Source organism: Cupriavidus sp. CPT47-8839-RL05A (assembly GCF_058792255.1).
In genome coordinates, this window is sequence record NZ_JBYTEG010000017.1 from 1 (window position 1) to 57,296 (window position 57,296).

The following is a 57,296-nucleotide window of genomic DNA, read 5'->3' on the forward strand; positions in this document are numbered from 1 at the left end:
AGGGCTGAGCCCCGTGCAATACAGGACTCAGCCCTTGGCGGCCTAACTTACCCGTCCAACTTTACGGGGTCAGTTCAGGTGGGCGGCGCCATTGTCAATATCGCCAGCGTCTCGGCGCTGAGCGGCGAGGGGCCTCTCAGCTATTGCGCGTCAAAGGCGGCCGTGCTCGGCCTCACCCGCTGCCTGGCGCGCGACCTGGGCCCGCGTGGCATCCGCGTCAACGCGATCTGCCCGGGGCCCACGCGCACGCCGATGATGCAGTCCATCAGCGAGGAATGGGCGCGCAGCCTGGAGCGCGCGATCCCGCTGGGGCGCATGGCCGAGCCGGAAGAGATCGCGGCGGCGGCACTGTTCCTGGTTAGCGGAGACGGCATGCTGATGACGGGCCAGACGCTGTCCGTCAGCGGCGGCATGGCAATGATTTAACGGCGCAGGCGCGACGGCGACGCGTTCGGGTCGTTGTCCTGCCTCGATGGAAGGATAAAAGGGAGAGCAGCATGCGAGTAACGGGACGTTTGCAGGACAAGGTGGCGCTGATCAGTGGCGCTGGCACGGGGATCGGCGCTGCCACGGCTGCGCGCTTCGCGGCCGAAGGGGCGAGGGTGATGCTGTGCGGGCGGCGCGAGGCGCCGCTGCGCGCCGTGGCCGAGGAGATCCGGTCGCGCGGCGGCGAGGCTGCGTGGATTCAGGCCGATGTCACCAACGAGGCGGACGTGGAGCGGGCGGTGGCGCATACCGTCGCGCAGTTCGGCGGCCTGCATGTCATGGTCAATAACGCGGTCAACTATACCTGGGGCGTGCTCGACGAGGTCAGCGCGCAAGCCTGGCGGCAATGCCTGACCGGTAGCCTGGACGTCGCCTTCTTCGGCACGCGCGCGGCGCTGCGCGTGATGAAGGCGGCCGGCGGCGGCGCCATCGTCAACCTGGGTTCGGTGGCGGGCCTGCTTGGCAGTCCGGGATTGTCGGCCTATGGCGCGGCCAAGGCGGGCGTGCTCAACTTCAGCCGCGCCGTGGCGCTCGAGGGCGCAGCCCACAACGTGCGCGTCAACGTGGTGATTCCCGGTGTGGTCTGGAGCGAGGGCACGCGCGAAGCGCTTGCCAGCGAGGAGGTCGCCCGAGATACCGCACGCGCGGTGCCGCTGGGGCGCGTGGGCGAACCGCACGAGGTGGCTGGCGCCATCCTGTTCCTGGCGTCGGACGAGGCTTCGTATATCACCGGGCAGAGCCTGGTAGTCGATGGCGGCAAGACCTGCCGGCTCGACGTGGGCGCAACCGACTACGTGTCGGAGCCGTCAGCCGAGCGGCGCGCCGCGCCGCAGGCAAGCTGAGCGCACCCCACTGAATGAGCAAGGAGAGGCAAGTGGCATCAGACATGGAATCGATGCAGGCCCGACTCGATCGACTCGAGTCGGTCAACGAAATCCGCATGCTGCCGGCCAAGTATGCGCTGGCGCTCGATATGCGCGACCTCGATGCCTGGACCAGCCTGTTTCCCGAGGACGTGGCGGTGGGCAAGGACCAGGTGGGCCGCGAGCACCTGCGGCGCTGGATAGACGAGACCCTGCGCAACCAGTTCACGGTGACCTCGCATCATATCGGCGGACACATCATCGAGTTCCAGGATGCGGACCATGCGAGCGGCGTGGTGTATTCGAAGAACGAGCATGAGACCGGCCCGGAATGGGTCATCATGCAAATGCTCTACTGGGACGACTACTAGCGCATTGGCGGCTGCTGGTATTTCCGGCGACGGCTGCCATGCTATCTCTACGCGAGCGACCTCAACAAGCCGCCCATCGGCGACAAGAAGATGCGCTGGCCGGGCCGTGAGCCCTATGAGGGTTCCTGGCATGCACTGTGGCCCTCGTGGAAAGCGTTCTGGAACGCCAAGCCGAATGAAGCGCTGCCCGGCGTCGCCGAGCCGGTGCCGCTGGATCGCTTTCTCGAGTCGATGCGTCGCGGTTCGGCACTTCCCAAGGTCCGCACGCGCTGACGCAATGCCGAAACCGATCAAGGGATCATCAAGATGAGCGCCAGCCTGTTCGAGCCACTGCAGCTCGGCGACATTGCACTCGCCAATCGCATCGTGATGGCGCCGATGACGCGCAGCCGCGCCGGCGCGGGCGACCTGCCCACCGGCCTGCACCAGGCGTACTACACGCAGCGCGCGGGCGCCGGGCTGATTATTGCGGAGGGCACTTACCCTAGCCGGCATGGCAAAGGGTACTGCCGCACGCCGGGCATCGAGACCACCGCGCAGATCGACGCCTGGCGCGACGTGTCAGGCTCCGTGCGCAGCCAGGGCGCGGCGATGGTGCTGCAGCTGATGCACGTCGGGCGCGTGGCGACGCGCCATAACAAGGCGCCAGACGCACAGACGGTGGCGCCGTCGGCGATCCGCGCGCGCGGCACCATCTATGCCGACGGCCACGGGCTGGTCGAGATGGAGGTGCCCCGCGCGCTGGCGGCACATGAAGTCACGGCCGTGATCGACGAGTACCGCCAGGCCGCCGTCAATGCGCTGGCCGCCGGGTTTGACGGCGTCGAGCTGCATTGCAGTAGCGGCTACCTGCCGATGCAATTCCTGCTTTCTTGCACCAATCAGCGCGCGGACGGCTACGGCGGTTCGCTGATGGCGCGGCTGCGCTTCGTCGTGGAGACGCTCGAGGCCATCGCCGGGGCGATCGGGGCGGGGCGCGTGGGTCTGCGTATCTGTCCCGGCAACCCGTATAACGACATGCACGATGACGATCCCACCGCCACGTACAGCGCGCTGCTCGATGCCGTGGCGCCGATCGGGCTGGCCTACCTGCACGTGAGCCGCTCGCCGGATCCTGCGCTCGATGCATTTGCGCTGGCCCGCTGGCGTTTTGGCGGTGCGGTCATCGTCAATGTCGGTTTCGACGGCGCGAGCGCCGCGCGTGCAGTGGCCGGCGGCGTCGGCGAGGCGGTTTCGTTCGCCCGCCATTTCATCGCCAATCCCGACCTGCCTGCGCGCCTGCGGCACGGTGCGCCGCTGGCCGCGTTCGACCGCACGCTGCTGTATACGCCGGGAGCGCATGGCTACACCGACTACCCGGCCGCCGCGGAGCTTGCCGCGAGTGGCCAGATCCTTCCCCAGGGAGGCTTGCAACCGTGAGCGACTGCCTCGCACCGATTTCAACCATACCCAATGCCGTGGCACACACGGCGCGGCTGCGCGCGGATGCGGTAGCCATCGAGGAAGACGGCCTGTCCTTGCGCTATGGCGCGCTGCATGAGACGGCGCGAGTCGCAGGGCGTGCGCTGATGGCGCTGGGCGTAGCGCCCGGCGAGCGCGTTGCCATCTGGGCGCCTAACCTGCACGAGTGGATGGTCGCAGCGCTCGGTATCCAGATGGCCGGCGGCGTGCTGGTACCGCTTAACACCCGGCTCAAGGGCGGGGAGGCCGCCGATATTCTCGGGCGTAGCGGTACGCGGGCGCTGATCTGCATCGGCGAATTGCTTGGCGTCGATTATCCCGAGATGCTGTGTGGGCATGCGCTGCCGGCCTTGCGCCACCGCGTCATTCTGCGCGGCGAACGCGAAGGCGCTTTGTCTTGGGAGGCTTTCCTCGCCCGTGCCGAAGACACACCCGAGGTCATGCTTGACGCGCGCATCGCCGCGCTGACACCGGACAGTCCGTCCGACCTGCTTTACACATCCGGCACCACGGGGCGGCCCAAGGGCGTGATCACCACACACGGGCAGAATCTGCGCGCCTTCTCCGACTGGTCGGGCATCGTCGGCCTGCGCCCCGGCGACCGTTACCTGATCATCAATCCCTTCTTCCATGCCTTCGGCTACAAGGCCGGCTGGCTCGCGGCCCTGCTTCGCGGCGCCACCATCCTGCCGCTGGCGCAGTTCGACGCCGAAACCGTGCTCGCTCGCATCGAGCGGTACCGCGTCAGCTTCCTGCCCGGCTCGCCCACGCTCTACCTGAGCTTGCTTGCCCATCCGCGGCTGGATGCATACGACTTGTCATCGCTGCGCGTGGCGGTCACGGGGGCGGCATCGATCGCGCCAGAGCTGATCCGGCGCATGCGCAAGGTGCTTGGTTTTGACGTGGTGCTCACTGCTTACGGACAGACCGAGTGCTGCGGCCTGGCGACGGTCTGCCGGCTCGGCGACGCGCTGCAGACTATCGCCAACACGAGCGGGCGTGCGCTCGCCGGTGTGGAGATTCGCTGCGTAGACGCTGAAGGAAACGACGTCGCCGCCGGTGAACCGGGCGAAGTGTGGATCCGCGGCTACAACGTCATGCGTGGGTACTTCGACGACGAGGCCGCCACACGCGAGGCCATCGACGACGCGGGGTGGCTGCATACAGGCGACATCGGCAGCGTCGACGCCGACGGAAACCTGTGTATCACCGGCCGGCTCAAGGACATGTTCATCGTGGGCGGCTTCAACTGCTATCCCGCGGAGATCGAGCACCTGATTGGCACGCATCCGGCGGTGGCCCAGGTCGCGGTGGTCGGCGTACCCGATGCGCGCCTGGGCGAGGTTGGCCGCGCCTTCGTGGTGTTGCGCGAAGGCGAGAGCATGAGTGGGGAGGCATTGCTGGAATGGTGCAGAGCCCGCCTGGCAAACTATAAGGTGCCGCGTTCCGTGGCCTTCATGGCGGCCCTGCCGATCAATGCCGCGGGCAAGGTCGTCAAGCACGAGCTGACGGCGCTCCAGGCGCGCATGTGCGCCTGAGCGTGCAGGCGGACTTGGCAGCCGAGGGTACAAGATTGAGTCATCCGGGTATTGCGCAGATGATGAACACAAGCTATAGTTCGGCCTCTTGCAGCAGGGCACGGTCGGCAAGCGAAGGTTGGTAGGCGTTGTAGGCTTATGATTTGTAAGGAAATTTGTTCCCTTGCAAGGCATCCTCAGCACCCACAACTCTCCATCGCAAGGACATGTGCATTGCCGGCAGCAAGCACCGACACAGGAGTGGTAGTTCAGTCGGTTAGAATACCGGCCTGTCACGCCGGGGGTCGCGGGTTCGAGTCCCGTCCACTCCGCCAGTTTTAAGGAAACGCCCGCATCAGCGGGCGTTTTCATTCATGTTTCCCACCCTGCACAAAGGGTGCGCGCCCAGCGGCTCCTGATAGAATCGTGGAGTTTGTCTTTCGTGCCAATCCACTACCCGAATCCGCATGCTTGATTTCGTACGCAACAACCGGCGCCTGATGCTCTTGCTGCTGCTGGTGCTTGTTTTCCCGTCGTTCGTGTTCTTCGGCGTGGAAAGCTATTCGCGCTTCATGGACAGCTCGCACGATGCCGCCAAGGTCGACGGCCGCGCCATCAGCGTGCAGGAGATCGACAACGTCGTGCGCGACCAGAGCGAACGCGCGCGCCAGGTCCTGGGCGCCAGCTATGACCCGCGCCAGTTCGAAGGCCCGGACGCCCGCAAGGCCGTGCTGGACCAGCTGATCCTGCAACGCGTGATGGCCAGTGCCGTGGCGCGTGAGCACCTGACCGTGTCCGACGCCAAGCTGCTCGAGGAAATCAGCAACCTGCCGGCGATCGCGCAGTTGCCGCGCACCAAGGACGGCAAGGTCGACGACAAGGCCTACCTGCAGCTGCTGCAGTCGCAGGGCATGACGCCCGAGCAGTTCGATGCCCGCATGCGCTTCGAGCTGGCCACGCAGCAGCTGGGCGCATCGGTCGCCGCGACGGCCTTCGTGCCCAAGTCGCTGCTCGATCGCCTGATCGCCGTGCGTGACCAGCAGCGCGATGTGCAGGCGCTGCTGTTCAAGCCGGCCGGCTACACCGCCAAGGTGCAGCCCGATGCAGCCGCGCTGAAGGCCTACTACGACAGCCACCAGCAGGCCTTCTCGGTGCCGGAACAAGCCAAGGTCGAGTACCTGCTGCTGTCGGGCGAGGCCCTGGCCGCGACGCAGGCGGTCACGCCCGAAGAGCTGAAGTCCTACTATGACAGCAATATCGCGCGCTTCCGTATCGACGAGCAGCGCCGCGCCAGCCATATCCTGATCAGCGCGCCGAAGGATGCGCCGGCCGCCCAGCGCCAGGCCGCGAAGGACAAGGCCACCAAGCTGCTGGAGGACCTGCGCAAGCACCCTGACACCTTCGCCGACGTGGCGCGCAAGAACTCGCAGGACCCGGGCTCGGCCGAGAAGGGCGGCGACCTGGGCTTCATGGGCCGCGGCGCGCTGGTCAAGCCGTTCGAGGACGCCATGTATGCGCTCAAGGATGGCCAGGTCAGCGACGTGGTGGAAACCGACTACGGCTACCACATCATCAAGCTGACTGGCGTCAAGCCCGCCGAGACCAAGCCGCTGGAAGCCGTGCGCACGGAACTCGAAGCTGAGCTGCGCAAACAGTTCGCCGACAAGAAGTTTGCCGAGCAGGCCGATGCCTTCGGCAACACCGTCTATGAGCAGGCTGACAGCCTCAAGCCCGCAGCCGACAAGTTCAAGCTGACCATCCAGACCGCCGACAACGTCACGCGCCAGCCGAACCCGGCGCTGGGCGCGCAGAGCCCGCTCAACAACGACAAGCTGCTCAAGGCGCTGTTCAGCGACGACGCGATCAAGAACAAGCGCAACACCGAGGCCGTCCAGGTGGCCCCGAACACGCTGGTGGCCGCGCGCATCGTCGAGTACCGCCCGGCGGCCGTGCGCAAGTTCGAGGAAGTCGAAGCCAAGGTGCGCGAGGGCTATATCGCCCAGCAGGCGGCCGAACTGGCGCGCAAGGACGGCGAGGCCCGGCTTGCCGCGCTGAAGAAGGCAGACAGCGCCGACGGCTTTGGCGCGGTGCAGACCGTGTCGCGCGCCAAGGCCGAGGGCATGGCGCCGAAGGCGGTCGAAGCGGTGCTGCGCGCCGACGCGAACAAGCTGCCTGCGGTGGTGGGTGTCGACCTGGGGGCCGAAGGCTACGCGGTCTACCGTATCACCAAGGTCAGCCAGCCGATGCAGGCCAACCCGGCGCAACGCCAGGCCGAAGCGCAGCAGCTCTCGCAACTGGCCGGCCAGACCGACCTGCAGGCCTTCTATGAAAGCCTGAAGGCCCGCTCCAAGGTCAAGATGCTGACGCCGGTGGGCGCCACGCAGGCGCAAGGCGCCGAGTAAGCGCCAGATCAGCGCCGCTGCAAGCAAGAACCCCTGCCAGACGGCAGGGGTTTTTTATTTATGCTTACTTCGTGCCACGCTTGAGCATCGGCTTGAGCTGCGGCCACACCGTATCGAGCAGCGCCGGCTGTGCCGCGGCGGTCGGGTGGATGCGGTCGGGCTGGAACCAGTCCTGCCGCGCGATGACCTTGTCGAGGAAGAACGGCACCAGCCGCACCTTGTACTCGCCGGCCAGCTTCGGATACAGCGAGACGAACTTCTCGGTGTAGTCCTGCCCGTAGTTGGGTGGGATGCGCATGCCGATCAGCAGCACGCCCGCGCCGGCCTTCTGTGCCGTGCTGACGATGTTGCGCAGGTTGGCCTCGGTGGTCTGCAGCGGCAATCCGCGCAGCGCGTCGTTGGCGCCAAGCTCCACCACCACGATGGCCGGGCGGTGCCGCGACAGCAGCTCCGGCAGCCGCGTCTTGCCGCCGATGGTGGTCTCGCCGCTGATGCTGGCATTGACAACGCTATAATCGAAGCGCTCCTGCCGCAGGCGGTCCTGCAGCAGCGTAACCCAGCCCGCGCCGCGCGCGATGCCGTACTCGGCGGAGAGGCTGTCGCCAAGCACCAGCAGTGCCGGGGCCGCAGCCTGGGCTGAGGCCCCGGCCGATATCGTCAGTGCCATGCCGGTTGCCAGCAGCAGCCGGCGCCATTTGCCTCGGATCCCAATATCCATGTCTTCTTCCATTCTCGCTGTCGAGTCCCTCGGAAAGACCGTTGCCGACACGACCGGTTCGCTGACGATTTTGCACGACGTGACCTTTTCCGTCACGCCGGGCGAAACGCTCGCCATCGTGGGGGCGTCCGGATCGGGCAAGTCGACGCTGCTCGGGCTGCTGGCGGGGCTGGACCTGCCCAGCACGGGCACGGTACGGCTGCAGGGCCAGGACCTGTTCGCGCTGGACGAGGACCAGCGCGCCGCCGTGCGGGGCCGCCATGTCGGCTTTGTGTTCCAGTCGTTCCAGCTGGTCGGCCACCTGACCGCGCTGGAAAACGTGATGCTGCCGCTGGAGCTGCGCGGCGAAACGTCGCAGGTGCGCGAGCGCGCCCTGGACATGCTGCAGCGCGTGGGCCTGGGCGCGCGGCTGGGGCACTATCCGCGCACGCTGTCGGGCGGCGAGCAGCAGCGCGTGGCGCTGGCGCGCGCGTTCGTGGCGCGCCCGGACATCCTGTTTGCCGACGAGCCCACCGGCAGCCTCGATACCGCCACTGGCGAAGCCGTGATCGCGCTGATGTTCGAGCTTAACCGCGATGCCGGCTCAACGCTGGTGCTGGTCACGCATGACCGCTCGGTGGCGGCGCGCTGTGGCCGCATCCTGACCATCGACGCCGGCCGCGTGGCCAGCGATGAATGGATGGGCGCGGAGGTCTAGCTGGCGGCGCCCGCCTTCAGCACCGCGCGGGCGCGCTCGATCAGCGACGTGGTGGAGGCATCGTGCTGGCCGACGGCATTCCCGGTCAGCTCGGCCTCGATCGGTCGGGCCAGGATCTTGCCCAGCTCGACGCCCCACTGGTCGAAGGAATTGATCTTCCAGACCACGCCCTGCACGAAGGTGCGGTGCTCATACAGCGCAATCAGCGCACCCAGCACATGCGGCGTCAGGTTTTCCATCAGCAAGGTGTTGCTGGGGCGATTGCCCTCGAACACCATATGGGCGATGCGGACTTCGTCCTTCAGGCCGGCGGCACGCAGCTCATCGGCGCTGCGCCCGCGCATCAGCGCCTCGGCCTGCGCAAAGCAGTTGGCCAGCAGCTTGGCGTGATGGCCTGCCAGCCGGCGCGGCGGCACCAGCGGCGCGACAAAATCCACCGGCACCACCTGCGAGCCCTGGTGGATCTGCTGGAAGTAGGCATGCTGCCCGTTGGTGCCGGCCGTGCCCCACACCACCGGCGAGGTATGCGTGCGCACGGGCTGCCCGTCAAGCTGCACTGACTTGCCGTTGCTCTCCATCTCCAGCTGCTGCAGGAAGGCGGGAAACAGCTCCAGCGAGGTGGAGTAGGGCGCCATGCAGCTGGTCGGCAAATGCCAGAAATTGCGGTACCAGATGCCCAGCATGCCCAGGATCACCGGCATGTTGCGCTCCAGCGGCGCGGTGCGGAAGTGCTCGTCCATGGCGCGCGCGCCGGCCAGCAGGTCGGCGAAGGCATTGAAGCCTACTGCCAGCGTGATCGACAGGCCGACCGACGACCACAGCGAGAAGCGTCCGCCGATCCAGTCCCAGAACTCGAACATATTGGCCGGGTCGATGCCGAACTCGCGCACCGCTTCGGTATTGGTCGAGACTGCGACGAAATGCTTGGCAAGGTCATGCTCGGCCACGCCGTTGGCGACAAACCAGGCGCGCGCGCTGCGCGCGTTGGCCATGGTTTCCAGCGTGGTGAAGGTCTTGGAGCAGACGATCACCAGTGTCCGTTGCGGGTCTAGCCGCACCAGCGTCTCGGCCAGGTCGGTGCCGTCGACGTTGGAAACAAAGTGCATGCGCGGCGCGGCATTGCCATCGGCATCGGCCAGGTGCGACAGCGCGCGGCACACCATGCGCGGCCCCAGGTCGGAGCCGCCGATGCCGATATTGATGACATCGGTGATGCGCTCGCCGGTGGCACCCTTCCAGGCGCCGCTGCGCACGCGTTCCGAAAAATCGCGCATGCGTACCAGCACCTTCTGGATTGCCGGCATGACCTGCTCGCCGTCGACCTTGTAGCCGGCGCCGGCGGTCGCGCGCAGCGCTACGTGCAGGGCCGCGCGGTCTTCAGTGGTGTTGATATGCTCGCCCGCGAACATCGCGTCGCGGCGTCTGGTCACGCCGGCCTCGGCTGCCAGCTGCACCAGCAGGCGCATGGTTTCGGGCGTGATCCGGTTCTTCGAGTAGTCGAGATAGAGCCCGGCGGCTTCCAGCGAGAATTGCGCGACGCGCTGCGCGCCTTCGCGATCGAACCCGTCGCGCATCTGGGCGTCGCGAAGGGTGTCGTGGTGCCGCAGCAGGGCGTTCCAGGCGTGAAGGTCAGTGGGCATGCAGGACAATCGATGTTGCGCGAGCCGCGTGGCGTTGCCGGCTCACAAGGCAGAGTTGCAAGTATATCGTCAGCGCTGCCGGGATCCGGCCTGGCGGCGGCGTCATATCGTTACCACTTGCAACATACCAGCCTGGGCGCAGGCTAAGTATCGGACATTGTCTGACGGCGCGCGCCGCCGAGCCGGGCCGCGATGGCGCGTAGCACGGGTTCTCCCCCAGCCACGCACAAGCCTCCCAGGCAGATGATGCCGATGCCGATTGCGGTGGTCCAGTCGGGCAACTGGCCGAAGGCCAGGTAGCCGATCACCGTCGCGGACAGGATCTGCAGGTAGAGGAAGGGGCTCAGGAAAGACGCATCCGCGTACTGGAAGGCCCAGATGACGAAATAATGGCCAAGTGATCCGGTGATCCCCGCGGACAACAGCAGTGCACATTGCATCGGCGTAGGCCAGGCGCTGAACCAGAAGAAGGGCACGATCAGCGTGGTCAGGCAGGCGCCGGTTACGCCGCTCTGGATCAGCGTGGTCATCGGTGTGTCGTGCGCGGCAATGCGGCGTGTCAGCATCTGCATCAGCGCGAACACCAGCGCCGACACCAGGCCCAGGCCGACACCGAGCGGACTGAGCTGGCCGCCCGGGCGCACCACCACCAGCATGCCGGCAAAGCCGACCACCACACCGGTCCAGCGCATCCAGCGGGCATGGCGCCCGGGGCGCTCGCCCAGCAACCACGGCGACAATGCCACCACGAACAGCGGCGCGCAGAAATTCAGTGCCGTGGCCTGCGCCAGCGGCATCAGCATCAGCACGCTGAAGAACACCAGCGTCGAGACCAGCATCAGCGCGCCCCGCAGCCACTGCAGCCCAGGCTTCGCCGGCCGCCACTGGCGCCGCCAGCCGGCGGGGCCGAGCAGCAGGAAGATCGCGACCACATGCCCGACATAACGCACCCATGCCACGGCCACCAGCGGCAGTCCTTGCTGCGTCAGGGTCTTGCTGGTGGCATCGAGCAGGCTGAGGATCCATTGCCCGATGACCAGCAGGGCGATGCCGGTGAGCAGGTGGCGACGGTCGGCGGGATCGCGCAGCAGCGCGCCGCGCATCATGCGCGGGTCCCGGCCAGCAACTGGTTGAAGAGGGTGCGCGCGGGCGCGTACAGTTCGCTTGCGGTGACGCCGGCCGGCCCGGTGCCCTGGGCGACAAGGGCATCGGCGGCACGCCCGTGGATCCACACCGCCGCCTGGGCCGCGGCCAGCGGCGCCATGCCTTGCGCCAGCAGCGCCCCCAGCATGCCGGCCAGCACGTCACCGGTGCCGGCGCTGGCAAGTGCGGCATTGCCGGTCGGGTTGAGCGTGCATGGACTGCCGTCAGGCGCCGCGATCACGGTGCCCGATCCCTTCAGCACGACCACGGCCTGCCATTGCGCAGCCAGTGCCGCGGCAGCAGCGGGCCGGTCGCGCTGCACCTCGGCGACGGGAACGCCCATCAGCCGGGCGGCTTCGAGCGGGTGCGGTGTCATCACGCAAGCCGCGCCGCTGGCGGCCAGGGCCCCGGCCAGCGCCGGATCGGCGGCCAGCAGGTTCAGGGCATCGGCATCCAGCACACGCGGCAACGGCGCGGCTTGCAGCAGCCGCGCAAAATGCTTGTGTGCGTTGGCGTCCGTGCCCATGCCAGGACCGATCACCAGCGCCGACATCGCAGCGAGGGCCAGTGCGTCCACGGCATGCAGCATCAGCTCCGGATGCAGCGGATCGAACAGCGGTGCGGGCTGCGCCAGGAAGCCGATATGCACCTTGCCCGCGCCGAGGAACTGCGCGGCCCTGGCGCCCAGCAGCGGCGCGCCGGTCATGCCCAGGTTGCCGCCGATGACCGCCAGCGAGCCATGCGTGCCCTTGTTGCTGGCATGGTGGCGGCGCGGCAGCGCCGTGCTGAACAGCGCGGGGCCGTTTACCAGGCAATGGGGCGCTTCGTCCGGCGGATAGTCAAGGCCGATCGGCGCGATATCGACCTCGCCGGCGCAGTCGCGCCCGTCCAGCGTCAGCAGCCCGGGCTTGGCGGCGATAAAGGTCAGCGTGCGCTGCGCGCGCACTGCCGGCGCGCCCGCGCCGGTGTCGGCGAACAGGCCGCTGGGGATGTCCAGCGCAAACACCGGCAGCGCGCTGCGGTTGATTTGTCCGATCCACCACGCCATGGTGCCGTCGGCGGGGCGGTTCAGGCCGATGCCGAGCAGGCCGTCGACGAGCGCAGCGGTGCCCGCGGGCCAGTCCGCGTCATGCGAGGCAGCCATGCCTGCGACCACGCTGACCGGGACGCCGGCTGCGTGCGCTTGCTGCCATGCCGTCGCGGCGTCGGCGGGCAGGTGCTGCGGGTCCGCCGTCAGCCATACCTGCACTGCACGGCCGGCGCCGTGCAATTGCGTGGCGGCCACCAGCGCATCGCCGCCGTTATTGCCGGGGCCCGCCAGGAACAGCAGCGGGCCGGCGGGTGCATGGCAGGCCAGCCAGCGCGCGGCCGCGGCGCCGGCGCGCGACATCAGCGTAAAGGCGGGAAGTTGCGTGAAGGCGGCGTTCTCGATGCGGCGGATGGCGGCGACGTCGTACAGCGGAACCGGTGCGGAGGCGGCGGCATCGAGTGCAAACCAGCCGTCGCCGCTTGCGGGCGAGGTGGCGGTAGAGGCAGAGGGTGTCATGTCTGGTTATCTTGCCGGCCCCAGGCCGTAGCGGTCGGGCAGCAGGCCCTCCATGTCGATGTCCGGGCCACCATGGGTGCCGGCGCTGGCGGCGATCTGGTCAGCCGCAATCTTGCCCGATCCGCAGCTCATCGCCCAGCCCGTCGAGCCATGGCCGAGGTTGAGGAACAGGCCGGGCACGGCTGTTGGGCCGATCAGCGGCGGCCCGTCCGGCAGCATCGGCCGCGCGCCCGCCCATTGCGTGGCTTCCTGGTAGTTGCCGGCCACCGGGAACCAGTCGCGCGCGACCTTGACCAGGGTGTTCAGGGCGGCCGGCCGCAGATCAAGCGCGCGTGAGCCCAGCTCGGCCGTGCCGGCCACGCGCAGGCGGTTGCCCATGCGCGTGATCGCGACCTTGTAGGACTCATCCATCAGCGCGCCCAGCGGCGCCTGCAGTTCGTCGCGGACCATCACCGTCACCGAGTAGCCCTTGACCGGATACAGCGGCACGCGCAGGCCCAGCGGGCGCAGCAGCGCGGTGCTGTCGGCGCCGGCCGCGACCAGCACGCGGTCGGCGCTCAGCACCTGGCCAAGGCGCTTCTTGTCGGAGTGCTGCAGCTCGACCTGCAGCTTGCCCGCGTTGTCGGGCCTGACGCGCGCCACCTGGGTGTCGAAGCGAAACGACACGCCCGCGGCCTCGGCATGCCGGTGCAGCGCGCGCACGAACATCGGGCAGTTGCCGGATTCGTCTTCAGGCAGGTGCAGCCCGCCGGCCAGCGGCGTGTCGGCAGCCAGGCCCGGTTCGATGCGGCGGCATTCCTGCGCGCTGACCAGCCGGTGCGACACGTTGTTCTCGCGCAGCAGGGCCACGGCGGGCGCGGCCAGGTCGAGGTCGCGCGCGGCGCGGAACAGCTGCAGGTAGCCTTGCGACTGCTCGTAGTCGATCTCCAGCTCGCTGCGCAGCCGGTGCAGGCACCCGCGGCTGTAGAACGCCAGCCGCTGCATGCGCAGCTTGTTGGCGCGGTAGCGCTCCAGCCGGCATTCGCGCAGCCAGCGCGCGATCCAGCGCCACATGGCCGGGTCGGCGGAAGGGCGGAACAGGACCGGCGCCTCGCGCGCAAAGAGCGTGCGCAGGATCTTGCCGGGCATGCCCGGCGCCGCCCATGGCGTGACGTAGCCGGGCGCGATCACGCCGGCATTGCCGAAGCTGGCTTCCTGCGCCGGCGCGGCGCGGCGTTCGAGCACGGTCACGTCGAAACCGGCCTGCCGCAGGTACCAGGCGGAACTGACGCCGATCGCGCCGGCGCCGATGACGATCACATGCATCGGACTGGGACCCTCCATATTGCCGCGCCGGCAGCAAATGGCCGGGCTGGGCCGGCCAATGCTATTTGACTTCCTGCTGCATGACAATGTCCGGCAGCCAGGTGACCACGCCCGGCCAGATCGTGACGATGGCGATCGCCACCACCATCATCATGAAAAAGGGCAGCGAGACCCGTGCGATGTAGTTGCTGTCCTTGCCTGTCATGCTCTGCAGCACGAACAGGTTGAAGCCCACGGGTGGCGTCACCTCGGCGATCTCCACCAGCAGCACGATGAAGATGCCGAACCAGACCAGGTCGAAGCCGGCCGCCTGCACCATCGGCAGCACCGTCGCGGTGGTCAGCGCGATCATCGAGATGCCGTCCAGCGCCGTGCCCAGCACGATGTAGATCACTGTCAGCACGGCAATCAGCGCCCACGGCGACAGGTGCATCGCCGCCACCCATTCCGCCAGCGCGCGCGGGATGCCGGTAAAGCTCATGGTCACCGACAGGAACGAGGTCGCGCCCAGCACAAACATGATCATCGCGGTCAGCCGCGTGGCCGACATCAGGCTGTCCCAGAACGCCGCGCGCGTGAGCGAGCCGCCCGCCCACGCCAGCGCCAGCGAAGCCACCACGCCATAGGCTGCGGCCTCGGTCGCGGTGGAGTAGCCGGTCACCATGATCACGGTGATAAAGGCGATCAGCACGATGCACGGCAGCAGCTGGCGGATCGATGCCAGCCGCGCACGCCAGTTGAAGTGCTCCGACGGCGGGGTCTTGTCCGGGTTGGCCAGCGCCCAGACCACGATGTAGCCGGAGAACAGCAGCATCAGCAGCAGGCCGGGTATGAAGCCCGCCAGGAACACGCGGATGATCGACACGTCCGCCGACACCGCGTACACCACCATCGTGATCGACGGCGGGATCAGGATGCCGAGCGTGCCGGCGCAGGACAGTGAGCCGAGCGTGGTGCGCTCGTCGTAGCCGCGCCGCGTGAGTTCCGGCAGCGCCGACTTGGCGATGGTGGCGCAGGTGGCCGCTGACGACCCCGACACCGAGCCGAAGATGCCGCAGCCCAGGATATTGACGTGCATCAGCCGCCCGGGCAGCCAGCTCAGCCACGGCGACAGCCCGCTGAACATCTGCTCGGACAGCTTGGTGCGGAACAGGATCTCGCCCATCCAGACAAAGAGGGGCAGCGACGCCAGCGTGTAAGAGGCGCTCGACGACCACCATGCGTTGGCCAGGCTGACCAGCGCCTCGCGGTCCGAGAACACCACCAGCCCGACCCATGAGGTGACCGCGATGGCCACGGGGATCCACGCGCCGATCGCCAGGAAGACGATCATCACCAGCAGCAGGATCAGTGCAACCACGACTGTGCTCATCAGACCGTCTCCCCGAAATCGCCGGCGGCGAGCTTTTCTTCATGGGCCACCTGGTAGCGCGGCTTGTGCCCGCGCACCACGCGCAGCCATTCATCGGCGACCGCCAGCAGGAAGCCGACGCAGCCAAGCACCGCGAAGCTCTGCGGAATCCACAGCGGGATCACGATCTGGCCCTGCGAGACATCGCCGATTTCCCAGCTCTGCCACGCAAAGGTGCCCAGTGCCCAGGCCGCGTAGGCGGCAAACGCCAGGCAGATGGTCAGCGAGACCAGCTCCAGCACCCGGCGCCGGCGCGGGCCCACGGCCCCCAGCAGCATCTCGACGCGCACGATGCCGCCATGCTGGAAGGTCTGGCCAAGGATCAGGAAGGCGGACGCCGCGCACAGCCAGGCGACGATGTCATCGCCACCCTTGAAGATCACCGAGGTCTCCCGCGACAGCGACATCAGGATCATGATCACGCAGACGGCGAGGATGCACAGCGCGCCGAGCACGGCAACGAGGTCAAGCAGGCGGTCGAGCCAGCGCTTGGAGGAGGGGGCAGTTGGCATGATGGACGGCGTCAGGGAGGGAGGGGCTCCCCGCCATGCCAGCCTGCGCGGCAAGGGCGGGGAGTTCATGGAGGCGGGCAGGCCGCCTACTTGCGGTAGGCGTCCAGGATGGCCTTGCCGTCCTCGCCCGCGCCCTTGGCCCAGTCATCCACCATGGTCTGGCCCACCTTCTGCATGTCGGCCTTGAGCTGCGGCGACGGCGGCTGCACCGTCATGCCGTTGCGCGACAGGGTCGCCAGGTACTCCTTGGTCTTTTGCTCCGACACCTGCCAGCCGCGCTTCTCGGCGTCGGCGACGGCCTTGAGCAGCGCCTCCTGGGTCGGCTTGTCCAGCGCCGCGAACGCCTTCTTGCTGACTACCAGCATGTTCTTGGGCAGCCAGGCGTCCACGGTGTAGAAGTACTTCACGCTCTCCCACACCTTGGTGTCGACGCCGGTGGCGCCCGACGACATGAAGGAGTTGACCGTGCCAGTGGCCAGCGCCTGCGCCAGGTCGGCAGCCTGGATGGTCACCGGCTGGGCGCTGACCAGCTCGGCGATGCGCGAGGTGGCCGGGTTGTACGCGCGCCATTTCAGGCCTTTCATGTCCGCGGCCGAATTGATTGGCTTGTTGGCATAGATGCCCTGCGGCGGCCAGGCCACCGCGTACAGCAGCTTCATGCCCTGCTTGTCGAGCACCTTCTCGGTGACCGGGCGCGAGGCCTGCCACAGCTTGTAGGCATCGGCATAGCTGGTGGCCAGGAACGGCACCGCATCGACGCCGAACACCGGATTCTCGTTGGCCAGCAAGGACATCAGGATCTCGCCCATCTGCACCTGGCCGGTCTGCACGCCGCGCTTGATCTCGTTGGCCTTGAGCAGCGAGCCATTGGGGTGCAGCACGATCTTGAGCTTGCCGCCGGTGGCCTTGTCCACGTCGTTGGCCATCTGCTGCAGGTTCTCGGTGTGCAGGTTGCTGGCCGGATAGCCGGTCGGCAGGTCCCACTTGGTATCCGCCTGTGCCGCCACGGCGGCCAGCATCAGGCCGGCCGCAACGATTGCCTTGACTCGCATCTCGATCTCTCCTGGTGTGCGCGCGGGGGCGCGGTGGTACTGCTGGTTGCGTACTACCTGGTGCCGGTCGCGCCCGCATTGGCGGGCACGCCGGCGCAAGATCAACGGCGCGGCGGCAGGGCTCAGTCGTCGCGCTGTGAAGGTTGCACGATGCGTTCCAACGCAAGGGCCGTGCCCAGCAGGTCGGCATCGCGCATCGGGCCGTGCGACAGCATCAGGCCCACGGGCAGCTCGTCCGGCGCGTGGCAGGGCATCGAGATCGAGCAGCCGTCAAGGAAATTGAAGGCCGAGGTATTGCGCAGCAGCAGGGCATTGACGCGGAAGAACTGCGCATCATCGGTGCGCAGCGGCGCAATCTCGGGCGCGACCATCGGCACGGTCGGGCAGACCACGGCGTCGAAGCGGGCCAGGCGCGCTTCCATGCGGGTGATCCAGTCCAGCCGGGCGCGGCCCAGGTCGATATAGTCGGCGGCGCTGACATTGGCGCCGCGGTCGATGCGCGAGGCCACGCGTGGGTCGTACAGGTCGCGCCGGGCGGCCAGCAGGTGGCGGTGGATGGCAAAGGCTTCAGCCGAGCTGAAGCCGCCCTGGGCGTTCAGGCCCGCCAGTTCGCCGAGCTCGGGCAGGTCGACATGCTCCAGCTGCACGCCGGCGGCCGACAGCCGGCCCAGCGCGCGGTCAAAGGCGCGCGCCACCACCGGGTCGAGGTCGTCCAGCAGGACCTGGCGCGGGATCGCCAGCCGCGTCGCGGCGGGGTTGGTGACGCGCGGGATCACTGCGCTGTCCGCGATCACGCTGTCCACGGCAATGCAGTCGCTGACCGTGCGCGCCATCGCGCAGGCGGTGTCGAGCGTGTAGGACAGCGGAAAGGCCCCCGTCAGCGGCACGCGCCGCGCGGTGGGCTTGAAGCCGGTGATGCCGCACAGCGCGGCGGGGATGCGGATGGAGCCGCCGGTGTCGCTGCCAAGCGCCGCGACCGCCAGCCCCAGCGCCACCGAAACGGCCGCACCCGACGACGAGCCGCCCGGGATGCGCGCCACGCCATCGGTGCCGGCCGGGTTGGCCGGCGTGCCGTAGTGGGGATTGATGCCCACGCCCGAGAACGCGAACTCCGTCATGTTGGTGCGCCCGACCAGGGCTGCGCCTGCAGCGCGCAGGCGGGCGACCACGGTGGCGTCCGCCGTGGCCGGCGCGGCATCCTTGCGCACCAGCGAGGCTGCGCTGGTGACTTCGCCGGCCACGTCGTAAAGGTCCTTGACCGAAACCGGCAGCCCCGCCAGCGGATGCAGCGCCTTGCCGGCGCGGCCGGCGGCATCGGCTGCGCGCGCGACCTGGGCCGCGGCCTCGAAGGTGCGGTGCAGGAACACGGCCTCGGCAGCCGGCGCGGCCGCAAGCGCGGCCGCCTGCTCGATGATCTGCGCACGGCTGGTGGCGCCGTCGCGCAGGCGGGTGTTCAGGGTGTCGAGGTCGGGAAGCATGGATGGCATGGGTCTGCAAACGGGGTGCGAGGGCGGGGCGGGCACCGCCATGGTGGCGGCCGCCTGCCGGCACGGGGAAGGGCGCGGTGCACATGCGCAGGGCCAGTCGTGGCCGGCGTCCTCCCTCATGCTTTACCTGTATTTATTAGGTGTTCATGCTCATAATTCGCCAATAAACTGTCAAGCTAAAATTGCCGGGGCGCGCTCCGGGCTTATACCTAGCACGCCAGCGCCGTCCCATCGAAAGGAGTCTCCCGCATGCCACGCAAGCCAGCCGAGAGCGGGCATACCGCCGCCGCCGTGGCCGATGCCCCTGCCGTTGCCGATAAGGCAAGGCCGGCCACCGCGCTGTCGCGCGCGGCCGGGGCCAATATCGTGTCGTCCTCGCACCTGGTGTCGGTGCGCAGCCCCGAGTTGTCCGAGTTCGAGTTCGGGCTGAATACCGCTTACAACGCCTACAGCCGCTGGGTGGTGCGCTGCATGGGGGCGGCGGGGGTGCGCGACCTGACCTTCCTGGACGTGCTGGTGCTGCATCACGTGAACCATCGCGGCCGGCCCAAGCGGCTGGCCGATATCTGCTTCGTGCTGAACGTGGAAGACACCCACCTGGTGACCTACGCATTGAAGAAGCTGCAGGGGCTGGGGCTGGTGAGCGGGGAGCGGGTCGGCAAGGAGGCCACTTATTCGACCACCCCGGCCGGTGCCGAGGCCTGCGCACGCTATCGCGAGATCCGCGAACAATGCCTGACCAGCAACTTCACCGAAGGCAGCGAAGAGAATGCCGAGATCGGGGAGCTCGCCCGGCTGATGCGGGTGCTGACCGGCCTGTACGAGCAGGCCGCGCGCTCGGCGACGTCACTCTGAGCCGTCCATTCGGTAAAAGTGACGCATAAGCATTATCATGATGGGGAGTAACACGGCGCCGTCGTGATGTCGCAGTGCAAAATCCGGGTGCCGGCAAGGTACAATAGCGGTTTCCCGCCAGTCGGCACCCCATGCAGCGGTGCCGGCTAAGCAGCAGCCCCTACCTCACCGCCTCCCGACCGCTACGATCATGGCGCATTTCTCGTGCTTCCCCGGCGCTTTGGCGCTTTCCGCCTTCCGTCAGCAACGCCTGCTCACCGCCCTGCGGCAGATCGACGCCGATATTGAATCGGTGCATGGCCAGTTCCTGCACTTTGTCGACGCACAGACGCCGCTGTCGGCCGAAGAGCAGTCCCGCGTGGCGGCGCTGCTGACCTACGGCGCACCGTTCGCCGATCAGCCCGACGGCGACCGCTTCGTGGTGATCCCGCGCTTCGGCACGATCTCGCCGTGGGCCAGCAAGGCCACCGACATCGCCCATAACTGCGGCCTCACGCATATCCACCGCATCGAGCGTGGCATCGAGATCACCGTGATCTGCAAGAAGGGCCTGCTGCGCGGGCGCAAGTCGCTGGACGCGGACACCCGCGCCGCCGTGGCCGCGCACCTGTTCGACCGCATGACCGAGACCGTGGTCGCCACGCGTGACGAGGCGGCCGGCCTGTTCCAGGAACTGCCGGCCAAGCCGCTGCGCTTTATCGACATCGCCGCCGGCCGCAGCGCGCTGGCCGCGGCCAACGTCGAGATGGGCCTGGCGCTGTCCGAGGACGAGATCGACTACCTGGTCGATGCCTACGGCAAGCTGGGGCGCAACCCGACCGACGTCGAGCTGATGATGTTCGCGCAGGCCAATAGCGAGCACTGCCGCCACAAGATCTTCAACGCCACCTGGACCATCGACGGCGTGCAGCAGGACAAGTCGCTGTTCGCGATGATCCGCAATACGCACCAGCTCAATCCGCAAGGCTCGATCGTGGCCTACTCGGACAACTCGGCGGTGATGGAAGGCGATGTGGCCGAGCGCTGGTTCCCGCGCGGCAACGACCACAAGTACGACCGCCACGAGGCGCTGACGCACACGCTGATGAAGGTGGAGACGCACAACCACCCGACCGCGATCTCGCCGTTCCCGGGCGCTTCCACCGGCGCCGGCGGTGAAATCCGCGACGAAGGCGCGACCGGGCGCGGCGCCAAGCCCAAGGCCGGCCTGACCGGCTTCACGGTGTCCAACCTGATGCTGCCCGACGCCGTCGAATCGTGGGAAAACGACCGCGACGCCGCCCAGCCGGTGGCGCACCGCAACCCCGACGACAAGCCCGGCGTGACCGGCAAGCCCGACCGCATCGCCTCGCCGCTGCAGATCATGATCGACGGCCCGCTGGGTGGCGCCGCGTTCAACAACGAATTCGGCCGCGCCAACCTGGGCGGCTACTTCCGCGTCTACGAGCAGAACGTGGGCGGCACCGTGCGCGGCTACCACAAGCCGATCATGATCGCGGGCGGCATCGGCAATATCGACGCCTCGCACACGCACAAGAACCCGCTGCCGGCCGGCACGCTGCTGATCCAGCTGGGCGGCCCGGGCATGCGCATCGGCATGGGTGGCGGCGCCGCCAGCTCGATGGCGACCGGCACCAATACCGCCGACCTGGACTTCGATTCGGTCCAGCGCGGCAACCCCGAAATGGAGCGCCGCGCGCAGGAAGTGATCAACGCCTGCTGGCAGCTCGGCGATGCCAACCCGATCCTGTCGATCCACGACGTCGGCGCGGGCGGCATCTCCAACGCCTTCCCTGAGCTGGTGGACGGCGCCGACCGCGGCGCGCGCTTCGACCTGCGCCAGGTGCACCTGGAAGAGTCCGGCCTGTCGCCGGCGGAAATCTGGTGCAACGAGTCGCAGGAGCGCTATGTGCTGGCGATCGCGCCGGACAGCTTCCCGCAGTTCCAGGCCATGTGCGAGCGCGAGCGTTCGCCGTTCGCCGTGGTCGGCATCGCCACGGAAGAAAAACAACTGCAGTTGGTCGACGCCGAAGTCGACGCCGCGCTCAAGGAACACTTCGCGGTCAATATGCCGATGGACGTGCTGCTTGGCAAGCCGCCGCGCATGCACCGCGACGTCAAGCGCGTCGAGCAGGCGCTGCCGGCCGTCGACGTGACCGGCATCAGCCTGGAGCAGGCCGTGCGCGACGTGCTGCGCCATCCGACCGTGGCCAACAAGTCGTTCCTGATCAGCATCGGCGACCGTACCGTGGGCGGCATGAACGCGCGCGACCAGATGGTCGGGCCGTGGCAGGTGCCGGTGGCCGACGTGGCCGTGACCACGCTCGACTACAAGGGCAATGCCGGTGAAGCGATGACCATGGGCGAGCGCACCCCGCTGGCCGTGATCGACGCGCCGGCTTCGGGCCGCATGGCGATCGGCGAGGCGCTGACCAACCTGGCCGCCGCGCCGGTCAAGGACCTGGGCAAGGTCAAGCTGTCGGCCAACTGGATGGCGGCCTGCGGCGTGGAAGGCGAGGACGCAAAGCTCTATGACACCGTGCATGCGGTCGGCATGGAACTGTGCCCGGCACTGGGCATCAGCATCCCCGTCGGCAAGGATTCGCTGTCGATGCGCACCAAGTGGCAGGATGAAGGCGTCAACAAGGAAGTGGTGGCGCCCGTGTCCCTGATCATCTCGGCCTTCGCCGCGGTGGACGACGTCAACCGCACGCTGACGCCGCAACTGCGCACCGACGCCGGCGACACCGTGCTGATCGCCGTCGACCTGAGCCGCGGCAAGAATCGCATGGCCGGCAGCATCCTGGCGCAGGTCATGCAGCAGGTCGGTGACAGTGCCCCGGACGTGGACAATGCCGAGGACCTGAAGAACTTCTTCAACGTGATCCAGCGCCTGAACCGCGAAGGCAAGCTGCTGGCCTACCACGATCGTTCCGACGGCGGCTTTATGGCCACGCTGGCCGAAATGGCCTTTGCCGGCCATTGCGGTGTTTCGCTCAACGTCGACATGCTGGCGCTGGATCCGCAGCAGGAACAGGACTACGGCGACGCCAAGAACTGGGCCCAGCAGATCGCCGAGCGCCGCAACGACCAGACCCTGCGCGCGCTGTTCTCGGAAGAGCTGGGTGCCGTGGTGCAAGTGCGCATGCAGGACCGCGACGCGGTGTTCGCGGTGCTGCGCGAGGCGGGCCTGTCGGCGTGCAGCCACGTGGTCGGCAAGCCCAACACCACCGACCAGGTCGAGATCTACCGGGATGCCAAGAAAGTGTTCGGCGCCTCGCGTACGGACCTGCAGCGCAACTGGAGCGAAGTCAGCTGGCGCATCGCGCGACTGCGCGACAACCCGGCCTGCGCGGACAGCGAGTACGATCGCCTGCTGGATGCTGCCGACCCTGGCATCAGCCCGGTGCTGACGTTCGATCCGGCGGAGGACATCGCCGCGCCGTTTGTCGCCACTGGCGCGCGTCCGCGCGTGGCGATCCTGCGCGAGCAGGGCGTCAATTCGCAGATCGAAATGGCGTACAGCATGGACCGCGCCGGCTTCGATGCGCACGACGTGCACATGAGCGACCTGATCGCCGGCCGCGCCAATCTGGCCGACTTCTCCGGCTTTGTCGCATGCGGCGGCTTCAGCTACGGCGACGTGCTGGGCGCGGGCGAGGGCTGGGCCAAGACCATCCTGTTCAACGGGCAGATGGCCGAGCAGTTCGCGGCCTTCTTCAACCGCCAGGACACTTTCGCGCTGGGCGTGTGCAATGGCTGCCAGATGATGAGCAACCTGGCCCCGATCATCCCGGGCGCAGGTGCATGGCCCCAGTTCACGCGCAACCAGTCGGAGCAGTATGAAGCGCGCTACGTGACCGTGGAAGTGCAGTCCTCGCCGTCGATCTTCTTCGCCGGCATGGAAGGCAGCCGCATCCCGATCGTTGTCGCCCACGGCGAAGGGTTTGCCGACTTCTCGCAGCAGGGCAATATCGACCAGGCCCACGTGGCGCTGCGCTTTGTCGACAACTACGGCGCGGTCACGCAGGCCTATCCGCTCAACCCGAATGGCTCGCCCGATGGCATCACCTCGGTGACCACCGTCGATGGCCGTTTCACCGTGCTGATGCCGCACCCGGAGCGTGTATTCCGCGCCGCGACGATGAGCTGGGCGCCGGACGCGTGGAAACAGGTTGCCGATGGTGGCAGCCCGTGGATGCGGATGTTCCGGAATGCGCGGAAGTGGGTGGGGTAAGCATCAGCTGCAGGTTTGCGTCGCCCGCTGTTTTCTCCCTCTCCCGCGTGCGGGAGAGGGAGTACCCAGTTGGTCATCCTTTGTCAGGAACGCACCCAGAGCCACCGGCAGCGCCGGTGGCTTTTTAGTTTTTCGGCGATGCAAGCGGCCAAAGCCCAAATGGCGACGGCCATACCCGACCTGGGCCAGCGCGGAAACGGGCAGCAAGATGCTGGACGCGCTGGTCGGACTGGTGACAGTATCAGGCAGCTCGACGAAACCGGGTGGCGCTACGACCTGCGCCAGTGAAGGCTGGTTCAGCCGGCAAGCGGAGGGAGCAGGCGTGAACTCCACGACGCATACGCATAAGTCAGCATCCGCCCGGCTTCAAAACCAGGGGGCGGCCTGATCTCGCCGCGAGCCTCCTTGTACGCCACCACGGCGTGCAGGATCTTCTCGGGCGCGTAACGGTCACGCAACGGGAGATAGGGGTGGAGCTGGCGCCAGCCGGGGGCGGCGCCATCCAGGGTCGCCCAGGCCAGTGCGCAATAGCACATGCCCCGGGATGAGAGATGCCAGAGTTGCCAGTAGCGGCCAGTCGACTCCACGCGCTGCATCCTTGAATCTTGCAGGACCGGCGGGGGGCGACCGGACCGTGCCTTACTGGATCTTGGCCTTGTCCTTGAGTGACTTCATCATGGCCTGGAACTGCTCGCGCTGCCAGTTCTGGTCCCCCATCAGCATCTGCGTGAGCTGCGGCTTGACCTCTTCGAACGACGGGATCTTGGCGTCGCGCACGTCGACCAGTTCGATGATATGCCAGCCGAACTGGGTCTTGACCGGGGTATCGGTCAGCTGGCCCTTTTTCAGGCCGGTCATGGCAGCCGAGAACTCAGGCACGTAGCTGCTGCTGTTGGCCCAGTCCAGGTCGCCGCCGTTGGCTGCCGAGCCCGGGTCCTTGGACGAGGCCTTGGCCATGTCCTCGAACTTGGCGCCGCCCTTGATCTTGGCGATGATCGCCTTGGCGTCGGCTTCCTTTTCCACCAGGATGTGGCGGGCGTGGTATTCCTTGCCGTTGCCGAACTGCGACTTGATCTTGTCGTACTGCTTGCGCAACTCGGCGTCGCTGGCGCCGTGGGTCTTCACGTAGTCTTCGAACACGGCGCCGGCCAGCACGTTCAGGCGGGCCTGTTCCAGTTGTTCCTGCACGTCGTCGCGCTGGGTCAGGCCGCGCTTGTTGGCTTCCTGCACGAGCAGTTCGCGGTCGATCAGCATGTTGCGCGCGCGCGAGCGCAGCTCCGGGTTGTCGGGCTGGCCGGTGCCGGCGATCAACTTGTCCAGCTTTGCCGACGAAATGGCCTTGCCATTCACGACGGCGGCATTCTGGGCGATGGCCGGCAGGCTGCCGGCAGCAAGCACAGCCGCCAGGCTGAACGAGAGGACGGTGGTCTTCATGGAATCAGGTCTGAGAGTTGCTGGAAGAATCGCGTGATGATGCGCGGGATTGGTACTCTTGGTCGGTGAACGCAGTCACGGCAAGTGCGTGGATCTGCGCGGGGAACAGACCGCGCAGCGCATCATACACCATGCGGTGTCGCGCAACCCGGCTGTGACCCGTAAAGCGCTCGCTGACGATTGTCACGTCGTAATGTCCGCCGCCCGATGCGGCGCCGGCATGTCCGGCGTGCAGCGCGCTGTCGTCGCGCACGGCCAGGTGGCTGGGGGCGAGCGCTTCGCGCAGCATCGCCTCGATAGTGGCGGGATCGGCTGCCATCAATGGTTTCCTTCAGTTCGTGGGGTGCGGGGGCGGGGGGCGTCAGTCCTGGCTGTTCTCGGGCATGTGGCGCGACAACCAGACGCTCTGGGCGACGATGAACACCAGCATCAGCCCCATGCTGCCGAACAGCTTGAAGTTGACCCAGGCCTCGGTCGAGAACTGGTAGGCCACGTACAGGTTCAGCACGCCCATGGCGGCAAAGAAGCCGGCCCAGGCGGCGTTCAGGCGCGCCCACACCGGGTCGGGCAGGGTCACCTGTTTCTCCATCATGGCGCGGATCAGGTTCTTGCGCCAGCCGATCACCGAGCCCAGCAGCGCCACCGCGAACATCCAGTAGAGCACGGTCGGCTTCCACTTGATGAAGGTCTCGTTGTGCAGCACCAGCGTGGCACCGCCGAACACCGCGATGATCAGCAGGCTGACCCACTGCATCGGCTCGACCTTGCGGTGGCGGAACCAGACCCAGCCGATCTGCAGCACGGTGGCGCCAATGGCCACGGCGGTGGCGGTGTAGATGTCGGCCAGCTTGAAGGCGGCAAAAAACAGGATGACCGGGAACAGGTCGAACAGGAATTTCATGCGGTACCAGGTTGTGTCCGGCGTGCTTGCCGGAGCATTCAGCGCTGCGGGTCGCGCCGGGGTTTGTCGTCGCTGCCGGCAGCGTGGGCCTCATCCGCCGCACGCTGTGCCGGGTCGCGATCATCGAATTTTAGCGCAGCCGAGTTGATGCAATAGCGCAGGCCGGTCGGGGCGGGGCCATCCTCGAAGACATGGCCGAGATGGCTGCCGCATTCCTTGCAGCGAACCTCCACCCGCGTCATGCCGTGGCTGTGGTCGACGTGCTCGGCAATCACCTCGCCGTTGATGGCGCGGAAATAGCTGGGCCAGCCGCAGCCGGCATCGAACTTGGTGGCGGATTCGAACAGCGGCGTGCCGCAGCCCACGCAGTGGTAGATGCCGTTGTCCCAGTGGTCCCAGTAGCGGCCGGTGAACGGGCGCTCGGTGGCGGCCTCGCGGGTCACGCGGTATTCGATGTCGGAGAGTTGTTCACGCCACTCGGCGTCGGTCTTGGTGGTGGTCATGGTCTTGTCCTCGCAGGGCTTCCTCGGCTGGGTTCCTCAGTTAAGGCATTGGTCGTGCAAACTGCGCGAACCTTACACCGGCTGGGGCCGGCGTGCAGGGCGCGGATGACATGGCGTCACGACGAGCAACTGACCTCCAGGCCGGAGGCCCAGTCCGGCGGCAGCGCCGCGTAGTGCTCTGCTTCCGGCTGCTCGTCGAAGGGGCGCGACAGCACTGCCAGCAGGCGGTCCACTTCGGTGAAGTCCTTCTCGCGTGCGCGCTGGATCGCGGTTTCGGCCAGGTGGTTGCGCAGCACGTACTTGGGGTTGACTGCCAGCATTTCCAGTTCGCGCGCGGCGTCGTGCGACTGCTCGGCGCGCAGGCGCGCGCGATAGTCGGCCACCCATGCGTCGAAGGCGGCGCGGTCCAGGAACAGGTCGCGCACCGGCGCGTCGCGCGAGGCATCGGCGGACGAAATGCCGCACAGCTTGCGCCAGAACAGCGTGTAGTCCACGCGCTGGCCGTGCAGCAGCTGGAACAGGCTGGTCAGCAGCGGCTCATCGCTCTTGTCATCGCCGCCGGCGGGCGGGCGCAGGCCCAGCTTGGCACGGTAGTGGCGGAAGAATGCCGCGGCATAGCGGTCGCGGAACGGGTCCAGCGCCGCGCGCGCGGCTTCCACGGCGGCGTCGCGCGCGCCTTCCTGGTCGGCATCCTCTGGCGGCAGCCACAGCGGCAGCAGCGCCTGCGCCAGGCAGTGCAGGTTCCAGAATGCCACCTGCGGCTGCTGGCTGTAGGCGTAGCGGCCCTGCGTGTCGGAGTGGTTGCAGATATGGTTGGCGTCGAACGCGTCCAGGAAGCCAAATGGACCGTAGTCGATGGTCAGGCCCAGGATCGACATATTGTCGGTGTTCATCACCCCGTGGCAGAAGCCCACTGCCTGCCAGTGCGCGATCAGGTCGGCGGTGCGCAGCGAGACCTCGCGCAGCAGCGCCTGGTAGGGCTGGGTGTCGTCGCGGCAGGCGGGCATGAAGTTGTCGATGACGAAATCCGCCAGCTTGCGCAGCGCGGCGACGTCGTCGTGCGCGGCGAAATGCTCGAAGTGCCCGAAGCGGATAAAGGTCGGCGACAGCCTGGTCACCACCGCGGAGGTTTCGATGGTCTCGCGCCGCACCGGCGCGTCCGAGCCCATGATAGACAGCGCACGCGTGGTCGGCACGCCCAGTGCGGCCATGGCTTCGGAGCAGAGGTACTCGCGGATCGATGAGCGCAGCACCGCCCGGCCATCGGCCATGCGCGAGTAGGGCGTCAGGCCCGCGCCCTTGAGCTGGATTTCCCACGGGCCGGTGGCGGTCTCGGCCTGCGCCAGGCGGATGGCGCGGCCGTCGCCGAGCTGGCCAGCCCAGACCCCGAACTGGTGCCCGGAATAGACCGTGGCGAGCGGGTCGGCCCAGTCCGGCACCTGGTTGCCGATAAAGGTCTCGATGAAGTCCTGCTGGCTGCCGATGCCGGCATCCCAGCCGAGCAGGGCCGCAGCGGCCGGCGCCACCCCCACCAGGTAGGGTGCTGGCAGCGGCGTCGGGCGCAGCCGCGTGAAGAACTGCGCGCCGAGTTCGGCGAAGCCGGGCGCGGTGCGCCAGGGCGCGGACAGCGTTGCCGGCGTGGCTGCGTCGGAGGGCTGCGGAGCTTGTGACTGGGGCGTGTCTGGCATCGCGTAGGGGCGCCTCGGGGCGCAAGGGGCGGTGCGAATTCCGTGCGCTCGTCGATGTGCGGCGAACCGCGTAAAAAGCGGTGCAGCGCGGCATGCCGGGGGCACGAAAATGCGGTGGTGGCTAGGGAAAACGACATGTTGAGGTGCAACATGCCACGCAGTATTGTACGTCCTCAACGGCACTCGACCGCTCGACCGAGTTAATGCCGCCATGCACCGCACGTTATTTTCCTCCTTCAGTGCGCACATGAATCCGGTGCATGGGCTTTTCGCAGAATTGCGGCCCCGAATTCGATGGCAATACCGGCGGCAACCCCGACGGCAATACACAACGACAGTACAGCAGTGCACAACGAGATCGGCCGGACGCCGATTTGGTGCATGGAAACGACCGCCAAAAAATAGTACGGTTGTTCGTTTTCAGGCGAACTAGACAAGACTTTCAGGAGGCAGGTTCATGGCATTGATGGGTCAAATGATGAGCGCGCCGCTGCTCATTTCCTCCATCATCAAACACGCCGCGCGTTATTACGGCAGCACCGAGATCGTCTCGCGGCGCACGGAGGGCGACCTGCATCGCTACACGTACCGCGATTGCGAACTGCGCGCCCGCAAGCTGGCGCAGGCGCTCGGCGCACTGGGCGTGAAGCGGGGCGAGCGCGTCGGCACGCTGGCCTGGAACGGCTACCGCCACCTCGAGATCTACTACGGCGTGTCCGGCATGGGCGCCGTCTGCCATACCATCAACCCGCGCCTGTTCCCCGAGCAGATCGCCTATATCGTCAACCACGCGGAAGACGGCTATATCTTCTTCGACCTGACCTTCCTGCCGCTGGTGGAAGGCGTGGCGCCGCATTGCCCCAACGTCAAGGGCTGGGTGGCGATGACCGACCGCGCGCATATGCCGGCCGAATCGAAGGTGCCGCTGCTGTGCTACGAGGAACTGGTCGACACGCAGGACGGCAACTACGAATGGCCGCAGTTCGACGAGAACCTGGCGTCGAGCCTGTGCTACACCTCGGGCACCACCGGCAACCCCAAGGGCGCGCTGTACTCGCACCGCTCGACGGTGCTGCACTCGTACGCGTCGGCACTGCCCGACGCGCTGGGCTGCTCCGCCAGCGACGTGATCCTGCCCGTGGTGCCGATGTTCCACGTCAATGCCTGGGGCCTGCCGTACTCGGTGCCGCTGGTCGGCGCCAAGCTGGTGCTGCCCGGTGCCAAGCTGGACGGGGCCTCGATCTATGAACTGTTCGAGCAGGAGAAGGTGACCTTCTCCGCCGGCGTGCCGACGGTGTGGCTCGGCCTGCTCCAGCACGTGCAGTCGAACCAGCTCAAGTTCTCCAGCTTCCGCCGCACCGTGATCGGCGGCTCGGCCGCGCCGCCGGCGATGATCCGCGCACTCGAGGCGCTGGATGTGGAGGTGATCCACGCCTGGGGCATGACCGAGATGTCGCCGCTGGGCACGTCGTGCAAGCTGCTGGCCAGGCACCAGGACCTGTCCGACGCCGAGCGCCACAAGATCCAGGAAAAGCAGGGCCGCGTGATCTTCGGCGTCGACATGAAGATCGTCGATGGCGACGGCAACGAGCTGCCGTGGGACGGCAAGGCCTTCGGCGACCTGATGGTGCGCGGGCCGTGGATCATCGACCGCTACTTCCGCAACGATGCCAACCCGCTGGCCGACGGCTGGTTCCCGACCGGCGACGTCGCCACCATCGACGCCGACGGCTTCATGCAGATCACCGACCGCAGCAAGGACGTGATCAAGTCCGGCGGCGAATGGATCTCGTCGATCGATATCGAGAACGTCGCCGCCGCGCACCCCGCGGTGCATATGGCGGCCTGCATCTCGGCCTACCATCCCAAGTGGGATGAACGCCCGCTGCTGGTGGTGGTGAAGAGGCCCGGCGCCGAAGTCACCCGCGAAGAGCTGCTGCAGTTCTTCGAGGGCAAGGTCGCCAAGTGGTGGATCCCGGACGACGTGGCCTTTGTCACCGAGATCCCGCTGACCGCCACCGGCAAGATGCAGAAGCTCAAGCTGCGCGAGCAGTTCAAGGACTACAAGCTGCCGACCGCCTGACGCCGGCACGCGCTTTCCGGTGCGCCATGCCTGCTTGCGGCATGGCGTGTTCGGGGCCGGCTGCACGGCGTGGCATGGAGGACGCCGCGCAGCCAGCCAAATTCAACGACAAGCCAACGACAAGAGTGAAGGAGACAGGTATGACCAAAATGCGTCCGCTGGTGGCCGGTGTGGCCGTGTTTGCCGCACTGGGTTCTGCGCTGGTTTCAGGTACCGCACTCGCGGATACGGTGAAGATCGCCTTCATTGACCCGCTCTCGGGGCTGATGGCTCCCGTTGGGCAGAACCAGCTCAAGAGCTGGCAGTATGTCGCCGACATCGCCAACCAGAAGAACTGGGCCGGCGCGCACAAGTTCGAGGTGGTGGGTTTCGACAACAAGCTGTCGCCGCAGGAAAGCCTGACCATCCTCAAGCAGGCGGTCGACCAGGGCATCCGCTATATCGTGCAGGGCAACGGCTCGTCGGTCGGACTGGCGCTGCAGGACGCGGTGGCCAAGCACAACGAGCGCAACCCGGGCAAGGAAATCGTCTACCTGAACTACGCCGCGGTGGACCCGGATATGACCAATGCCAAATGCAACTACTGGCATTTCCGGCTCGACGCCAACTCGGACATGAAGATGGAGGCGCTGACCACCTTCCTGGCCAAGGACCCGAACGTCAAGAAGGTCTACCTGATCAACCAGAACTACTCGTTCGGCCACCAGGTGGCGCGCGCCGCCAAGGACTACCTCAAGCGCAAGCGCCCGGACATCCAGATCGTCGGTGAAGACCTGCACCCGCTGGCGCAGGTCAAGGACTTTGCCCCGTACGCGGCCAAGATCAAGGCCTCTGGCGCCGATACCGTGATCACCGGCAACTGGGGCAGCGACCTGGCGCTGCTGATCAAGGCGGGCAAGGATGCCGGCCTGACCGCCAACTACTACACCTACTACGCCGGCACCACCGGCGTGCCCACGGCGATGGGCGCCACCGGCGCCGAGCACGTCAAGTATGTCGGCTACTACAACCCCAACAACAAGGGGTTCAAGGGGGCTGATGTCATCGAGGGCTTCAAGAAGAAGTACAACGACGACTTCTACGTGATGGCCTCCTACACCGGCATTGCCATGCTGGCCAAGGCCTTCAAGGACACCGGCTCGACCGATCCGACCAAGGTTGCCAAGGCGCTCGAGGGCATCAAGGTCGACAGCATGAACGGCACGGTCGAGATGCGCAACTCGGACCACCAGGCGCAGCAGTCGCTGGTGGTCGCCACCTGGACCAAGGTGGACGGCAAGGAAATCAAGTACGACCAGGAAAACACCGGCTACGGCTGGAAGACCAACGCGCTGATGGACCAGTACGTGTCGGCGCAGCCGACCTCCTGCCAGATGAAGCGGCCGGGCTGATCCTGTCCGTGACGGGCCGGCCACGCTGACAAAGTGGCCGCCCGATCCTGCATACTTTCAGTCTTTTTCGGTCGATACCGGGGAGCGTCCGGGGCGGGCATCCGCCCCCGGAGGGCGACGCTCACCCTCAATCCAACCGGACGGACGCCGGCATGCCCACGCATGGCGGCGCCAGCTTGAAGGACACGCTGTGGAATTCTTCGTCATCTCACTGCTGAACGGCATCAGCTACGGGCTGCTGCTGTTCATGCTGTCATCGGGCCTTACGCTGATCTTCAGCATGATGGGCGTGCTCAACTTTGCCCATGCCAGCTTCTACATGCTGGGCGCCTACTTTGCCTACACCATCGCCAGCAAGGTCGGGTTCTGGCCGGCGCTGATCTTCGCGCCGCTGCTGGTGGCCGGCGCGGGCGCGCTGGTGGAGCGCTTCGGCCTGCGCACGGTGCACAAGTACGGCCACGTGGCCGAACTGCTGTTCACCTTCGGCCTGGCCTACCTGATGGAAGAGGGCGTCAAGCTGGTGTGGGGCCTGGCGGCGGTGCCGTACCGGATCCCCGCGGAGCTGGACGGGCCGCTGTTCACGGTGTTCACCTCGTCCTTCCCCAAGTACCGCGCCTTCATGATGCTGGTGTCGCTGGGCATGCTGGTGGCGATCTACCTGGTGCTGACGCGTACCCGCATCGGGCTGGTGATCCAGGCCGCGCTGACGCACCCGGAAATGGTCGAGGCGCTGGGCCACAACGTGCCGCGCGTGTTCATGATGGTGTTTGGCGGCGGCGCCGCGCTGGCCGGGCTGGCGGGAGTGATCGGCGGCAATGCCTTCGTCACCGAGCCGTCGATGGCCGCGGCGGTCGGGTCGATCGTGTTCGTGGTGGCGGTGGTGGGCGGCATGGGATCGCTGGTGGGCGCCTTCATTGCGTCGATCCTGATCGGCGTGCTGCAGACCTTCGCGGTCACCATCGACGCCTCGCTGGCGGGCCTGATGACCAGCCTGGGGCTGGCCGTCAGCGAGGCCACGCCGTTCTATTCCTTGTGGAAGCTCACGGTGGCCCAGGTGGCGCCGGTGCTGCCGTACCTGCTGCTGGTGGTGATGCTGATCTTCCGCCCGCGTGGACTGATGGGAACCCGGGAGAGCTGACGCCATGGAGCAAGCGATGCAACAACCCCGCGAGCCGGTGGTGACCGGCCGCACCCTGCGCTACCGCCCGCTGAACCTGGCGCGCTGGATCATCTGGAGCCTGACCGTGCTGGTCATGCTGGTGCTGCCGCTGATCTTCACCGGGGGCTTCGCCATCACGCTGATGTCGCAGATGGGCATCATGATCATTTTTGCGCTGTCGTACAACATGCTGCTCGGGCAGACCGGCATGCTGTCGTTCGGCCACGCGGTCTACTCCGGCCTGGGCGCGTTTATCGCCGTGCATGTGCTGAACATGGTCGGGGCGGGCAAGGTCTGGCTGCCGGTGTCGATGCTGCCGCTGGTGGGCGGCGTGGCCGGCGCCTTCTTCGGCGTGATCTTCGGCTACGTCACCACCAAGAAGTCCGGCACCACCTTTGCCATGATCACCATGGGCATCGGCGAGATGGTGTTCGCCAGCTCGCTGATGTTCCCGGAGTTCTTCGGCGGCGAGGGTGGCATCTCCACCAACCGCGTGGTCGGCGACCCGTTCCTGGGCATCACCTTCGGGCCCGGGCGCCAGGTCTACTACCTGATCGCGGCGTGGTGCCTGCTGTCGATGGTGGCGATGTACGCCTGGACGCAGACGCCGCTGGGCCGCATCGCCAACGCCGTGCGCGACAACCCCGAGCGGGTCGAGTTCATCGGCTACAACACCCAGCGCGTGCGCTACCTGGTGCTGATCCTGTCGGCATTCTTCGCCGGTATCGCCGGGGCGCTGGGCGCCATCAACTTCGAGATCGTCTCGGCCGAGAACGTCAGCGCGGTGCGCTCCGGCGGCGTGCTGCTGGCGGTGTTCATCGGCGGCGCGGGCGTGTTCTTCGGGCCCATCATCGGCGCGGTGGTGTTCGTGCTGTTCGCGGTGGCGCTGTCGGACCTGACCAAGGCCTGGCTGCTGTACCTGGGCCTGTTCTTCGTGCTGATGGTGATGTTCGTGCCGGGCGGGCTGGCCAGCCTGCTGCTGATGCAGGTGCCGCTGCTGGGCAAGGGCAAGCTGGGCCGCATGCTGCCGTCCTATGCGCGTGCCGGCGGCGCCGGGGTGGTGCTGCTGCTGGCCATGATCCTGACGGTCGAGCTGGTCTACAAGGTCCAGGTCGACAGCGCCAACGGCACCACGATGTCGCTGTTCGGCGTCGGCTTCGATGCCGCGAGCTGGGCGCCATGGCTGGTGGCGGCCGCGCTGTGGGCGGCTGGCCTGTTCGCGTGGCGCCTGGCGGCGGCGCGGGTGCGCAGCGCGTGGGACAAGGTACAGATGGAAATCGCAGGAGGCAGGGCATGACAGCGGCACTGGAACTGACCGATGTACGCAAGAAGTTCGGCCAGACGGAGATCATCCGCGGCGTGAACCTGAGCATCCCGAAGGGTGAGCGCCATGCGCTGATCGGGCCGAACGGGGCGGGCAAGTCGACCACCTTCAACCTGATCTCGGGGCGCTTTGCGCCGACCAGCGGCACGGTGCGCCTGAACGGCGCGGAGATCGGCGGGCTGCAGCCCTTCGTGATCAACCGCATGGGGCTGTCGCGCAGCTTCCAGATCACCAACATCTTCCATCGGCTGTCGGTGTTCGAGAACCTGCGCTGCGCGGTGCTGTGGTCGCTCGGCTACAAGTATTCGTTCTGGCACCGGCTCAAGGGCCTGCGCGACACGCGCGAGCGCGCGGAGGAGGTGCTGGAGCTGATTGGCATGCAGCACCGCCGCGACAGCCAGGCGGGCCTGCTGACCTATGCCGAGCAGCGCGCGCTGGAGATCGGCATCACCATCGCCGGCGGCGCCGAGGTGATCCTGCTGGACGAGCCCACCGCGGGCATGAGCCGCTCCGAATCCGATCACGCGGTGGAGCTGATCCGCAAGGTCACCGTCGGCAAGACGCTGGTGATGGTGGAGCACGACATGAGCGTGGTGTTCGGCCTGGCCGACCGCATCTCTGTGCTGGTCTACGGCGAAGTGATTGCCACGGATACCCCGCAAGCCATCCGCAACAACCGCAAGGTCAAGGAAGCCTACCTGGGCACAACCCTCGACGAGGAAGCCACCGAAGGAGCGCACTGATGGGCAAGCGCATGCTGAACGTCCAGGGCCTGCACGCCTACTACGGCAAGAGCCACATCCTCCACGGCGTGGACGCGCATATCGGCGAAGGCGAGATCGTCGCGCTGCTGGGCCGCAACGGGGTGGGGCGCTCGACCATGGCCAAGGCCATCCTCGGCATGGTCAAGGCCGAGGGCTCGGTGCGGTTTCGCGACGAAGAGATCCTGGGGCGGCGCACCTTCGAGATCGCGCACCTCGGGATTGGCTATGTGCCGGAGAACCGGGACATCTTTCCGACGCTGACGGTGCGGCAGAACCTGCTGCTGGGGGAGAAGCGCAACCCGAGGCAGGCCAGGCCGCGCTGGACCGTCGAGGACATGTTCAACATGTTCCCGCGGCTGAAGGAGCGCGAGAACACCTCGGCCGGCGTGCTCTCCGGCGGCGAGCAGCAGATGCTGACGTTGTGCCGCACGCTGATGGGCGACCCCGACCTGGTGCTGATCGACGAACCCACCGAAGGCCTCGCGCCGATGATCGTGGCCTTGGTCGGGGACTACCTGAAGACGCTGAAGGAGCGGGGTATTTCCGTGCTGCTGATCGAGCAGAAGCTGGCGATTGCGCTGGATATTTCCCAGCGCGTCTACGTGATGGGGCACGGGCATATCGTGTTCGAAGGCACGCCCGCGGAGCTGAAGGCCAACTCGCAGGTGAGAAAGGAGTGGCTGGAGGTTTGATCCGGCGCTCGCCGTGGATATGCGCCGGGTCTGCCTCGACCCGGCGCCAAGGCCCCGCCGCACCCTGCGGCACAGCTTCAGCCGGGCTGAAACATCAGAAAAATCAATGGTTTGTCAGCCCCTGGCAGTGACGGGAAATCCCCGCCGCGCGGGCACTCCTACAGGCGCCAGGCGCGCCCGCTGCTGCTAAGTAGACTAGTCAACAAGCTGCCGCGTATTACCGGAAAATGACTATATTGTCACGAAAAAAGTGGCATATGCAGCCATTTCTGCCATTTCCGACCGTATATTCGATATTTTTGATGATTGAATAGGAATGATTCTTGTTTGTGTTTTGATTTCGGCCATCTTATAATCGCCCGCCGTTATGGATGACATGAATCAAAGCTTTCACGCTGCCTGAGCCCTGTCTTCATGACCACGCACAGATCGAGTCAAGAAAACTACAAAGCAACAAAGGGAAGGTAGATCGTGAAACAACAACAGGACACGTTCCGGCTGAATCCGCTTGCCGGGGCGCTGGCCGGCGCCGTGGCAGTGTTTGCCATGCAGGGCGCTGCGGCACAGGAGAGCCAGCCTGCCGCCGCGGCCAGTGCCGACACCAAGCCCGTGACGCTGCAAAGCGTGACGGTGACAGGAGCGAAGGATGATGGTTACAAGGTGGACGAGGCCCAGTCGGCCAAGTTCACCGCGCCGTTGCTGGATACCCCCAAGTCCGTCACGGTGGTGCCGGCACAGGTGGTGCAGCAGACCGGTTCCAACTCGCTGCAGGACGCGCTGCGCACCACGCCGGGCATCACCTTCGGCGCCGGCGAAGGCGGCAACCCGATCGGCGACCGTCCGTTCATCCGCGGCTTCGACTCGATGTCGAGCATCTATGTCGACGGCGTGCGCGACACCGCTTCGCAGACCCGCGACACCTTCAATATCGAAAGCATCGAAGTCATCAAGGGCCCGAGCTCGGCCTTTGGCGGCAAGGGCTCGGCCGGCGGCATGATCAACATCGTGTCGAAGCTGCCGACCAGCGAGAACTTCGTGCAGGGCTCGGTGGGCGTGGGCACGGACTCGTATTTCCGCGCCACGGCAGACGGCAACTACGTGCTCAACGACAATACTGCCGTGCGCCTGAATGCGCTGGGGTATACCGCCAACGTGCCCGGCCGCGACGAGGTCGACCAGAACTCCTGGGGCTTCGCGCCGTCCGTGACCTTTGGCCTGAACTCACCCACGCAGGTCACGCTGTCGTACTACCACCTGCAGGGCAACGGCATGCCGGACTACAGCATTCCGTATTCCCGCCCCGCCAGCCAGTCGAGCAAGGCCAACCCGTCGCAGCCGGCCAGTGTCGACCGCAACAATTTCTACGGCCTGACCAATCGCGATTTCCAGAAGACGCAGTCCGATATCGCCACGGCCACGGTCAAGCATGACTTCCGCAACGGCCTGGTGTTCAGCAACACCACTCGCTGGGGCCGCGCGACCAACGACTACATCGTCACCAACCCTGACGACAGCAAGGGCAACGTGCCGCGCGGCTTTGTCTGGCGCAACACCAAGAGCCGCGATTCGGCGACCGAGACGCTGACCAACCAGACCGACCTGAGCGCCAAGTTCGACACCGGCAGCCTCAAGCACACCGTGCTGTTCGGCTTTGAGTTCAGCCGCGACGATACCGATAACACCCCGTACAACGTGGTCTCGGCCAACCGGGCGGCGGCAGCGGGCATCTGCAACGCGTCGCTGGTGGCCAGCTTCGACTGCGCGCCGCTGGCCAACCCGAACCCGAACGACCCGTGGCGCGGCAGCATCAGCAAGATGCCGGTCACTACCACCACGACCACCAACACGCAGTCGGTCTACCTGTTCGACACGGTGGAGATCACCAAGCAGTGGCTGGTCAACGGCGGCATCCGCTACGACAACTACGACACGCACGCTTTCGCCAACGCGTACACCAACCCGAACACCGGCGCGGCCGTGGCGCAGCTGGATGTCCGCAACAAGTCGCACTTCTTCAACTACCAGGCTGGCGTGGTGTACAAGCCTGTGGAGAATGCCAGCATCTACGTGTCGTACGGCACCTCGTCGACGCCGCCGGGTTCGACCAACGGCGACGGCGCCGACAATATCACCGCGGCGCAGCGCAACCTGGAGCCGGAGACCTCGCGTTCGGTGGAAATCGGCACCAAGTGGGACCTGCTGGCCCGCCGCCTGTCGCTGACCGGTGCGATCTTCCAGATCGAGAAGAACAACGCGCGGGTCGCGGTTGACGCCAACACCACGATCAATGCCGGCAAGCAGCGCGTGAAGGGCTTCGAACTGGGCTTTGCCGGCAACCTGACCGACAAGTGGGGCGTGTTCGGCGGCTATACCTACCTGAACAGCGAGCTGATCGACAACGGTCCGCAGGCAGTCAACGCGGCCAACAACGGCAACCAGTTCCCCAATACGCCGAAGAACAGCTTCAGCCTGTGGACCACCTACCAGCTGCTGCCGGCGCTGACGGTGGGCGCGGGTGCGTATTATGTCGACAAGGTCTATGCCAACCCGGCCAACTCGCTGTATGTGCCGTCGTACTGGCGCTTTGACCTGATGGGCGCCTACAAGGTGAACAAGAACCTGTCGCTGCAGCTCAATATCCAGAACCTGTTCGACAAGACGTACTACACCAAGGCGCACAACCACTACGGCGCACTGGGCGCAGGGCGCTTTGGCATGCTGACGGCGAACTTCAGGTTCTGATTGCTACTGCGGCCGGAGTTCGACAACCACGGCCTGCACAAGCTGTGTGTTTCCCTCTCCCGCTTGCGGGAGAGGGTCGGGGCGAGGGCGGGGCGCCCCGGCTAAGTCATTCCGGTGACATGCCAGCGCCGGCCCTCACTCCCTGCCCGTCACCCGCAAGCGGGAGACGGGAGCGATCCGGTGGCTTCGGCAAGTCAAACGGCATATCGTCGTAATCAATCAGCCGCGACTTCTTCACGGCCCGGTATCCCCACCACAGCGCCAGGAACGCCGGCACGCCGATATAGGTCGCCACGATCTCCGGCCACCGGTTCGGAATATCCGCAAACGCCTGGTAGTTCTGCCCGGCCACGATCACCACGCACAGCACCACGGTAAAGATGGGGCCGAAGGGATAGAGCGGCGAGCGGTAGGCCAGCATGCCCACGTCATAGCCCTGGTGCACCAGCCCGCGACGGAAGCGGTAATGGCTGATGGCAATGCCCAGCCAGGCAAAGAAGCCGGTCATGGCCGAGGTGTTGAGCAGCCACAGGTAGACCGCCTTGTCCCCGAACAGCGAACTGAAGAAACACAGCGCGCCCACGGCGGTGGTGGCCAGCAGCGCGTTGAACGGCACGCCGCTCACGGTCAGCTTGCCGAACGCGCGCGGCGCGCGGCCGCTGACGGCCAGGCCGTAGAGGATCCGGGTCGATACATACATGCTGGAGGTGCCGGCCGAGAGCAGCGCGGTCAGCACCACCGCGTTCATCAGTCCCGCGGCAAAGGCCAGGCCGGCGTGGCGGAACACCAGTGCGAACGGGCTCACGCCCACGTCGGTGACGTCGTTGCGCAGCAGGCTGGGATCGGTATAGGGAATCAGCACCCCGATGATCAGGATCGCGACCACATAGAACAGCAGGATGCGCCAGAAGGTCTGCCGGATCGCGCGCGGGATGGTCCTGGCCGGGTTCTCCGCCTCGCCGGCGGCCACGCCCACCGTTTCCGTGCCCTGGAAGGAGAAGCCCGCGATCATCGCCACGCCGATCATGGCCGGGATGCCGCCGACAAAGGGCGCGTCGCCCATGGTGAAGTTGTGCCAGCCGGACTGCGGGCCGCCTTTCATGATGCCGAAGATCATCAGCAGGCCCACGCCGAGGAACACGATCACGGTCACCACCTTGATCAGCGCGAACCAGTACTCGGCCTCGCCGAAGCCGCGCACCGAGAACGCATTGAGCCCGAACATCAGCAGCAGGAACGCGGCGCTCCAGACCACGCCGGGCATTTCGGGGAACCAGTACTGCATCACCAGCTGCGCCGCGGTCAGTTCCACGGCGATGGTCACCGCCAGGCTGAACCAGTAGTTCCAGCCCAGCGCGAAGCCGAAGCCTTCGTCGACATAGAGTGCGCTGTAGGTGACGAAGGAGCCGGCCACCGGCATATGCACCGCCAGCTCGCCCAGGCTGGTCATCAGGCAATAGACCATCAGCCCGAGCAGCATATACATGAGCAGCGCGCCGCCGGGGCCGGCCTGCGCGATCGAGGCGCCCGAGGCCACGAACAGCCCGGTGCCGACTGCGCCGCCGATGGCAATCATGCTCAGGTGGCGGGCCTTGAGCCTGCGCTTGAGGTGGTCGTGCTCGACCACCGGGTGCTGGTGCTCGTGGGCGTGGGAGTGTGAGGGGGAAGACATCAGGGTCGCTGGACCGTCCGCCGATCCGGCATCTTGTGGAACCCGGACGGCAAAAAACGAAAAGCCGCGAGTTTACAGGGTCGGCCAGCGCGATTTGTCCGTGTCGGACAAATAAAGTCCGATACTGGTTTAGAGGCGGCACTCAGTCGCAGTCGGCAAGTGCTTTATCCGCCATGGCAGGGCGATTTGGCACCGGGTTAGGCGCCCCCGCCATGCATCGCGGTCAGGGGCGGCATTCGCGCCGCGCATGTCGCCGGAAAAGTCCGAAAATTGAAATTGAACGACCGTGCTATTTTGTGTATGCTTGTTTCGCCCAAGCGCCGGAAGGCGTTGCGGGACGCGGGAAAGCGGCAGGTCGGGCGGAGGGTTTACCCGCTCATGACGGCCGCCTCCCGCAGCAGTCGTCGGCCGCCGCCGGCCGCGCCGTGCAGTAAAAAATGAATTCGAGAATTCGAATCCCGAGACAACTTTTGACACCAAAGGAACCAGCATGACAGCGCAGTATCAGGTTCAGGACGGCGTAGCCGTCATCACGCTCGACAATCCCCCTGTCAACGGCCTGGGTCACAGCACCCGGCTTGGCATCGTCGAAGGCATGACCCGTGCGCTGGACGATGCCGCCGTCAAGGCCATCGTCATCACCGGCGCTGGCAAGGCTTTCTCGGGCGGCGCCGACATCCGTGAATTCAATACGCCCAAGGCCATGCAGGAGCCGACGCTGCACTCGGTGATCCGCGTGCTGGAAGGCTCGTCCAAGCCGGTGGTGGCCGCCGTGCACTCGGTCGCCATGGGTGGCGGCCTGGAGCTGGCGCTGGGCTGCAACTACCGCGTGGCGTCCAAGGGCGCCCAGATCGCGCTGCCGGAAGTGAAGCTGGGCCTGCTGCCGGGCGCCGGCGGCACGCAGCGCCTGCCGCGCGTGATCGGCCTGGAGGCCGCGGCCAACATGATCGTGTCGGGCACCCCGGTGCTGTCCGAGAAGTTTGCCGGCACCAAGCTCTTCGATGAAATCGTCGACGGTGACGTGCTGCCCGCCGCGGTCAAGTTCGCGCAGAACGTTGGCGCCGCCACCGGCCCGCACCCGAAGGTGCGCGACCTGAAGGTGCGCCACGAGAACCCCGAAGGCTACCTGGGCTTTGCCCGCAACACCGTGGCCGCGATGGCCAAGAACTTCCCGGCGCCGCTGAAGTGCCTGGAAGCGGTGGCCGGCTCGCTCAAGCCGTTCGAACAGGGCCTGAAGCAAGAGCGCGAGGGCTTCCTCTACCTGGTCACCACGCCGGAATCGCGCGCGCTGCGCCACGCCTTCTTTGGCGAGCGTGCCGCCAGCAAGATCCCCGATGTGCCCGAAGGCACGCCGACCCGCAAGATCGAGAAGGTCGCCGTGATCGGCGCCGGCACCATGGGCGGCGGCATCAGCATGAACTTCCTCAATGCGGGCATCCCGGTCACCATCCTGGAAACCAAGCAGGAAGCGCTCGACCGCGGCGTCGGCATCATCCGCAAGAACTACGAGAACAGCGCCAAGAAGGGCAAGCTCACGCAAGAGAAGGTCGAGCAGCGCATGGGCCTGCTGACCACCACGCTGTCCTATGACGACCTCAAGGACGCCGACCTGATCATCGAGGCCGTGTTCGAAGAGATGGGCGTCAAGGAGACCGTGTTCAAGAAGCTGGATGAAGTCGCCAAGCAGGGCGCGATCCTGGCCTCGAACACCTCGACGCTCGACGTCAACAAGATCGCCTCGTTCACCAGGCGTCCGCAGGACGTGGTCGGCATGCACTTCTTCAGCCCGGCCAATGTGATGAAGCTGCTGGAAGTGGTGCGTGGCGAGAAGACCGGCAAGGACGTGCTGGCCACGGTCATGCAGGTCGGCAAGAAGATCAAGAAGACCGCGGTGGTGTCGGGCGTTTGCGACGGCTTTATCGGCAACCGCATGATCGAGCAGTACAGCCGCCAGGCTGGCTACCTGCTGGACGAAGGCGCGCTGCCGGAGCAGGTCGACAAGGCCATCGAGAAGTTCGGCTTTGCCATGGGCCCGTTCCGCATGGGCGACCTGGCCGGCAACGACATCGGCTGGGCCATCCGCAAGCGCCGCGCGGTGGACAAGCCGGACATCCAGTATTCCAAGACCGCCGACCTGCTGTGCGAGATGGGCCGCTTCGGCCAGAAGACCGGCGCGGGCTGGTACGACTACAAGGCGGGCGACCGCAAGCCGTACCCGAACCAGCAGGTCAACGACATGATCGTGCAGCACTCGAAGGACCTGGGCATCACGCGCCGCAAGATCTCTGACGAAGAGATCGTCGAGCGCCTGGTGTTCGCGCTGGTCAACGAAGGCGCCAGGATCCTGGAAGAAGGCATTGCTTCCAAGGCCTCGGATATCGACATGGTGTACCTGACCGGCTACGGCTTCCCGCTGTTCCGCGGCGGCCCGATGCTGTACGCGGACCAGGTCGGCCTGTACAACGTGGCGCTGTCGATGAAGCGCTACGCCAAGGGCTACCACGGTGAAGCGTGGCAGGTCGCGCCGCTGCTGCAGAAGCTGGCGGACGAAGGCAAGGGCTTCAACGGTTAATACCGCCACACGGTTCAGCCTGGAGCTGAGATGAACACCACCATCGGACCGGACGATTGCCTGCTGGTGATCGACGTGCAGAACGACTTCATGCCGGGCGGCGCGCTTGCCGTGCCCCACGGCGATGAAGTGGTGCCCGTCGTCAACCGGCTGGCGCGTGCGTTCGGTCATGTGGTGCTGACGCAGGACTGGCATCCCGTCAGCCACGTCTCGTTCGCGGCCAACCATGCGGGCACGCAGCCGTTCCAGACGCTGACGCTGCCGTATGGCGAGCAGGTGCTGTGGCCGGTGCACTGCGTGCAGGACACGCCCGGCGCTGCGCTGCATGCGGGCCTGCACGTGCCGCATGCGCGGCTGGTGATCCGCAAGGGCCACCATGCCGACGTGGACAGCTACTCCGCTTTCCTGGAAGCGGACCGCACCACGCGCACCGGGCTGGCCGGCTACCTGCGAGAGCATGGCGTCAAGCGCGTGTTCTGCGCGGGTCTGGCGACGGACTATTGCGTGGCCTGGAGCGCGCTCGATGCGCGCGCCGCGGGCTTTGCAGCCGCGGTGATCGAGGATGCGTGCCGTGCCATCGACCTGGACGGGTCGCTGGCCAGGGCATGGCAGGACCTCGGCGCCGCCGGCGTTGCGCGTGTCACGTCCGCTGAACTGCTCAAGGGCCAGGGCTGAACCGAACCACCGAACTGAACGACACAAGAGATTCCGAGGAGCAAGACATGAACGAAGCAGTCATCGTATCCACCGCGCGGACCCCGCTGGCCAAGAGCTGGAAGGGCGCCTTCAACATGACCCACGGCGCCACGCTGGGTGGCCATGCCGTCCAGCACGCCATTGCCCGCGCCAAGATCGAGGCCGCCGAAGTGGAAGACGTGCTGATGGGCTGTGCCAACCCGGAAGGTGCCACCGGCGCCAACATCGCACGCCAGATCGCACTGCGCGCCGGCTGCCCGGTGACCGTGCCCGGCGCCACCGTCAACCGCTTCTGCTCGTCCGGCCTGCAGACCATCGCCATGGCCGCGCAGCGCGTGATCGCCGATGAGGGCGACATCTTTGTCGCCGGCGGCGTGGAAAGCATCTCGTGCGTGCAGCAGGAGATGAACCGCCATATGGTCCAGGAAAGCTGGCTGCTGAAGAACAAGCCGGAAATCTACTGGAACATGCTGCAGACCGCCGAGAACGTGGCCAAGCGCTACAACATCGCGAAGGAGCGCCAGGACGAGTACGGCGTGCGCAGCCAGCAACGCGCCGCCGCCGGGCAGGAAGCCGGCAAGTTCAAGGACGAGATCGTGCCGATGACGGTGCTGGCGGGCGTGGCCGACAAGTCCACCGGCCAGCTGGTGACCAAGGAAGTCACCATCTCCGCCGACGAAGGCATCCGCGCCGACACCACCCTGGAAGGCGTGGCCAAGATCCGCAGCGCCGTGCCGGGTGGCGTGATCACCGCCGGCAATGCCTCGCAGTTCTCCGACGGCGCTTCGGCTGCCGTGGTGATGAACGCACGCGTGGCCGAGGCCCGCGGCCTGCAGCCGCTGGGCGTGTTCCGCGGCTTTGCGGTGGCTGGCTGCGAGCCGGACGAGATGGGCATCGGCCCGGTCTTTGCCGTGCCCAAGCTGCTGAAGAAGGCTGGCCTGAAGGTCGACGACATCGGCCTGTGGGAGCTGAACGAAGCCTTCGCGGTGCAGGTGCTGTACTGCGCCGATACGCTGGGCATCCCGATGGACCGCCTCAACGTCAACGGCGGCGCCATCGCCGTGGGCCACCCCTACGGTGTCTCGGGCGCGCGCCTGGTCGGCCATGCGCTGATCGAAGGCAAGCGCCGCGGCGTCAAGTACGTGGTCGTGACCATGTGCATCGGCGGCGGCCAGGGCGCAGCCGGCCTCTTCGAAGTGCTCTGATGTCCGCTGCGGGCACCGGGCAGGCCAGGCCTGCCGACATGCTCGCCTGGGGCCGGGAGGTGCTGGCCAGCCAGCCTTTCTCGGTCCTGGTCGGCACTGAGCTGGCGGCGCTGTCATCGGGCAAGGCCGAGTTGCGATTGCCGATCCGCCAGGATCTGCGGCAGCAGCATGGCTTCCTGCACGGCGGCGTGGTCAGCTACCTGGCCGACAACGCGCTGACCTATGCGGGCGGTGCGGCCATGGCGGTGCCGGTGGTGACATCCGAGTACAAGATCAACTACGTGCGCCCGGCGATCGGCGAGATGCTGGTCGCCCGCGCCGAATGCGTCAGCGCCGGCCGCCAGCAGGCGGTGGTGCGCTGCGATGTGTTCGTCGTCAAGGATGGCGAGGAGAAGCTCTGCGCGGTCGCGCAGGGAACGATCGCGCGCCTTGGCGAAGGCGCCTGAGCGGCAGGCAGGGAAGGGCGCGGCAGCGCCCTTTTTTGATCGCGCCCGGCGCCTTCCACGCTGGCAAAAAGAATTCGCGGCACGCCACGCAGTGCGCCGCATGGAGACACCATGTCGATGATCCTTTCCCGCCGCGACCTGAATTTCGTGCTGTACGAATGGCTCAAGGTCGACGAGCTCACGCGCATCCCGCGCTATGCCGACCACTCGCGCGAGACCTTCGACGCCGCGCTGGACACCTGCGAGAAAATCGCCACCGACCTGTTCGCGCCGCACAACAAGAAGAACGACCAGCAGGAACCGCATTTCGACGGCGAGACCGTCAGCATCATCCCCGAGGTCGGCACCGCGCTGAAGGTCTTCTGCGAGGCCGGCCTGATGGCCGCCGGCCAGGACTATGAACTGGGCGGCATGCAGCTGCCGGTGGTGGTCGAGAAGGCCGGCTTTGCCTACTTCAAGGGTGCCAACGTCGGTACCAGTTCGTACCCGTTCCTGACTATCGGCAACGCCAACCTGCTGCTCGCGCACGGCACGCCGGCGCAGGTCGAGACCTTCGTCAAGCCGGAGATGGAAGGGCGCTTCTTCGGCACCATGTGCCTGTCCGAGCCGCAGGCGGGCTCGTCGCTGTCGGACATCACCACGCGCGCCGAGTACGAGGGCGAATCGCCGCTGGGCGCGCAGTACCGGCTGCGCGGCAACAAGATGTGGATCTCTGCCGGCGAGCACGAGCTGTCGGAAAATATCGTCCACCTGGTGCTGGCCAAGATCCCCGGCCCGGACGGCAAGCTGATCCCGGGCGTGAAGGGCATCTCGCTCTTCATCGTGCCCAAGTACCTGGTCAATGAAGACGGCTCGCTGGGCGAGCACAACGACGTGGTGCTGGCCGGCCTGAACCACAAGATGGGCTACCGCGGCACCACCAACTGCCTGCTCAACTTCGGCGAAGGCATGAAGTACCAGCCGGGCGGCAAGGCCGGTGCGATCGGCTACCTGGTGGGCGAGCCGCACAAGGGCCTGGCCTGCATGTTCCACATGATGAACGAGGCGCGCATCGGCGTGGGCCTGGGCGCGGTGATGCTGGGCTATACCGGCTACCTGCACGCACTGGACTACGCGCGCAACCGCCCGCAAGGCCGCGCGGTCGGCCCCGGCGGCAAGGATGCGGCCAGCCCGCAGGTGAAGCTGGTCGAGCACGCCGATATCCGCCGCATGCTGCTGGCGCAGAAGAGCTATGTCGAAGGCGGCCTGGCGCTGAACCTCTATTGCGCGCGCCTGGTCGACGAGGAAGAGGCCGCTGCGGCCGCCGGCGACGAAGCCGCGCATGCGCGCCTGGCGCTGTTGCTCGATATCCTGACCCCGATCGCCAAGAGCTGGCCGTCGCAATGGTGCCTGGAGGCCAACAACCTGGCGATCCAGGTGCATGGCGGCTACGGCTACACGCGCGAGTACAACGTCGAGCAGTTCTACCGCGACAACCGCCTGAACCCCATCCACGAAGGCACGCACGGCATCCAGGGCCTGGACCTGCTGGGCCGCAAGGTGGTGATGAAGGACGGCGCCGCCTTCAAGCTGCTGGGCGAGCGCGTGCAGGACACCATCGCCCGCGCGCTCGCCGCCGGCAATGCCGAGTTGTCGCAGCAGGCAGGCGCCCTCGGCGCCGCCACCAAGCGCCTGGCCGAGGTCACGCAGGCGCTGTGGAGCGCGGGCGAGCCCAACGTGACGCTGGCCAATGCCTCGGTCTACCTGGAGGCCTTCGGGCACGTGGTGGTGGCGTGGATCTGGCTGGAACAGGCACTGCTGGCGCAAGCCGCGCTGCCGCGCGCGAACGGCAAGGAAGACGAGGACTTCTACCGCGGCAAGCTGGCCGCGGCGGCCTACTTCTTCCGCTGGGAGCTGCCCAAGGCGGGCCCGCAGCTGGCGCTGCTTGAATCGCTCGACCGCACCACGCTCGACATGCAGGACGCGTGGTTCTGAGCGGCGCTTGCCCATCCCCGAACACTACAGAACGAAGGAAGACAATATGCGTACCATCCAGCAACTGTTTGACCTGAAAGGCAAGACCGCGCTGATCACCGGCGGCTCGCGCGGGCTTGGCCTGCAGATTGCCGAGGCGCTGGGCGAGCAGGGCGCGCGCCTGGTGCTGTCGGCGCGCAAGGCCGACGAGCTGCAGGCGGCGCAGGCGCACCTGAAGTCGCTCGGCATCGAGGCCGACTGGATCGCCGCCGACGGCTCGCAGGAGTCGGAGGTCGCGCGCCTGGCGGACGAAGCCATCGCCAGACTGGGCCACGTCGACATCCTGGTCAACAACGCCGGCGCCACCTGGGGCGCCCCGGCCGAAGACCATCCGGTCGAAGCCTGGGACAAGGTGATGAACCTGAACATCCGCGGCCTGTTCCTGCTGAGCCAGCGCATCGGCAAGCTGTCGATGATCCCGCGCCGCTACGGCCGCATCATCAACGTGGCGTCGATCGCAGGCCTGGCCGGCAACCCGCCGGGCAGCATGGAGACCATTGCCTACAACACCTCCAAGGGTGCGGTGGTCAATTTCACGCGCACGCTGGCGGCCGAGTGGGGCGAGCACAACATCACCGTCAACGCGCTGGCGCCGGGCTTCTTCCCGTCGAAGATGACCAAGGGCTCGCTCGAGCGCATGGGCGTTGAGGCGATGTGCGCCGGCGTGCCGCTGCATCGCCTGGGCGACGATGAAGACCTGAAGGGCGCCGCGCTGCTGTTTGCCAGCGACGCCGGCAAGCACATCACCGGCCAGATCCTGGCGGTGGACGGCGGCGTCAGCGCGGTCTGAGCCGGGCAGGGCGCATTCCGGGCAAGCCGCACCGTGCGGCTTGGCGGAATCCCGGATTGCCCTCAAACTTGGGGCCGGCGCGAGGCCTCGGCCTCGCCGGCACCTAATTCTCGGACTCGCAATTGCCATGAACCAGTTCAAAGGCCCCCTGACCCACATCCCCTTCCTTGCCGACCTCGGCGTGACCTGCAGCCTCGCCGAAGGCGGCCGCAGCGAGATCGCGCTGCCGATCGAGAAGCGCCATCAGAACAGCTGGGACATGGCCCACGGCGGCGTGATCATGACGCTGCTCGACGTGGCCATGGCAGTGGCCGGCCGCAGCAGCGACGCGGACGGCCGGGGCGTGGTCACGATCGAGATGAAGACCAGCTTCATGGCGCCGGGGCGCGGCGCGCTGACCGCGCGCGGCACTACCGTGCACCGCACCACCACCATGGTGTTCTGCGAAGGCGAGATCGTCGATGCCGACGGCAAGACCGTGGCGCGCGGCTCGGGCACCTTCAAGTACATCCGGCGCATGCCGCCGCAGCGCCCGGGTGAAACCGATACCGGTGCCGACGGCTGAGCGCCGGCGCCTATGCAGCAGACGGGGCAGCGCGGCTGTCCCTCCCGACGCAGTATTCAAGCCGTTCCAGTTTCCTACTGAAAGGAATCGACCATGTCCAAAACGTTCAAGCGCATCGTCCTGGCCTCGCGTCCCGAAGGCGCGGTGACGCCGGCCAATTTCCGCCTGGAAGAAGTGCCCGTGCCGCAGATCGCCGACGGCCAGGTGCTGGTGCGCAACCACTACCTGTCGCTGGACCCGTACATGCGCGGCCGCATGAACGACAGCAAGTCCTATGCCGCGCCGCAGCCGCTCGATGAGGTCATGATCGGCGGGACCGTGGGCGAAGTGGTGGAAAGCAGGAACAGCAAGTTCAAGCCGGGCGACAAGGTGGTCGGCATGTTCGGCTGGCAGGAGATGGGCGTCAGCGACGGCACCGGCCTGCAGCCGGTCGACACCACGCATATCCCGCTGTCGGCCTACCTCGGTTCGGTCGGCATGCCGGGAGTGACCGCCTGGTATGGCCTGAACAAGATCATCCTGCCCAAGCCGGGCAAGACCATCGCGGTCAGCGCGGCCTCCGGCGCGGTGGGCAGCGTGGTCGGGCAGCTGGCCAAGCTGGCCGGCTGCCGCGCGGTCGGCTTTGCCGGCGGCAAGGACAAGTGCGACTACGTGGTCAATGAGCTGGGCTTCGATGCCTGCATCGACTACAAGGCGGCCAAGGATCCCAAGGAGCTCTACAAGATGCTCAAGGAAGCCACCCCGGACGGCATCGACGGCTATTTCGAGAATGTCGGCGGCGATATCCTGGACGCCGTGCTGACGCGCATGAACGCCTTCGGCCGCATCGCCATGTGCGGCATGATCGCGGGCTATGACGGCCAGCCGCTGCCGCTGAAGAACCCGCAGCTGATCCTGGTGTCGCGCCTGACCATCGAAGGCTTTATCGTCTCCGAGCATATGGAAGTCTGGCCGCAGGCACTGAAGGAACTGGGCACCGCCGTCGCACAGGGCAAGCTCAAGTTCCGCGAGAGCATTGCCGAAGGCCTGGCCAGCGCACCGGAAGCCTTTATCGGCCTGCTCAAGGGCAAGAACTTCGGCAAGCAGCTGGTCAAGCTGGTCTGACCGGCGCATGCAGGGCCGCGGCGCGCCTGCCGGGCACGCCGCGGGCAACGGATTTCACCAAAAAAATGGAGACACCGATGAATGCCCCGCAAGCCCCGCAAATCCAGAGCGACGACGAGATCGGCGCCGGCCTGCCCGAAGAGGTCAAGGCCCGCTACCGCAACCTGCCGCGCCCGCCGCAGTTCGCCACCGCCGCCGAAGAGCGCCTGCACCGCAAGCAGCGCCTGGCCGCGGCCTTCCGGCTGTTTTCCAGGTTCGGTTTCGACGAAGGCGTGGCCGGCCATATCACCGCGCGCGACCCGGAGTTTCCCGATACCTTCTGGGTCAATCCCTTCGGCGTCCATTTCAGCCAGGTCAAGGTCTCCAACCTGATCCGCTGCGACCACCACGGCGACGTGGTCGAGGGCGACTACCCGGTCAATGCCGCGGCCTTCGCCATCCATTCGCGCGTGCACCAGACCCGCTCCGACGCGGTCGCGGCAGCGCATTCGCACAGCACCCATGGCCGCGCGTGGTCCACGTTGGGCCGCCCGCTCGATCCGCTCACGCAGGACGTGTGCGCGTTCTACCAGGACCATGCGGTCTATGACGATTTCGGCGGCGTGGTGGTGGAGCTCGACGAGGGCCAGCGCATCGCCAATGCGCTGGGCCAGAACAAGGCCGCCATCCTGCAGAACCATGGCCTGCTGACGGTCGGCAAGACCGTGGACGAAGCCGCCTGGTGGTTCATCACCATGGAGCGCTCCTGCCAGGTCCAGTTGCTGGCCGAAGCCGCCGCGGCGCGCACCCAGGCGCCGCTCAAGCTGATCTCCGATGCGGCCGCGCGCCAGGCCTATTCGATCGTCGGCACGGCGCAGGCGGGCTGGTTCCAGTTCCAGCCGCTCTATGCCCGCATCGTCAAGGAACAGCCGGACCTGCTGGACTGAACCGCACGGCACCCGCTGGCAAACATGGAGTTGGATCGCATGGCCGACATCATTCTTCACCAGTACGCAACTTCGCCATTCGCCGAGAAGGTCCGCCTGCTGCTGGGCGCCAAGGGACTGGCGTGGCAGGCGGTGGAAATCCCCGCCATCCTGCCCAAGCCTGACCTGCTGGCGCTGACCGGCGGCTACCGCCGCACGCCGGTGCTGCAGGTCGGTGCCGATATCTACTGCGATACCGCGCTGATCTGCGAGGTGCTGGACGCGCTGGCGCCCACGCCGGCGCTGTATCCGCCGGCCCAGGCTGCGGCGGCGCGGGTCGCGGCAGCCTGGTTCGATGCGGCGCTGTTCACGGCTTCGGTGACCTATGTGTTCCAGCCGGCCGGCGTTGCCAGCATGCTGGGCCACCTGTCGCCGGCGCAGGTCCAGGCCTTTAGCGCGGACCGCAAGGCCATGCGCGGCGACACCAATGCGCTGCGCATGCCGTTGCCCGAAGCCACCGCGCTGCTGCATGAAACGTTCGGCCAACTGGAAACGCAGTTCGCGGCCGGGATCGGGCATGTGGCCGGGCCGGCGCTGTCGGTTGCCGATTTCTCGCTGTACCACAACCTCTGGTTTATCCGCCGCGCCGGCGCGCTGGCGCAGCTGCTGGAGGCTTATCCGCGCATGCAGGCCTGGTATGCGCGCATGAACACCTTCGGCCATGGCCGGCCGCGCGTGATCGACAGCGAGGACGCGATCGGCGCCGCGCGCAGTGCCGATCCGCTGGCGCTGGATGAGGGCGTGGTCGTGGATGCAGGCCTGCAGGCCGGCGACCCCGTCACCGTCACGCCCACCGACTATGCGCGCGATCCGGTGGCCGGCGTGCTGCTGGCGCTGAGCGCGCGCCGCGTCACGCTGCGCCGCCAGGATCCGCGCGCCGGTGCGCTCAATGTGCATTTCCCGCGGCAGGGCTACCAGGTGCAGCGCGCCGCCTGAGCGCGCGCATGGCACACGGCCCGCCGTTCCCCAAACGAAACACGCGACAGGACAGACGATATGAAGGATTTCTCCAACAAGGTGGCTGTCATTACCGGCGGCGCCTCGGGTTTCGGCAAGGAGTTTGCCCACATTGCCGCCGATCTCGGCATGAAGCTGGTGCTGGCGGATGTGCAGGAAGACGCGCTGGACGCGACCGTGGCGGAATTCAAGGCACGCAATGTGCCGGTGATCGGGTTGCGCACGGACGTCTCGCGTGCCGACCAGGTGCAGGCGCTGGCCGATGCCGCCATCGAAGCCTTCGGCCAGGTCAACCTGCTGTTCAATAACGCCGGCGTGGGTGCGGGCGGCCTGATCTGGGAGAACTCCGAGAAGGACTGGGAGTGGGTGCTGGGCGTCAACCTGTACGGCGTCGTGCACGGCGTGCGCATCTTCACGCCGCTGATGCTGGCCGCGGCAGAGAAGGATCCGGCCTACCAGGGCCACATCGTCAACACGGCGTCGATGGCGGGCTTGCTGAACCCGCCGGCAATGGGCGTGTACAACGTGTCCAAGCACGCGGTGGTGGCGTTGACTGAAACCCTGTACCAGGACCTGGGCCTGGTGACCGAGCAGGTGCGGTGCTCGGTGCTGTGCCCGTACTTCGTGCCGACCGGCATCAACCAGTCACAGCGCAACCGGCCCGCCGACCTGGCCAACCAGGCGCCGCCGACGCGCTCGCAGCTGGTATCGCAGGCCTTGTCGGACAAGGCCGTCGGCTCCGGCAAGGTGACCGCCGCCGAGGTCGCGCAGCTGACCTTCGATGCCATCCGCGACGAAAGCTTCTATATTTATTCCCACCCCCAGGCGCTCGCCCCCGTGCGCCAGCGCTTCGAGGACATCGTCGGGCAGCGCAATCCCGGCGATCCGTTTGCCGACAAGCCCGAGGTCCGCGCGGGCCTCGTTGCCGCGCTGCGCGGCTGACGCCAGCACAACGCCACAACGAGGAGGACCGCATATGGAGAACAACATGGCTGCCCCCGCCGCCGTGATCCGCCACCTGCAGTACGCCACGCTGCCCAACGGCACCCGCCTGCACTACGCCAGCGCGGGCGAGCGCGGCAAGCCGCTGATGCTGTTCGTGCACGGCTTTCCTGAATTCTGGTTCGAATGGGAGGCCCAGCTGGCCGAGTTCGGGCGCACGCATTTTGCCGTGGCGCCGGACCTGCGCGGCTACAACCTGTCGAGCAAGCCCGCCGAGGTCGAGGCCTACCGGCCGCGCCATATCGTCGAAGACCTGGTGCAGCTGGTCAGCGCGCTGGGCTATGACCAGGCCGTGGTGGTGGCGCACGACTGGGGCGGGGCGATCTGCTGGAACCTTGCAATCCAGTTCCCGCAACTGGTGCGCCAGCTCATCATCGTCAACTCGCCGCATCCGTACCTGTTTGCGCGCGCGCTGGCCACCGATCCCGGGCAGCAAGCCGCTTCCGCCTACATGAACTGGCTGCGCAAGCCGGGCTCGGAAAAGGCGCTCGCCGCCAACGACTTCGCGCTGCTGGACCGGATGCTGGCCGATGCCGACGGCAAACCTGCGGCCTGGTACACGCCCGAGACGCGCGCCAGGTACCACGCGGCATGGTCCCAGCCGGGCGAAGGCCAGGACGCCGGCGTCCATCCGCTTACCGGCGGCGTCAATTTCTACCGCGCCTCGCCCATGCACCCGCCCGGCGAGGGCGAGCCGCCGCCCGACATCTCGCGCCTGGATCCGGCCGCCTTTGTGGTCAGGGTGCCGACACTGGTGATCTGGGGCGAGCGCGACCGCGCGCTGCCGAAGTCGCTGGTGGACGGGCTGGCCGATTTCGTGCCGGACCTGCGCGTCGAGCGCATCCCCGAGGGCACCCACTGGGTGATCCACGAACAGCCGGAACGCGTCAACCAGCTTATCCGCAGCGCGCTGCCGGCTTGACCCGGACGTGCGGCTGCCCCGGGGCAGCCGCACATGACGTTCAGGTCAAACGCTCGCGGTAGAGCCGGTAGTTTTCGTCGTCGAAGCAGACGAAAGTGACCTGCTCTATATCTGGCGCCCCGGCCAGCGCCTCGCGCACCGCGGCGATGGCGATATCCGCCGCGCGCTCGCGCGGGAAGGCGTAGATGCCGGTGCTGATATTGGGGAACGCCAGCCTGCGCAGGTGATGCTGCGCCGCCAGCCGGATGCTGTTGCGGTAGGCGTTGGCGAGCAGTTCGTCCTCGCCCTGGTCGCCGCCTTGCCAGACCGGCCCGACCGCGTGGATCACGTATGGCGCCGGCAGGTGGCCGCCGGTGGTGATCACCGCCTCGCCGGTGGGGCAGCCGCCCTGCGCGTCGCGGATCGCGCGGCAGGCCTCCTTGATGGCGGAGCCGCCGGCCCCGTGGATGGCCCCGTCGACGCCGCCGCCGCCCAACAGGCCGCTATTGGCCGCGTTGACGATGGCATCGACTTCCATCCGGGTGATATCGCCATGGACTACCTGCAAATGCTCGCCGCTCATGTTGTCTCCTGCGCTGTGGAGGGAGGGCCGCCGGACAGCCGCTTGGTCGGTCTGACCGGCGGGAAGCTGCTGTGTGCTACATGGACTGCTCAAGCATACGCCGATAATCCGCGGCGCTGGCTTCTTTCGGGTTGGTCTTGTGGCAGTGGTCGACCAGCGCACCGGCAATCACCTTGTCGAACATGTCCTCGGTGACGCCCATCTGGCGCAGCCCGGTGGGCAGCCCCAGGCGCGCGGTCATGTCGTGCACGGCCTGCGCGATATCGGCGCCGTCGGGCAGGTGCATGGCGCGGCGCAGGCGTGCATAGCGGTCGTCGCGCACCACCGTGGGCGCGTCGGCATTGAAGCGCAGCACCGCGGGCATCACCACCGCATTGAGGGTGCCGTGGTGCAGGCCGGTGCGGCCGTCGATCTTCAGCCCGCCCAGCGGGTGCGACAGCGAATGCACGCAGCCCAGCCCCTTCTGGAACGCCATCGCGCCCTGCATCGATGCGCTCATCATGTTCAGGCGCGCGTCGCGGTCCTGGCCGTCGCGGGTGGCGCGCTCGATATGGCCCCAACCGCGCTCCAGGCCGTCCAGCGCAATGCCGTCCGCGGGCGGGTTGAAGGCGGGGGCCAGGAAGGTCTCGATGCAGTGCGCGATTGCATCCATGCCGGTGGCCGCGGTCAGCCCGGCTGGCAGTCCCAGCGTCAGTTCCGGGTCGCAGACGGCGGACTTGGGCAGCAGGTGCCAGGAATGGAAACCCAGCTTGCGGCCGTCGTCCAGGATGATGATGGCGCCGCGCGCCACCTCGCTGCCGGTGCCCGAGGTGGTGGGCACCGCGATCAGCGGCGCCGCCTTGTCGGTGATCCTGGCGCTGCCGCCTTCGATGGTGGCATAGGTGGTCAGCTCGCCCTCATGCGTGGCCAGGATAGCGATGCCCTTGGCCAGGTCGATCGACGAGCCGCCGCCCACCGCCACCAGCCCGTCGCAGCCGGCCTCGCGGTACTGCGCGGCGGACTTGCGCACCATGGCCTCGGTCGGGTTCGACGGGGTTTCATCGAACACCGCAACCTGCAGGCCCTGCATTGCATCGATGGCACGCTGCGCCACGCCCGCGGCGACCACGCCCTTGTCGGTCACCAGCAGCGGGCGGCGGATGCCGATGCGCTCGCATTCGGACTTGAGCAGGCTTACCGCGCCGAAATCCAGGTGGATGTGGGTCAGATAGTAGATAAACGCCATGTTTGCTTGTCTCCTGCCGGGATCTGCCGCCAAATTGTCTTCTGCACGGGCCTGAGCGGATGCTCGCCAGGCACGCTGTCTTGGGTTTCAATGGACCTGCACTACTGCGTTTCCGGAGTCCTCGGGACCGCTTCAGCCGATCATCGCGCAAAAACTTGCCGCGTGGCAGGCTGACAGCGATTTTTCGGGGTTATCTCGTACTGCCGGGCCCCTGGAACATCTGGCATCATACTAAAATCGAACGATCGTTCACAATTCGAACTTGTCCCGATGCGGGCGACGCGCCAGAGCTTGTGCGCGCCGCTGGCACCGGGTCCGGATCCGCGTCATTCCCTATGTCCGCCGCACCGCCTTCCAACCCTGATGCGCCCGCCACGCCCGGCCTGCCGTCCAGCCCGCTCGACCCGCAGGTGGCCGCGCTGCTGGAGCTGATCGCGCGCGCCAAGCGGCCGCCGATCCACGCGATGGAGCCCGAGGACGCCAAGCTCGCCTACGAGAAAAGCGCGCCGATCCTGGATATCAACCCGCCGCCCGTGCATATGGCGGAAGACCTGCTGGCGCCGGCGCGCGACGGCCACGCCATCCCGCTCAGGCTGTACACCCCGCGCGAGGCCAGCTGGACCGAGCCGCTGCCCTTGCTGGTGTATTTCCATGGCGGCGGCTTCACCGTCGGCAGCGTCGATTCGCACGATCCGCTGTGCCGGCTGCTGTGTGGCCAGGCGGACTGCATGGTGCTGTCGGTGGACTACCGGCTCGGGCCGCAATGGCGTTTCCCGACCGCGGCCAACGACGCCTTCGATGTGCTGCACTGGGTCTTCGCCGAAGCCGGCCGGCTGGGGGCCGACCCGGCGCGCATCGCCGTGGGTGGCGACAGCGCCGGCGGCACGCTGGCCGCGGCGTGTGCCGTGGAGGCCCGCAATGCGGGCCTGGCGCCCGTGCTGCAGTTGCTGATCTATCCCGGCACCTGTGCGCGCCAGGACACGCCGTCGCACCGCGCGCTGGCCGATGGCTACCTGCTGACGGCGGACATGATCCGCTGGTTCTTTGCCCAGTACCTGGACCAGGAAGCCAGCCGCGACGACTGGCGTTTCGCCCCGCTGGATGGCGGCGGCGCCGGCGCCGAGGTGCGCGGCACATGCCCGGCCTGGATCGCCGTGGCCGGCTACGACCCGCTGCACGACGAGGGCGTGGCCTACGCAGAGAAGCTGCGCGCCGCCGGCGTCGCCGCCACGCTGGCGGACTACCCCGGCATGATCCATGATTTCTTCAAGCTGGGCCGTTTCGTGCCGGCGGTGGCGCAGGCACATGCCGACGCCGTTGCCGCGCTGCGCGCCGCGTTCGGCACACCGCACAACTAGACCAGCAGCCACGGTCAGGGCCGCACCGGCCCCGGCCTTCCATTTTCAGCAGTGACTTGCAGCACAAGGAGACATAGTCAAATGCAACGCCGCCACTTCATCGCCCGCGCGGGCATCGCCGCCGCCGCCGCGGCACTGGGCCTTGCCGCCATGCCCGCCCAGGCACAGGCCGACAAGTTCCCGCAGCGCCCGATCCGCCTGGTGATCGGCTACACCGCCGGCGGCTCCACGGATATCCCGTTCCGCGTGCTCGCCGACAACGCCTCCAAGATCCTGGGCCAGCCCGTGATCGTCGAGAACAAGCCCGGCGCGGGCGGCGTGCTGCCCGCGCAGATGATGCAGACGACCGCGCCGGACGGCTACACGCTGGCCCAGGTCGCCATGCCGGTCTACCGCCTGCCGTACACCACCAAGATCAACTGGGACCCGGTCAAGGACCTGAGCTACATCATCAACCTCGCCGGCTATTCGTTCGGCCTGGTGGTGCCGGCCGATTCGCCGATCAAGACGATGCAGGAGTACATCGCCTACGCCAAGGCCAATCCGGGCAAGCTGACCTACGGCTCGCCGGGCTCCATGACCACGCTGCACCTGACCATGGAAGAGCTGGCCATGAAGCAGGGCGTGCAGTTCTCGCACATCCCCTACAAGGGCAATTCCGAGTCGATGCAGGCGCTGCTGGGCGGCCACGTGATGTCGGTGGCCGACACGCCGGCATGGGCACCGTACGTTGAGCAGGGCAAGCTGCGCCTGCTGTCGACCTGGGGCGAGAAGCGCTCGGCGCGCTTCCCCAACGTGCCGACGCTGAAGGAACTGGGCATCGGCATCGTGCAGACCTCGCCGTTCGGCCTGGTCGCG

The 57,296-nt window shown here is 66.9% G+C and carries 49 protein-coding genes and 1 tRNA gene (1 of these 50 running past the window's edge); 32 read left to right on the forward strand and 18 right to left on the reverse strand.

The features are described 5' to 3' along the window. Window positions 1-78: 78 nt before the first annotated feature. From AC3WVS_RS20620 to AC3WVS_RS20655, 8 genes are all read left to right on the forward strand, one after another. Window positions 79-426, forward strand: coding sequence for an SDR family NAD(P)-dependent oxidoreductase (locus AC3WVS_RS20620; RefSeq protein WP_492320137.1), 348 nt, complete (start codon window positions 79-81; stop codon window positions 424-426). 71 nt (window positions 427-497) lie between these two features. After that, a complete protein-coding gene (locus AC3WVS_RS20625; RefSeq protein WP_492320138.1) occupies window positions 498-1,328 on the forward strand; it encodes an SDR family NAD(P)-dependent oxidoreductase in 831 nt (276 codons plus the stop codon). Between the two features lie 32 nt (window positions 1,329-1,360). Beyond that, window positions 1,361-1,720 (forward strand): nuclear transport factor 2 family protein, encoded by a 360-nt coding sequence (locus AC3WVS_RS20630; protein WP_492320139.1) that lies wholly within the window; start codon window positions 1,361-1,363, stop codon window positions 1,718-1,720. A 90-nt stretch (window positions 1,721-1,810) separates the two neighbouring features. Next, the gene (locus tag AC3WVS_RS20635) at window positions 1,811-1,993 is read left to right on the forward strand and encodes a hypothetical protein (protein WP_492320140.1); all 183 of its coding nucleotides are present in this window, start codon (window positions 1,811-1,813) and stop codon (window positions 1,991-1,993) included. A gap of 33 nt (window positions 1,994-2,026) precedes the next feature. Continuing rightward, the gene (locus AC3WVS_RS20640; RefSeq protein WP_492320141.1) at window positions 2,027-3,139 is read left to right on the forward strand and encodes an alkene reductase; all 1,113 of its coding nucleotides are present in this window, start codon (window positions 2,027-2,029) and stop codon (window positions 3,137-3,139) included. Beyond that, complete coding sequence (locus AC3WVS_RS20645; RefSeq protein WP_492320142.1) at window positions 3,136-4,719, forward strand: FadD3 family acyl-CoA ligase; 1,584 nt, start codon at window positions 3,136-3,138, stop codon at window positions 4,717-4,719. Before AC3WVS_RS20640 ends, AC3WVS_RS20645 begins: the two co-directional genes overlap by 4 nt. Before the next feature lie 237 nt (window positions 4,720-4,956). Next, window positions 4,957-5,033 (forward strand) — tRNA-Asp (locus tag AC3WVS_RS20650). Window positions 5,034-5,165: 132 nt separating this feature from the next. After that, window positions 5,166-7,100: a SurA N-terminal domain-containing protein gene (locus tag AC3WVS_RS20655; protein WP_492320143.1), complete on the forward strand. Its 1,935-nt coding sequence runs from the start codon at window positions 5,166-5,168 to the stop codon at window positions 7,098-7,100. A gap of 64 nt (window positions 7,101-7,164) precedes the next feature. Here AC3WVS_RS20655 and AC3WVS_RS20660 read toward each other — a convergent pair whose 3' ends face one another. Beyond that, window positions 7,165-7,818 (reverse strand): arylesterase, encoded by a 654-nt coding sequence (locus AC3WVS_RS20660; RefSeq protein ID WP_492320144.1) that lies wholly within the window; start codon window positions 7,816-7,818, stop codon window positions 7,165-7,167. Here AC3WVS_RS20660 and AC3WVS_RS20665 point away from each other — a divergent pair. Further along, the gene (locus tag AC3WVS_RS20665) at window positions 7,817-8,515 is read left to right on the forward strand and encodes an ABC transporter ATP-binding protein (protein ID WP_340526528.1); all 699 of its coding nucleotides are present in this window, start codon (window positions 7,817-7,819) and stop codon (window positions 8,513-8,515) included. The genes AC3WVS_RS20660 and AC3WVS_RS20665 overlap by 2 nt on opposite strands. On the opposite strand, the gene pgi is transcribed toward AC3WVS_RS20665, so the two are convergent. From pgi to AC3WVS_RS20705, 8 genes are all read right to left on the reverse strand, one after another. Further along, window positions 8,512-10,155 (reverse strand): glucose-6-phosphate isomerase, encoded by a 1,644-nt coding sequence (gene pgi, locus AC3WVS_RS20670; RefSeq protein ID WP_492320145.1) that lies wholly within the window; start codon window positions 10,153-10,155, stop codon window positions 8,512-8,514. The genes AC3WVS_RS20665 and pgi overlap by 4 nt on opposite strands. 143 nt (window positions 10,156-10,298) lie before the next feature. Beyond that, window positions 10,299-11,261 carry a DMT family transporter gene (locus AC3WVS_RS20675; RefSeq protein ID WP_492320146.1) on the reverse strand — a complete coding sequence of 321 codons (963 nt, stop codon included), beginning with the start codon at window positions 11,259-11,261 and terminating at the stop codon, window positions 10,299-10,301. After that, window positions 11,258-12,844 (reverse strand): NAD(P)H-hydrate dehydratase, encoded by a 1,587-nt coding sequence (locus AC3WVS_RS20680; protein WP_492320147.1) that lies wholly within the window; start codon window positions 12,842-12,844, stop codon window positions 11,258-11,260. The genes AC3WVS_RS20675 and AC3WVS_RS20680 overlap by 4 nt, the downstream gene beginning before the upstream one ends. 6 nt (window positions 12,845-12,850) lie before the next feature. Next, entirely contained in the window at window positions 12,851-14,149 is a 1,299-nt protein-coding gene (locus AC3WVS_RS20685) for a D-amino acid dehydrogenase (protein ID WP_492320262.1), read from the reverse strand. A gap of 61 nt (window positions 14,150-14,210) precedes the next feature. Then, window positions 14,211-15,521 carry a TRAP transporter large permease gene (locus tag AC3WVS_RS20690; protein ID WP_010810067.1) on the reverse strand — a complete coding sequence of 437 codons (1,311 nt, stop codon included), beginning with the start codon at window positions 15,519-15,521 and terminating at the stop codon, window positions 14,211-14,213. Next, window positions 15,521-16,072: a TRAP transporter small permease subunit gene (locus AC3WVS_RS20695; RefSeq protein WP_492320148.1), complete on the reverse strand. Its 552-nt coding sequence runs from the start codon at window positions 16,070-16,072 to the stop codon at window positions 15,521-15,523. The genes AC3WVS_RS20690 and AC3WVS_RS20695 overlap by 1 nt, the downstream gene beginning before the upstream one ends. A gap of 86 nt (window positions 16,073-16,158) precedes the next feature. Then, on the reverse strand, window positions 16,159-17,124 hold the full coding sequence (locus AC3WVS_RS20700; RefSeq protein WP_492320149.1) for a TRAP transporter substrate-binding protein: 966 nt from the start codon (window positions 17,122-17,124) through the stop codon (window positions 16,159-16,161). Window positions 17,125-17,246: 122 nt separating this feature from the next. Further along, window positions 17,247-18,611, reverse strand: a complete 1,365-nt coding sequence (locus tag AC3WVS_RS20705; RefSeq protein ID WP_492320150.1) for an amidase — start codon at window positions 18,609-18,611, stop codon at window positions 17,247-17,249. Between the two features lie 249 nt (window positions 18,612-18,860). Here AC3WVS_RS20705 and AC3WVS_RS20710 point away from each other — a divergent pair, with 249 nt between their 5' ends. Continuing rightward, complete coding sequence (locus AC3WVS_RS20710) at window positions 18,861-19,466, forward strand: winged helix DNA-binding protein (RefSeq protein ID WP_492320151.1); 606 nt, start codon at window positions 18,861-18,863, stop codon at window positions 19,464-19,466. Between the two features lie 190 nt (window positions 19,467-19,656). After that, the gene (gene purL / locus AC3WVS_RS20715; RefSeq protein WP_492320152.1) at window positions 19,657-23,703 is read left to right on the forward strand and encodes a phosphoribosylformylglycinamidine synthase; all 4,047 of its coding nucleotides are present in this window, start codon (window positions 19,657-19,659) and stop codon (window positions 23,701-23,703) included. A 296-nt stretch (window positions 23,704-23,999) separates the two neighbouring features. Here the strand turns inward: purL and AC3WVS_RS20720 are convergent, their stop codons facing one another. From AC3WVS_RS20720 to AC3WVS_RS20745, 6 genes are all read right to left on the reverse strand, one after another. After that, a complete protein-coding gene (locus AC3WVS_RS20720; protein WP_492320153.1) occupies window positions 24,000-24,299 on the reverse strand; it encodes a hypothetical protein in 300 nt (99 codons plus the stop codon). Window positions 24,300-24,342: 43 nt separating this feature from the next. Next, window positions 24,343-25,137, reverse strand: a complete 795-nt coding sequence (locus AC3WVS_RS20725; RefSeq protein ID WP_010810058.1) for a peptidylprolyl isomerase — start codon at window positions 25,135-25,137, stop codon at window positions 24,343-24,345. Between the two features lie 4 nt (window positions 25,138-25,141). Then, on the reverse strand, window positions 25,142-25,456 hold the full coding sequence (locus AC3WVS_RS20730) for a BolA family protein (RefSeq protein WP_010810057.1): 315 nt from the start codon (window positions 25,454-25,456) through the stop codon (window positions 25,142-25,144). A gap of 42 nt (window positions 25,457-25,498) precedes the next feature. Next, window positions 25,499-26,038 (reverse strand): septation protein A, encoded by a 540-nt coding sequence (locus AC3WVS_RS20735; protein WP_035820219.1) that lies wholly within the window; start codon window positions 26,036-26,038, stop codon window positions 25,499-25,501. Window positions 26,039-26,076: 38 nt separating this feature from the next. Beyond that, on the reverse strand, window positions 26,077-26,541 hold the full coding sequence (gene msrB / locus AC3WVS_RS20740; RefSeq protein WP_035820225.1) for a peptide-methionine (R)-S-oxide reductase MsrB: 465 nt from the start codon (window positions 26,539-26,541) through the stop codon (window positions 26,077-26,079). Between the two features lie 116 nt (window positions 26,542-26,657). After that, the gene (locus AC3WVS_RS20745) at window positions 26,658-28,229 is read right to left on the reverse strand and encodes a protein adenylyltransferase SelO (RefSeq protein ID WP_492320154.1); all 1,572 of its coding nucleotides are present in this window, start codon (window positions 28,227-28,229) and stop codon (window positions 26,658-26,660) included. A 457-nt stretch (window positions 28,230-28,686) separates the two neighbouring features. Between AC3WVS_RS20745 and AC3WVS_RS20750 the strand changes: the two genes are divergently transcribed. The 7 genes from AC3WVS_RS20750 (at window position 28,687) to AC3WVS_RS20780 (ending at window position 38,384) form a co-directional block, all read left to right on the forward strand. Continuing rightward, entirely contained in the window at window positions 28,687-30,312 is a 1,626-nt protein-coding gene (locus AC3WVS_RS20750; protein ID WP_492320155.1) for a 3-(methylthio)propionyl-CoA ligase, read from the forward strand. Between the two features lie 140 nt (window positions 30,313-30,452). Continuing rightward, window positions 30,453-31,703: a branched-chain amino acid ABC transporter substrate-binding protein gene (locus tag AC3WVS_RS20755; RefSeq protein ID WP_492320156.1), complete on the forward strand. Its 1,251-nt coding sequence runs from the start codon at window positions 30,453-30,455 to the stop codon at window positions 31,701-31,703. Between the two features lie 190 nt (window positions 31,704-31,893). Then, window positions 31,894-32,841: a branched-chain amino acid ABC transporter permease gene (locus AC3WVS_RS20760; protein ID WP_010810051.1), complete on the forward strand. Its 948-nt coding sequence runs from the start codon at window positions 31,894-31,896 to the stop codon at window positions 32,839-32,841. Between the two features lie 4 nt (window positions 32,842-32,845). Beyond that, window positions 32,846-34,159 carry a branched-chain amino acid ABC transporter permease gene (locus AC3WVS_RS20765; protein WP_492320157.1) on the forward strand — a complete coding sequence of 438 codons (1,314 nt, stop codon included), beginning with the start codon at window positions 32,846-32,848 and terminating at the stop codon, window positions 34,157-34,159. Then, entirely contained in the window at window positions 34,156-34,929 is a 774-nt protein-coding gene (locus AC3WVS_RS20770) for an ABC transporter ATP-binding protein (RefSeq protein ID WP_013956531.1), read from the forward strand. The genes AC3WVS_RS20765 and AC3WVS_RS20770 overlap by 4 nt, the downstream gene beginning before the upstream one ends. Next, window positions 34,929-35,642 (forward strand): ABC transporter ATP-binding protein, encoded by a 714-nt coding sequence (locus AC3WVS_RS20775; protein WP_492320158.1) that lies wholly within the window; start codon window positions 34,929-34,931, stop codon window positions 35,640-35,642. The genes AC3WVS_RS20770 and AC3WVS_RS20775 overlap by 1 nt, the downstream gene beginning before the upstream one ends. A gap of 471 nt (window positions 35,643-36,113) precedes the next feature. Then, complete coding sequence (locus AC3WVS_RS20780) at window positions 36,114-38,384, forward strand: TonB-dependent receptor (RefSeq protein ID WP_492320159.1); 2,271 nt, start codon at window positions 36,114-36,116, stop codon at window positions 38,382-38,384. Between the two features lie 106 nt (window positions 38,385-38,490). Here the strand turns inward: AC3WVS_RS20780 and AC3WVS_RS20785 are convergent, their stop codons facing one another. Then, window positions 38,491-40,056, reverse strand: a complete 1,566-nt coding sequence (locus AC3WVS_RS20785) for an amino acid permease (protein ID WP_492320160.1) — start codon at window positions 40,054-40,056, stop codon at window positions 38,491-38,493. Between the two features lie 490 nt (window positions 40,057-40,546). On the opposite strand from AC3WVS_RS20785, the gene AC3WVS_RS20790 reads away from it, so the two are divergent. The 12 genes from AC3WVS_RS20790 (at window position 40,547) to AC3WVS_RS20845 (ending at window position 53,293) form a co-directional block, all read left to right on the forward strand. Further along, a complete protein-coding gene (locus AC3WVS_RS20790) occupies window positions 40,547-42,628 on the forward strand; it encodes a 3-hydroxyacyl-CoA dehydrogenase NAD-binding domain-containing protein (RefSeq protein ID WP_492320161.1) in 2,082 nt (693 codons plus the stop codon). A gap of 30 nt (window positions 42,629-42,658) precedes the next feature. Beyond that, on the forward strand, window positions 42,659-43,303 hold the full coding sequence (gene pncA, locus AC3WVS_RS20795; RefSeq protein ID WP_492320162.1) for a bifunctional nicotinamidase/pyrazinamidase: 645 nt from the start codon (window positions 42,659-42,661) through the stop codon (window positions 43,301-43,303). Window positions 43,304-43,350: 47 nt separating this feature from the next. Further along, a complete protein-coding gene (locus tag AC3WVS_RS20800) occupies window positions 43,351-44,529 on the forward strand; it encodes an acetyl-CoA C-acyltransferase (protein WP_492320163.1) in 1,179 nt (392 codons plus the stop codon). After that, window positions 44,529-44,975, forward strand: a complete 447-nt coding sequence (locus AC3WVS_RS20805; protein WP_492320164.1) for a PaaI family thioesterase — start codon at window positions 44,529-44,531, stop codon at window positions 44,973-44,975. The genes AC3WVS_RS20800 and AC3WVS_RS20805 overlap by 1 nt, the downstream gene beginning before the upstream one ends. A gap of 111 nt (window positions 44,976-45,086) precedes the next feature. Further along, window positions 45,087-46,949: an acyl-CoA dehydrogenase gene (locus AC3WVS_RS20810; RefSeq protein ID WP_492320165.1), complete on the forward strand. Its 1,863-nt coding sequence runs from the start codon at window positions 45,087-45,089 to the stop codon at window positions 46,947-46,949. A gap of 46 nt (window positions 46,950-46,995) precedes the next feature. Then, the gene (locus AC3WVS_RS20815) at window positions 46,996-47,778 is read left to right on the forward strand and encodes an SDR family oxidoreductase (protein ID WP_492320166.1); all 783 of its coding nucleotides are present in this window, start codon (window positions 46,996-46,998) and stop codon (window positions 47,776-47,778) included. 127 nt (window positions 47,779-47,905) lie between these two features. Beyond that, window positions 47,906-48,343: a PaaI family thioesterase gene (locus AC3WVS_RS20820; RefSeq protein WP_492320167.1), complete on the forward strand. Its 438-nt coding sequence runs from the start codon at window positions 47,906-47,908 to the stop codon at window positions 48,341-48,343. 93 nt (window positions 48,344-48,436) lie between these two features. After that, entirely contained in the window at window positions 48,437-49,447 is a 1,011-nt protein-coding gene (locus tag AC3WVS_RS20825) for an NADP-dependent oxidoreductase (protein ID WP_011615136.1), read from the forward strand. A 77-nt stretch (window positions 49,448-49,524) separates the two neighbouring features. Then, window positions 49,525-50,373 carry a class II aldolase/adducin family protein gene (locus AC3WVS_RS20830; protein ID WP_316149325.1) on the forward strand — a complete coding sequence of 283 codons (849 nt, stop codon included), beginning with the start codon at window positions 49,525-49,527 and terminating at the stop codon, window positions 50,371-50,373. A 39-nt stretch (window positions 50,374-50,412) separates the two neighbouring features. Continuing rightward, the gene (locus AC3WVS_RS20835) at window positions 50,413-51,348 is read left to right on the forward strand and encodes a glutathione S-transferase family protein (RefSeq protein ID WP_492320168.1); all 936 of its coding nucleotides are present in this window, start codon (window positions 50,413-50,415) and stop codon (window positions 51,346-51,348) included. 60 nt (window positions 51,349-51,408) lie between these two features. Further along, the gene (locus tag AC3WVS_RS20840; RefSeq protein ID WP_010810036.1) at window positions 51,409-52,311 is read left to right on the forward strand and encodes an SDR family oxidoreductase; all 903 of its coding nucleotides are present in this window, start codon (window positions 51,409-51,411) and stop codon (window positions 52,309-52,311) included. A gap of 34 nt (window positions 52,312-52,345) precedes the next feature. After that, on the forward strand, window positions 52,346-53,293 hold the full coding sequence (locus AC3WVS_RS20845; protein ID WP_492320169.1) for an alpha/beta fold hydrolase: 948 nt from the start codon (window positions 52,346-52,348) through the stop codon (window positions 53,291-53,293). A gap of 40 nt (window positions 53,294-53,333) precedes the next feature. Here the strand turns inward: AC3WVS_RS20845 and AC3WVS_RS20850 are convergent, their stop codons facing one another. Beyond that, window positions 53,334-53,855 carry an O-acetyl-ADP-ribose deacetylase gene (locus tag AC3WVS_RS20850; RefSeq protein ID WP_492320170.1) on the reverse strand — a complete coding sequence of 174 codons (522 nt, stop codon included), beginning with the start codon at window positions 53,853-53,855 and terminating at the stop codon, window positions 53,334-53,336. Between the two features lie 76 nt (window positions 53,856-53,931). Further along, window positions 53,932-55,080, reverse strand: coding sequence for a 4-hydroxybutyrate dehydrogenase (gbd, locus tag AC3WVS_RS20855; RefSeq protein WP_492320171.1), 1,149 nt, complete (start codon window positions 55,078-55,080; stop codon window positions 53,932-53,934). Window positions 55,081-55,415: 335 nt separating this feature from the next. On the opposite strand from gbd, the gene AC3WVS_RS20860 reads away from it, so the two are divergent. After that, window positions 55,416-56,438, forward strand: a complete 1,023-nt coding sequence (locus tag AC3WVS_RS20860; RefSeq protein WP_492320172.1) for an alpha/beta hydrolase — start codon at window positions 55,416-55,418, stop codon at window positions 56,436-56,438. Between the two features lie 81 nt (window positions 56,439-56,519). Then, window positions 56,520-57,296, forward strand: the 5' portion of a protein-coding gene (locus tag AC3WVS_RS20865) for a tripartite tricarboxylate transporter substrate binding protein (RefSeq protein WP_492320173.1). It continues 207 nt past the right edge of the window; only the first 777 of its 984 coding nucleotides appear in the window; the start codon lies at window positions 56,520-56,522; the stop codon falls past the right edge of the window.

Excerpts from the sequence above, each read along its gene's own strand:
- AC3WVS_RS20745 (WP_492320154.1), bottom strand. The coding sequence starts at position 28,229 with ATGCCAGACACGCCCCAGTCACAAGCTCCGCAGCCCTCCGACGCAGCC.
- msrB (WP_035820225.1), bottom strand. The coding sequence starts at position 26,541 with ATGACCACCACCAAGACCGACGCCGAGTGGCGTGAACAACTCTCCGAC.
- AC3WVS_RS20790 (WP_492320161.1), top strand. The coding sequence starts at position 40,547 with ATGACAGCGCAGTATCAGGTTCAGGACGGCGTAGCCGTCATCACGCTC.
- AC3WVS_RS20830 (WP_316149325.1), top strand. The coding sequence starts at position 49,525 with ATGAATGCCCCGCAAGCCCCGCAAATCCAGAGCGACGACGAGATCGGC.
- AC3WVS_RS20835 (WP_492320168.1), top strand. The coding sequence starts at position 50,413 with ATGGCCGACATCATTCTTCACCAGTACGCAACTTCGCCATTCGCCGAG.
- AC3WVS_RS20755 (WP_492320156.1), top strand. The coding sequence starts at position 30,453 with ATGACCAAAATGCGTCCGCTGGTGGCCGGTGTGGCCGTGTTTGCCGCA.
- AC3WVS_RS20815 (WP_492320166.1), top strand. The coding sequence starts at position 46,996 with ATGCGTACCATCCAGCAACTGTTTGACCTGAAAGGCAAGACCGCGCTG.
- pgi (WP_492320145.1), bottom strand. The coding sequence starts at position 10,155 with ATGCCCACTGACCTTCACGCCTGGAACGCCCTGCTGCGGCACCACGAC.
- AC3WVS_RS20825 (WP_011615136.1), top strand. The coding sequence starts at position 48,437 with ATGTCCAAAACGTTCAAGCGCATCGTCCTGGCCTCGCGTCCCGAAGGC.
- AC3WVS_RS20635 (WP_492320140.1), top strand. The coding sequence starts at position 1,811 with ATGCGCTGGCCGGGCCGTGAGCCCTATGAGGGTTCCTGGCATGCACTG.
- AC3WVS_RS20710 (WP_492320151.1), top strand. The coding sequence starts at position 18,861 with ATGCCACGCAAGCCAGCCGAGAGCGGGCATACCGCCGCCGCCGTGGCC.
- AC3WVS_RS20735 (WP_035820219.1), bottom strand. The coding sequence starts at position 26,038 with ATGAAATTCCTGTTCGACCTGTTCCCGGTCATCCTGTTTTTTGCCGCC.
- AC3WVS_RS20850 (WP_492320170.1), bottom strand. The coding sequence starts at position 53,855 with ATGAGCGGCGAGCATTTGCAGGTAGTCCATGGCGATATCACCCGGATG.
- AC3WVS_RS20785 (WP_492320160.1), bottom strand. The coding sequence starts at position 40,056 with ATGTCTTCCCCCTCACACTCCCACGCCCACGAGCACCAGCACCCGGTG.
- AC3WVS_RS20720 (WP_492320153.1), bottom strand. The coding sequence starts at position 24,299 with ATGCAGCGCGTGGAGTCGACTGGCCGCTACTGGCAACTCTGGCATCTC.
- AC3WVS_RS20770 (WP_013956531.1), top strand. The coding sequence starts at position 34,156 with ATGACAGCGGCACTGGAACTGACCGATGTACGCAAGAAGTTCGGCCAG.
- gbd (WP_492320171.1), bottom strand. The coding sequence starts at position 55,080 with ATGGCGTTTATCTACTATCTGACCCACATCCACCTGGATTTCGGCGCG.
- AC3WVS_RS20690 (WP_010810067.1), bottom strand. The coding sequence starts at position 15,521 with ATGAGCACAGTCGTGGTTGCACTGATCCTGCTGCTGGTGATGATCGTC.
- AC3WVS_RS20685 (WP_492320262.1), bottom strand. The coding sequence starts at position 14,149 with ATGCATGTGATCGTCATCGGCGCCGGCGCGATCGGCGTCAGTTCCGCC.
- AC3WVS_RS20665 (WP_340526528.1), top strand. The coding sequence starts at position 7,817 with ATGTCTTCTTCCATTCTCGCTGTCGAGTCCCTCGGAAAGACCGTTGCC.
- AC3WVS_RS20640 (WP_492320141.1), top strand. The coding sequence starts at position 2,027 with ATGAGCGCCAGCCTGTTCGAGCCACTGCAGCTCGGCGACATTGCACTC.
- AC3WVS_RS20705 (WP_492320150.1), bottom strand. The coding sequence starts at position 18,611 with ATGCCATCCATGCTTCCCGACCTCGACACCCTGAACACCCGCCTGCGC.
- AC3WVS_RS20840 (WP_010810036.1), top strand. The coding sequence starts at position 51,409 with ATGAAGGATTTCTCCAACAAGGTGGCTGTCATTACCGGCGGCGCCTCG.
- AC3WVS_RS20820 (WP_492320167.1), top strand. The coding sequence starts at position 47,906 with ATGAACCAGTTCAAAGGCCCCCTGACCCACATCCCCTTCCTTGCCGAC.
- AC3WVS_RS20860 (WP_492320172.1), top strand. The coding sequence starts at position 55,416 with ATGTCCGCCGCACCGCCTTCCAACCCTGATGCGCCCGCCACGCCCGGC.
- AC3WVS_RS20730 (WP_010810057.1), bottom strand. The coding sequence starts at position 25,456 with ATGGCAGCCGATCCCGCCACTATCGAGGCGATGCTGCGCGAAGCGCTC.
- AC3WVS_RS20810 (WP_492320165.1), top strand. The coding sequence starts at position 45,087 with ATGTCGATGATCCTTTCCCGCCGCGACCTGAATTTCGTGCTGTACGAA.
- AC3WVS_RS20765 (WP_492320157.1), top strand. The coding sequence starts at position 32,846 with ATGGAGCAAGCGATGCAACAACCCCGCGAGCCGGTGGTGACCGGCCGC.
- purL (WP_492320152.1), top strand. The coding sequence starts at position 19,657 with ATGGCGCATTTCTCGTGCTTCCCCGGCGCTTTGGCGCTTTCCGCCTTC.
- AC3WVS_RS20660 (WP_492320144.1), bottom strand. The coding sequence starts at position 7,818 with ATGGATATTGGGATCCGAGGCAAATGGCGCCGGCTGCTGCTGGCAACC.
- pncA (WP_492320162.1), top strand. The coding sequence starts at position 42,659 with ATGAACACCACCATCGGACCGGACGATTGCCTGCTGGTGATCGACGTG.
- AC3WVS_RS20805 (WP_492320164.1), top strand. The coding sequence starts at position 44,529 with ATGTCCGCTGCGGGCACCGGGCAGGCCAGGCCTGCCGACATGCTCGCC.
- AC3WVS_RS20680 (WP_492320147.1), bottom strand. The coding sequence starts at position 12,844 with ATGACACCCTCTGCCTCTACCGCCACCTCGCCCGCAAGCGGCGACGGC.
- AC3WVS_RS20695 (WP_492320148.1), bottom strand. The coding sequence starts at position 16,072 with ATGCCAACTGCCCCCTCCTCCAAGCGCTGGCTCGACCGCCTGCTTGAC.
- AC3WVS_RS20750 (WP_492320155.1), top strand. The coding sequence starts at position 28,687 with ATGGCATTGATGGGTCAAATGATGAGCGCGCCGCTGCTCATTTCCTCC.
- AC3WVS_RS20845 (WP_492320169.1), top strand. The coding sequence starts at position 52,346 with ATGGAGAACAACATGGCTGCCCCCGCCGCCGTGATCCGCCACCTGCAG.
- AC3WVS_RS20800 (WP_492320163.1), top strand. The coding sequence starts at position 43,351 with ATGAACGAAGCAGTCATCGTATCCACCGCGCGGACCCCGCTGGCCAAG.
- AC3WVS_RS20625 (WP_492320138.1), top strand. The coding sequence starts at position 498 with ATGCGAGTAACGGGACGTTTGCAGGACAAGGTGGCGCTGATCAGTGGC.
- AC3WVS_RS20775 (WP_492320158.1), top strand. The coding sequence starts at position 34,929 with ATGGGCAAGCGCATGCTGAACGTCCAGGGCCTGCACGCCTACTACGGC.
- AC3WVS_RS20700 (WP_492320149.1), bottom strand. The coding sequence starts at position 17,124 with ATGCGAGTCAAGGCAATCGTTGCGGCCGGCCTGATGCTGGCCGCCGTG.
- AC3WVS_RS20675 (WP_492320146.1), bottom strand. The coding sequence starts at position 11,261 with ATGATGCGCGGCGCGCTGCTGCGCGATCCCGCCGACCGTCGCCACCTG.
- AC3WVS_RS20655 (WP_492320143.1), top strand. The coding sequence starts at position 5,166 with ATGCTTGATTTCGTACGCAACAACCGGCGCCTGATGCTCTTGCTGCTG.
- AC3WVS_RS20725 (WP_010810058.1), bottom strand. The coding sequence starts at position 25,137 with ATGAAGACCACCGTCCTCTCGTTCAGCCTGGCGGCTGTGCTTGCTGCC.